This window comes from Thalassococcus arenae (assembly GCF_019104745.1).
Classification (GTDB): Bacteria; Pseudomonadota; Alphaproteobacteria; order Rhodobacterales; family Rhodobacteraceae; genus Thalassococcus_B; species Thalassococcus_B arenae.
The window spans coordinates 1061340-1117450 of sequence record NZ_JAHRWL010000002.1 but is presented as its reverse complement, the minus strand read 5'-3'; the positions used below and the strand labels follow the sequence as shown (position 1 = coordinate 1117450).

The window sequence follows — 56111 nt, the reverse complement described above, 5'->3', positions numbered from 1 at the left end:
TGGTAGGCTGCTATATCCTTGGAAGCTTGAGGTACCGAGATGCCAAAATGCGATGTGAGGTCGACACGGTTGAGACTACCAAGCCAGAAGGCTTGGTACTCGATAAACTGGAACCTTTGTTCCGTCGCCCATTTCAGTTCGGTGGCGGCCATCGCTCGACTCGCAGTTGGGTATAATAAATATTCGTATATAAAGTATCCGAACCAAGGTCAACCGACTTTGTTGAGGCCGGGATCGACGCCTTGAAGAACGTCAAATTGAGCAACGAACTTTGATTAATTCCATGTTTTTGATAACTTTTTCTGTTCCTCTTGCTAATCTTGGACTTTGGGGTTTGGCTCTTCCCGAGATAGCTCTCTTGTCAAGGTCGTTCCTTTTCCCAGCCGCCGCGCCAGCGTCTCAACGAAGCCTCCATACCGCTCTTTCCCTTTCGCCTTGGCCGCCAAGTATGTGTCATCGGGCAGGGGTGGTGTCGTGGTCAACCAGAAGCGGACGAACAGCGCGAGCGCCTCAGTCGTGATTTCCTGGTCGCGTTCCAAACGCTCCAACGACCTCGTCAGGCGATCGAGCCGCCGGACAATCGCGGCCTCGCTCTGTTCGGCGCTGTCGGGTGAGAGCAACGACGCCAATGCCGCCTCGATGATCTGGGTTTTGGGAACGCGCCGTCGCGCCGCCAGTGCGTCGATTTCGTCGAAGAGGGCTGGGTCGACATAGGCTGTGATCTTGGCTTTCTTCATTCCGCCACCTCACAGTTCGATGCCGTCGTCCGGATCGAGGGCCGCTTGACGCGCGACGTTGCGGAAGCGGGTCTGCATGGCGCGGGCGCGTTGGGCCTCGTCGTCGGGTTCGTCTTCGAGAGCCGCGAATTCCTCGCGCGGGAACGGCAGTTCGGGCGCCACATCCTCATGTTCTGGGATTTCAGGCTCTCGCCGGATGCCACCATCCCCTTCGTCAGCGGGCTTTTTCACGCCAGTTTCTTGGGGCGGTGCGACTGGCTGAAGACTGCTCCAATCATCGGTTTCCACGGGGCTGACGAAAGCAGATGCTTCGACGACAGGCGGCTTGTGGATTCTTGCCGTCAGTTGCGCATCGCGGAAGTACCGCACTTTTTGTGCCCGTATCGGGGCTGCGCCCGACACGAGGATGATTTCGTCATCGGGCGGCAGCTGCATGATCTCACCGGGGGTCAGCAAGGCGCGGGCGGTTTCTTGGCGCGAGACCATCAGATGTCCGAGCCAGGGTGACAGGCGGTGGCCAGCATAGTTTTTCATCGCGCGCAGTTCGGTCGTGGTGCCGAGGGCGTCGGACAGGCGCTTCGCCGTGCGCTCGTCATTTGTCGCGAAGGCGACGCGGACATGGCAATTGTCCAGGATGGCGTTGTTCTGGCCATAGGCCTTTTCGATCTGGTTCAACGACTGGGCGATCAGGAAGGCCTTGAGCCCGTATCCCGCCATGAAGGCCAGTTGGCTTTCAAAGAAGTCGAGACGGCCGAGGGCGGGGAACTCGTCGAGCATGAACAAAAGGCGGTGTTTACGGTTGGTGTTGTGCAATTCTTCTGTCAGGCGGCGGCCGATCTGGTTCAGGATCAGCCGGACCAGCGGTTTGGTGCGGGAAATGTCCGAGGGCGGCACCACGAGGTAGAGGGTGAGCGGCCGCGCTTCAGAGACGAGATCATCGATCCGCCAGTCGCAGCGCCGGGTCACGGCGGCGATCACGGGGTCGCGGTAGAGGCTGAGGAAGGACATGGCCGTGGACAGGACGCCGGAGCGTTCGTTCTCGGATTTGTTCAGCAGCTCGCGGGCGGCCTGAGCGACAACAGGATGCGGGCGATCTCCGAGATGGGCCGTCCGCATCATTGCAGTCAGTGTGGCAGCGATGGGACGCCGAGGATCTGACAGGAAGGCGGCGGCGCCTGCCAGTGTCTTGTCCTTCTCAGCATAGAGAACATGAAGGATCGCGCCGACCAGAAGGGAATGGCTGGTCTTCTCCCAATGGTTCCGTCGCTCGAGCTGGCCTTCGGGATCGACGAGGATGTCGGCGATGTTTTGCACGTCCCGCACCTCGCGCTCCCCGCGACGAACCTCGAGCAGCGGATTGTAGGCGGCGCTGACCGCGTTGGTCGGATCGAATAGCAGGACGCGCCCGAACCGCGCCCGCCATCCGGACGTGAGCTGCCAGTTCTCGCCCTTGATGTCATGGACGATGGCGGAGCCGGGCCAGGTCAGCAGGCTTGGGATCACCAGGCCGACGCCTTTACCCGATCTCGTGGGCGCGAAGCACAGCACATGTTCCGGACCATCATGCCGGAGGTAGCGCTTGTCGAGACGGCCCAGCACGACCCCGTCGTCTGCGAACAGCCCGGCGGCGGTGATATCCTTGGGGCTTGCCCATCTGGCCGAGCCATAGGTCGTCACGTCGCTCGCCTCGCGCGCCCGCAGGACCGACAGCAAGATGGCGACGGCAATGGCGGCGATCCCGCCTGCGCCGGCGATCGCGGCCCCTTCCATGAAGACGCGCGGCGCGTAGGCGTCGTACCAGTACCACCAGGTGAAGACCTGCCACGGGCGATAGATCGGCAAGCCGAACAGGGCGGTGAGAGGTGCGCCAAGCTGGGGTTGGAACCCCAGACGAAACGCGACCCATTGTGTCGCCGCCCAGACGAAGAGCAGCGCCACGATGCTGACGATGATGATCTGGCCCCAGAGGATCTTGGTGGCCGATGACGTGTCCTGACGGCTCATGGTGATGTCCTTTCTGCTTAGAGGCTTAGCCCGCGCTTGCGCCCGAGGCTCCAGTTGATCCCGCCGCCGGGCGTCATCGTGCCTGTGACGGTCTGGCCGAGATGGCGTTCGAGTTGCGGAGTCCAGGGGACGAGCGAGAAGCCGAGACCATCGTCGATCATGGCGAAGCGGCCCGAGGCGAGATCGAGGCGTTGCCGAAACGTCCCTGTGACGGGTTCGCCCTCGGTCGGCTTGTAACGGGGGAGGCCGGTTTGTGTGCTGAGGTCTTGCGCGATGGCGTCCAGTTCGCGGTTGCGCAGGGTGGCCAGCAGATCGCGGGCAAAGGTGACCCGCTGCCCTTGCCGTCGGGCGAGGCCTTCGGCGACAAGGTGATCCGAGCGGCGCTCCAATGCCTGGCGAACCTCCGCACCAAATCCGGCACCGCTCAGCGGTGCGCGGTCCCGGGAGAGTTGCAGGCGGTCGAGCCATGTGGCGCCATCCGCCTCGACCTGGGCGGCCAGCGACAGATCGGAACGACCGACAAGAGACAGTTGCGGTGTCCCGTCCGTCTTCCCTGTCCAGAGCCGGGTTTCGACAATGCCACCTTGCGGCGTGTCGCCGGTCGCATCGAGATCCCGGAAGCGCAGGTGATGAACGCGACCATCAACACTGTCAATGATCGCGTAGCCGGTCCCGGCATGGTCGTCATGAAAGCCGCGTTCCACCAGCCGCCCGAGGATCGGCGCGTTGGGCGTGCCTTCGATGGCGAAATCACCCGCCGCGCGGAAGCGCTCGGCACCCATGGCCCGGTGCATCCGTTTGATGATGTCGCCGCGCATCCCAAGCTCGCGCAGAGTGTCTTCGGCATTCGGTTTCAACTCCCAGACGGCAGGGGCGATTTGTTCGGCCAGCCCGAGCCTCTCTAGTGTCTGGCCACGCCCGATCATCAAGCGGCGCAGCTCCGGATCGCGGGGTTCCGGCGTGCCGCGCCGCAGGTCGGCGATGCCGGCATGATTGTCCGCCAGCGAGCGCAGGCCCCGGTCCAGATCGGTCCAGCGCTCCGCCGTGACCTGCGTTTCCAAGGCTTGGGAAATCTCGCGCGCACTGCGGGGGCCTAGTTCCAGTTGCACGAGGTCTTCTGCGCGCGCTCGAAGCCCCCGGCTGATGTAGTCACGCGAGATGACGAGATCCCGGCCATCGTTGGCTTTGCCGCGCACCAGAATGTGGACATGCGGATTGTCGGTGTTCCAGTGATCGACCGCGACCCAGTCGAGTGTTGTGCCGAGATCCCGTTCGGCTCGGGCCATCAGATCACGGGTAAAGGCGCGCAGATCCTCGAGATCGCCCGCGTCCTCCGGCGAGACGATAAACCGGAAGTGATGCCGGTCGTCTTCGCAGCGCGCCGCAAAGCCGCCTCGGTCGAGGTCATCGCGTTCAGACCCGAACAAGTCGGCGTCGCGCCCGTCCTGACCGACGCCATCGCGCTGCAGGTAGCCGAGATGCTTGGCCATGGGTGCGGAGCGAAAGCGCTTGCCCTGGTGGCGCACGACGCGGGCCTTCACGACGACGCGCCGGGAGGTGCGGGTCAGGCCTTTGGCCGTTCGTGCAAACCGTCCGCGCCCGAAAGCGGCGTTGCCGGAACGCGTACTGTCTGCGCCGATACGATAGCCGGTATGTCCGGATTTCCGCGCAGCGCGCATCACCTCGTTGACGAAGCGTGTCGATTGCTTCGAGGTCCTGCCGCCGTCGCGGATGCGTCCGGGGCGGATCCGCAGGTCATTGTCGCGCCGGGTCATGGCCGCACTCGCTTGCAGGACCAACGGCCGCTTGAAAAATACCAAAAAATCAGACCTCTAGGTGAAGTCCTGCGGCATGCATCTTGGATATACCGCGCAAATCCTCGCAGAGAAACAACAGCTTGAGGTCCGCTTGCGGCACCTCTTTTATCTCGCGCTCTTTCTGTTGAGACCCTGTGCGTCGGCTCTCTCCGGCACATTCCTGCGACCGGGCATTCCAGACCTCGCCATGGTGCGATTTCGCGGATCATAGCGTTTGCCCCCGGCTGTGAGGCACGAAGATGCCGTTTCGAGACGTGTCAGACGCAATCCGTTGGGTGTTATCGCTGGGGGGGTTACCTGCCTCAGCCGTTGCCGCGAACAGCGGAGCGTCGCGCCAGTCCTGCGTCCTGTGCGGGCGGCTGACTGCCCGCGCGACGTCAGTTCCATCGGCGATGAGTGGCGCGAGGATGGCGAGGTAATTGCGGGTTTCAAGCGGCAGGGCGCGTCCGGTATCAACGTGCTCTTGGTAGCGCGCAGGCCCGGCATTGTAGGCAGCGAGAAAGCCGGGCGACCCGAACCGGTCGTACATCTGTCGCAGATAGGCTGTACCGGCTAGGATGTTGTCGCGTGCACCGCCTCGCCATGAACCCGGCGCATTCCGAAGGTGTGGCCATAGGGGAATTCGGTGTCGACCTCGACCCATTTCCAGCCCTCGACCCGGATCGCTTCGGCCTCATCTGCCAGCTTCTCGCGCACCATGACGTCGAGCAGGGCGGCATCCTGCAGCCAGCCGCCGTCGTCCTGCTGGAACAGGTCGCGCAGGATCTCGCCCCCGGCCTCGACGTAGTCGTCGAGCCCGACGAACTGCGCCCGCTTATCCGAGGCCCGCACCGCGCCTTCGGTCAGCATGCGGCGGATTTCGTAGGGCTGTCGGGAATAGTGCCGCTGCAGCGCCTCCCAGACCTGTTCCTGCCGCGCATGATCGGGATTGACCGTGAAGGCCATGAGCTGGTCGAGCGTCATCTCCTCCTCGGCATAGGCGTCGAGGAGCGAGGGCGCGACCGCAGCGAGCTTCAGCCGCTGCTTGACCACGCTGGCCGAGACAAAGAAGGCCGCTGCGATTTCCTCCTCTATGCGGCCCTTCTCGCGCATCGCCTGGAAGGCGCGGAACTGGTCGAGCGGGTGCAGCGGCGCGCGCTGGACGTTCTCGGCCAGGCTGTCCTCTTCGGCGAGCCCATCGGTGCGCACGATGCAGGGCACCAGCGCGGTCTTGTTCATGCGCTTCTGCTTCACGAGCAGTTCCAGCGCCCGGAACCGCCGCCCGCCTGCGGGGATCGTGTACATGCCGGTCTCGGCGCCGCTCTCGTCCAGCACGGGGCGCACGGTGATGGAGCTGAGCAGCGTCCGCCGCGCGATGTCCTCGGCCAGTTCCTCGATCGACACGCCCGCCTTGACGTGGCGCACGTTCGACTGGCTGAGCATCAGCTTGTTGAAGGGAATGTCGCGCGAGGCGCTGAGGGTGATCTTCTGTTGCTTGGTCATCGGGATATCTCCGCGACAGGCCAGCCGGGAGCCTCTCTCCCGACCTCCAAACCCGTCACGGAAAACCCGGCACCCCTCTTTCTCTGGGGGCACCATTCGGGTCATATGGACTTGCAATGGAACCCATATGACCTTATATCATCAGTCAACCTATTAAGGAGCGCCAACACATGGAAAACCTTGTTCTGGAACGTCCGGCGCCGGATCGGCAGGGTGTCGCTCTCAAGGCCTTCGCGCGGATCGCGGAGGCCTGGTCGCTCACCCTGCGTGAAGCGGCGGCGCTGGCGGACATGTCTGAGTCGACCTGGAAGCGAGCGAAGAAGCCCGATTTTGCGGGGGATTTGACACGGGACCAGATGCTGCGCCTGAGCGCGCTGATCGGCCTCTACAAGTCGCTCGAGCTCTACTTCAACGAGCCGATCTCGCGGGAATGGGTGAAGCTGCCCAACCGGGGTCCTGAGTTCGACGGCGCGCGGCCCGTGGACGCGATGATCGAAGGGGGATTGCCCAAGATCCTGCGCGTGCGCAGCTATGTCGATGCGCTTAGGGGCGGGGTTTGAGGATCACCTCTGTCGATGACCGCGCCCTTGTCCGGCTGATTTCCGAGACCCATCACAAGCCCCCGGTGCTGCGAGGCCTGGTCGACAGCGACGAGGAAGCAGACATCTTGGCCGAGATCGAAGGCGAGACGAGCGCCCGCCTGATCGCCGAGCGCGAGGGAAGCCCCGCACTCGACCGTCGCGAACTGGCCTTCGCGCGGCGGTCTCATGACCTGACGCTCTATGGACAGAGCCATATCAACGCGGCCTTCACGTACACGAGACCCTCGGGCAACCGCTTCAATACTGGTGACCGCGGTGCCTGGTATTGCGCCTGGGAGATGCTGACGAGCGCGCAAGAGGTCGGGTTTCACCGGACCCGCGAACTGGGCTTCATCGGTCGCTACGAGGACGAGGCCCGTTACGTGGAACTGCTGGCGGATTTCATTGGGGACTTCCCCGATCTGCACGGGGAGGCGCATCAGGCACTCGATCCGGATCCGGAACGCGGTTATCTGGCCGGGCAGCACCTCGCGGCGGATCTGAGATCAGAGGGGCATCGCGGGCTGATCTACCCCTCCGTGCGCCACCCGGGCGGACGGTGCTTTGTCGCCTTCGATCCCGGGATCATCCAGAATGTCCGCCCTGGCGCGAGCTGGAAGCTGGTTTGGCAAGGTGCGCCCGAGTTCACGATCGAGGGGCTATAGCGCCCCTCGAAATCTTCATTCAGTGCGTGAGCTTATCTCTGCAGAGCATTGAATGTATGTTATATTAAGCGTGATCATGCTTTCTCCAGTAACGCCTTCGCCTTGCCCTCCATCACCAACCGCGCGTCCTGCTGCGGCTTTGACCGGGCCACCGCGGTGATCCCCTGCACGAAGTCGAAGATGCTCTCTGGCGGGCGGCCTTCCTCGGCCAGGACCGTCTCGACGATTCGCCCCGTCTCCGCCTTCGAAAAACCGCGCTTGCGCAGGAAGTCCTGCCGGTCCTCGTCTGAGCGTGCGACGATCTTCTCCCGCGCAGCACGAATGCCGTCGATGAAGGGCGCGGGCGAGGACTCTGCGAAGCGGCTGAGCGCTGGCGCGGCCTCGTGTGCGAAACGGGAGGCCGCGTATTTCGAATGCCGGATCGTGATCTCCTGGAAATCCTCGACGCCCCAGAGGTTGCGGTTCTGACAGACGGCGCGCAGGTAGAAGCTGGCGATGCCCAGCGTTTTGGCGCCGACCTCCGAGTTCCAGCAATAGAAACCCCGGAAGTAGAGGTCGGGTGAGCCATCGGGCAGCAGCCCCGCCTCGATGGGGTTCAGGTCATCGACGAGGAACAGGAACACGTCGCGGTCGGAGGCGTAGAGCGTTGTCGTCTCCTTCGTCACGTCGACGCGCGGATTGTAGATGCCCGTGGACCAGTCGAGCACGCCCGGCACCTTCCAGCGCGTGTCGCCCGTGCCGTTCCCTGCGATGCGCTGCACGGCGGAGACCAGTTCATGGTCGTAGATGCGGCCGTAGTCGGGGCCGGTCACCGCACGCAGTTCCGTCCGGCCATCCGCGACTTCCATAGTCTTGATCTGCTCGGCCCGGTGGTTGGTCAGCCCGTATTGCAGGTTAATGCCCGCCAGCGGTGCGGGCAGTTGGCGCAGATAGGCTGCAGGCGCGCCGACGAGGCTCGAGAGCTGGCCGAAACTCCAATGCGTCGGCGCGATGGGCTCATCCGTGCCCGGCAGGACAAGGCTCAGTTTCTCCGGGTCGTCGCGATGCGCCTCGACCCGGATCGCCGCACTCTCCACCGTGCGCGTCCGGCTCCGCTCCGCCCGGCCCTTGACCGAGGCAAAGAGATCGTCGAGCGACAGATACCGCTCGTCATCCGGCCGCGAGAACCACTCGGAAGACACGCGGTCCACGTTCTCGCCGCGCGACACATCCACCTTGTAGCCGCCGCTGGTTTCACGCCCGGCATCGATGATTTCGGTATTCATAGGTTTTCTCCCGCGACGGGCGGCCGGGAGCCTCTCTCTCGACCTCCAAACCCGTCACAGGGCCGACAGAAGCACTCTAACCAAAGACCTCGGGAAGATAGGGAAAATGCGCGGCTTTAGGACTCACAAAGGACCACTAAGCTCGACGCACCGTCAAATGACACAAGGCTGGCCGACACTGTCGTTGGAGAACGCGGGACGTTAACCACAGCTTCAAACAAACAAGTGATCGAAACCGTTCCCCGACCAGCATTTGTCGTCTGATCTAGCCAGTTGGACCAAGAGAAACCTTGTGCGCCTTGGAAATCTCGACCCAACTCTTCGTAAAGGGATTGGACGCGGTAACTAATTGCATAGTATTGCCGATCACCGAGTGTGGTAGTCCGGGCGCCGTCTGAATACACGCCGTGAATACTGAATTCCCGTTCAAGGAGTGCGAGGGTGTCGAGTTGCGAAACAAGAAGGGCTGTCGCCAATTCTTGGATGCTCCCTTCCCCGTCTTCAAGTAGATTTGCTATTCTCTGGTCAATTTGCAAGCGGCGCCGCTCGAACTCTGCCCGCAAACGTTCCATCTGAAGCCGCTGCTCTTCGTCTCGTCTTTCTCTGGCGATGTTTTCTGCTTCGCGTTCTATCATATTCAAGAAGGATCTGTTGTGCGCGTTATTGTATTCACTTCTAGGGGCAAACCAGTTCACTCCATCGTCTGGAAAGTTACGCCCTCTCACAACTGGATTTCTAATTGAGGCATCAGGAGAATCGAAAACAGATACTGCAATATTTCCCCAGTTCCGCTGCTGATTGGGACAATTATCGAACGCAAACTCAGCGCCCCAATTCAAGACGTTTCTTGCTACATCGTGCGAAGAAAAAAAGTCATTTCGCAGCCTTGTTGTCGGAAACATCGTTACGCCTCGATAGCTGCGGCCTTCGAGTTGACAACGAATTTGGAAATCGCTCGGGGCAACATTCAAAATAAACTGACCGTTCTCAATCCGCCATGCGTGACCAGGCCCTGTGAATGTTCGCCACGCGAGTTCCTCTCCCACGAACCAGTCAATCTGGCCGGGGCCATCAGCTAGTCCTTCGGTACAACTGCCTCGCCATGAGATGCTGGTGACATCCTGCCACGTAGTTAACACCCGGCATCCCGACGCGTCATCCCGCACCGAGTAGAGACCTTCGTCAGTTGGTTGTGGAACAGCAGTAGATGCCAACAGCACAAGGACAGAAACGCATGAAAGCAGTCTTTTCATAGGATAAGCCTTTTTTCAGTCTTGCCTGATACTAAGCAGCGTCTGGCATGTCAGCAACACTGTTGCGCTGACCAGTTAATTTCTGTTGGCTAACTCAACGCGGCCAGCAGATGCAGGGCTTCGGGCCTGATATGCGTGTAGCGGCGCAGCATCTTCCAATCCTTGTGGCCGGTTACGAGGGCGACCTGTTCGATGGCGAAGCCAGCCTCGAACAAGCGGCTTGTGCCTTCATGGCGCAGATCGTGGAAATGAAGGTCCTTCACGCTGACCTCCACGCAGGCCCGCCGGAAGGCGGTTCCGACCGATTTCGAGTTGTAGGGAAAGATGCGGCCCTTTGTGCGCCCGAGTTCCTTGGCCTGTTCGGTGACCAACGCCCAGGCATCGAACCCCGTGGCGGCGAAGAGCGGGATCCGCTGGTCGTTCCCAGTCTTGTTGCGCGGGTCCTTCCTGTCGCGGATCATGAGCATCCGGCGATCGACGTCGAGATCGGTCCATTCGACGCGGCAGATTTCGTCGAGCCGCATGGCGGTGGCCACCGCGAACTTCACGATGCGTGTCATCGGCAGGGTCAGGCGTTCGTTGTCATCGAAGCAACGGAAGAGGCGGTTCAACTCATCGGTGGTGGGGCGACGATCCCGCTCCGTGCCCTTGCCGATCAGGCCGAGACGCTTGAGCGCGACACGCGCCAGGTCGACGGGTTCTGGCGAGATGTCGAGGCCGTGCACGGCTGCCGCGTGGGTGATGATCATCTTGATCACGCCGATATCGATGCTGAGGGTCACCGGACCGGCGCCTTGATCAGCGCGCATCTTGCCGTAGTCGATCAGCTTTTGCCGGTCGAGGTGCCCGATCTTCTCCTTGCCCAGATCGCGCTTGAGCGTCTTGAGCGTGGCGGCCTTGCTGCGACGCGGCGGTTTGCCTACCTCGCACATATCGACTATGTGGAGATCGATGAGATCGCCGAAGGTCTGGAGGCGGGAAACGGACGACTTGTTCGGCGCCAACCCCTGATCCACCCGGGTCTCCGCTTGGCGGGCCCAGCGATGGGCATCGTCGCGACGGAGGAACGTCTCGCTCGCGTAGCGGCCCTTTCGTCTGATCTGAACCCGGTAGGCACCGGAGGGGAGTTTGGTGATGGAGGCCATTTTCGTGTGCGCTGTGTGTGCAATGAGTCGTCGTAGAGGGGCAAATTCGGGGATATTGGGGCGTATTCCAGCGTAGCAGCATTCGCCGCCAACAGTTTGAAGATACACAAAAAATGCAAATAAATCAACACGCTAGTTTATCCTGTGCCCCTATGATGGACTGGACCGACCGGCATTGCCGGTATTTCCACCGGCTGATCAGTCGTAACGCGCTGCTCTACACGGAAATGGTGACCGCCCCGGCCTTGGTCAGGGGGGGCGCGGTGCATCTTCTGGACTTCAGCGCCGAAGAGCATCCCGTGGCGTTGCAATTGGGCGGGTCCGACCCCGGCGAATTGGCGCAAGCGGCGCTCTTGGGGGCGCGGGCAGGCTACGACGAGATCAATCTCAATTGCGGATGCCCCAGCGACCGGGTGCAATCGGGTACCTTTGGCGCCGTGCTGATGCGCGACCCCGCTCTTGTCGCGCGATGTGTCGGCGCGATGCGGGACGTCGTCGACATCCCGGTAACCGTCAAATGCCGGATCGGGGTCGATGACCAGGATCCGCACAAGGTATTGCCGGATTTCCTCGGGCAGATCGCCGCGGCGGGGTGCGATCGGGTAATCGTTCATGCACGCAAGGCGTGGCTGCAGGGGCTCAGCCCCAAGGAGAACCGCGACATTCCACCCCTGGATTACGATCTGGTCATTGCGATGAAGGCGGCTTTCCCCGACCTGCATCTGTCGATCAATGGCGGTGTCACATCGTTGCGGCAGGCTCGTGCGTTGCTCGAACGCGGCCTCGATGGCGTGATGATCGGACGCGCGGCCTATCACCAGCCCTGGGACATCCTGGCGCGGGTCGACCCGGACATCTTCGGCCGTCCTGCGCCTTTCGCCGCACCCGAAGACGTTGCGCGCGCCATGTTGCCTTATATCGACGCGCATCTCGTGGCCGGCGGCCGCTTGCACCAGGTCACGCGCCATATGCTGGGACTGTTCGCAGGTCGTCCGGGCGCGCGGCAGTGGCGGCGGATCCTGTCCGAACGCGCCCATGCGGACGGCGTGGGGCCCGAGGTCGTCGAGGCGGCGCTTGAGGCGCTTCCACTCGCGGCCTGACCGCGACGCAGCCTTGCACCTGCCAGAGCGAGGACGTAGGGCGGCGCAAAAGGGGAACGCCTTCGATGCCGGAACTCGCCACGTTGCTGCCTTTGGTCGGCCTGTTGATCCTGTCGGGATCCTTTGCTGGTTTGCTGGCGGGCATGCTGGGCGTGGGCGGCGGCATCGTGCATGTGCCGGCCTTCTTCCTGGTGTTCACGATCCTCGGCTTCGACGGACCGCAGATCATGCAGGTCTGCCTTGCCACGTCCCTTGCGGCAATCGTGGTGACGTCGTTGCGTTCGGTCGCGGCGCATAACCGTCGCGGCGCGGTCGACTGGGCCATCCTGCGCGGCTGGGCGCCGGGAATCGCCATCGGGGCGATCCTGGGTGTGTTGGTCGCGGCGCAGTTGCGGTCCGAAACGCTGGTGCTGCTGTTCGGATTGATCGCCTTTGCCGTCGGTCTCTACCTGGCTTTCGGCCGCGCAAGCTGGCGGCTGGGCGCGGCGATGCCGTCGGGTCCTGCGCGCGGCGCGCTGTCGCCGCTGGTGGGCTTCCTGTCGGTGCTCATGGGCATCGGCGGCGGCAGTTTCGGCGTGCCGTTGATGACGCTCTACGGGGTGCCGATCCACCGTGCGGTCGCCACGGCGGCGGGGTTCGGTGCGCTGATCGCCATCCCTTCGGCGCTAGCCTTCCTGCTGATGCCGGTGCAGGCGGCACCGCCGTTCACCGTGGGCGCCGTGAACTTGCCGGCCTTTGCCGTGTCGGTCAGCATGACGCTGGTCACCGCACCGCTGGGTGCCCGCATCGCGCATGCGTTGCCGGCCGATCGGCTGCGGCGCGTGTTCGCGGTCTTCATCCTGATTGTCGCGGTCAATATGCTGCGCAAGGCCTTGTGGGGATGACCGGGCTGGAGCGGCGCGGCTGGCACCGGTTCCCGGCGACGCCCGGCAGCCTGCAGTGGGCCCGCGCCGCCCGCGAGGTGGCGATGGATATCACGCAAGACCCCGACCAGCGCGCGCAATGGCTGCGCTGCGGAGCCACCTGGTTCGTCGGCGTCGACGCCTTGCCTACCGCGCCCGATGGCAGCATCGGCGGAGTGCCCTTGCCTGTTGCCTTTCTCGAGGCGGTCCAGCCAATGCCGTCGCTGCATCCGGCGCAGCTTTCGGTGGTCTATCCCGGTTATCCGCGGCCCATGGCCGGCGAAAGCGATGCCGCCTTTCGCTATCGACGCATCCGTGACGCGGCGCATGTGGACGGTATCCTTGCCGAAGGTGCCCAGCGACGCCGTTTCATCCGCGAACCACATGCGTTCGTTCTGGGCATCGCACTGACCAAGGCCGATCCCGGTGCCAGCCCGCTTGTGGTCTGGGAGGGAAGCCATGTCGTGATCCGCGAGGCGCTCGAACGCGAATTGTCTTGTCATTCCAGAGAGATGTGGCAGGAAATCGATGTGACCGATGCGTATCAGGCCGCGCGGAGGCGCTGTTTCGAAAGCTGCCGCCGCGTGGAAATGCCCGCCCTGCCGGGCGAGGCGATTTTGCTGCACCGGTTGGCATTGCATGGCGTGGCGCCCTGGGCCGACGGCGCAACCGCAGCAGCCGAAGGGCGCATGGTGGCCTATTTTCGACCACTGCTTGCCGGTGGGATCGCGGCCTGGCTAGGCTGACGGCCCGCGCTTGAGCCGCGCCGCCCGTCCGCCGCGACGCTTGGCCAGCAATGCCCGGCGGTCGGGCAGCGCGTCCATGATGCTGCGCCGTTCCTCGGGAGCCATCTTGGACCAGCGGGTGATCTCGTCGATCGATCGCAGGCAGCCAGTGCAGATGCGCGCCTCGGGATGGACCACGCAGATCTGTACGCATGGGCTTTCGATCTCGTTCCGGCGCCAGATATCGTCTGCCATGGTGTCCTGCCTGCCTGCTTTACGCGCCTAGATTCCGAATCCGGTCCAACGCACCTTGAAGGATATAGGACGCCGCGACGTGGTCGATGACTTCGGCGCGACGTTTTCGGGTCGTATCCGCCTCGAGAAGCGCCTTTTCTGCGGCTACGGTGGACAGGCGTTCGTCCCAGAAGGTGATCGGCCCGTCCCAGAGCGCTGCGAAGTTGCGGGCGAACGCGCGGGTCGACTGGCAGCGCGGCCCCTCGCTGCCATCCATGTTCCGCGGCAGGCCCAGCACCACACCTCCGATATCGCGCCCGACCAGTATCGCGCGCAGAACTTCGGCATCGAGCGTGAATTTGCGCCGCCTGACGGTTTCCAGCGGGGTCGCGACGCTGCGCATCCGGTCCGACACCGCGACACCGATCGTCTTGGTGCCCAGGTCCAGGCCGGCCAGCGCCGATCCAGGCGGCAGGTCGGCGGCGAAAGCGGCGATGTCTTCGTGGATCACCGCACCGGCCTTATTGCGACAATCCGGCCTGCGCCGCTGCCTGTGCCAGCATTTGCAGTGCCTCGGGGCTCTCGGCAAAGACGGTTTGCGCCTCGGTCAGGATCGCCTGCGCCTGGTCGCGTTCGCCCAGAACCGCCAGCGCGTTGATCAGCCGCGCCCATTCCTCGGGCGGGCCGCCTTCGGTGGCCAGTCTTTCTGCCAGCCCGTCGACCATCCCGCGGATCATCGCCTGACGGTCTTCGGGGTCCATGTCGGCAGCGGCCTCCATATCCTCGCGGCTGGGGCCGGAGGCGCTTTCAATCGCCGGAACCTGGTAGTCGGGAACGCCGGCGCGATAGGCCAGGTCTTGGATCTGGGCCAGGATCGGCGGCACCCACGGCGCCTCGTCCGAGCTTTCGCTCAACAGCCGATCCCAGGTGCGGAAGGCGACGTCGGGCCGGCCCGTCTGGGCCATCATCAGCCCGGAATAATAGCGCGCCACGCCGTTGCGCGGATCGCGTTCCAGCACCTGTTCCAAAGCCGCCTGCGCCTCGGGCGAGACATACCCGCCCGCCGCCAGGATCATCATGTCGGCCAGATCGGCATAGTCGCGGGCCGTGGCTTCGTCGCCGCGCACCGCGATGATCTGCTGTTGGGTTTGGTAGGCGGCCCGGTAGTTGCCAAGCGTCGCTTCCGACCGCGCCAGCAGCGCAAGACCCTGCAGATCGGTGGGGCGTTCCGATACTGCGGCGCGCAGCCGTTCGACCAGTTCCAGGTACTCTTCGGGTGCTTCGTTCGGCGCCGAAACGGGCAAACCCGCCTCTGCTTCGGCCTGGCTCGGACGGTTGGTGCGGGCGTCTTCGGCATTGGCGATCCGCTGCGCCAGAGGCAGGTCGGGATAACCCACAGCGCCGATCTGCCAGTAAAGGCCAAAGCCGCCGCCGATCACCACCAGCGCGATGACGGCCGCCAGCACCAGCGCCGCGCCGCGCGGCTGGCTGGCGGCTGCGGTTTCCGCCTGAGCCTGGGAATCGGCCGCCAGTAGACGCCGGGACACTTCGGTGCGCAGCCGTTCGGCTTCGGCCGGCTGGATGATGCCGCGCGCGGCATCGCGGTCGATTTCCTTGAGCTGGTCGCGGTAGACCTGAAGATCGAAAGCGGCAGCCGGCCCGGTCTCGCGCCGCCCGCGCAATAGCGCCAGCACGAGCAATGCTGCCACGATCAGCGCCAGCGCGCCGGTTGCGATCCAGAAAACGGTCATGATCACTCCTGTTCCCGCGCCTTCATGTATAACTGCAATGGCCGGGAAAAAAGGACAAATGGACGCGAGGCGCGCCCATGTCGCAACCGGATGCCAATGTGACGGTTGCAGTCGCGGTGGCCCTCGTGCTCGGGTCCATGAAACACTCACCCGAAGCTTTGCGGATTCGAGGCCCATGAAACGCTATTCCGTCTTTGCCGTCGCCCGCGAGGCGCTGCGCGACCACACCGGCTGGGAACGCGCCTGGCGTCGTGCGCAGCCGAAGAAACGCTATGACGTGATCATCGTCGGTGCCGGCGGGCACGGGCTGGCCACGGCTTATTACCTGGGCAAGAATTTCGGCATCAAGAACGTGGCGGTGATCGAAAAGGGCTGGCTTGGCGGCGGCAATACCGGGCGCAACACGACGATCATCCGTTCGAACTACCTTCAGGATCCGTCGGCGGCGATCTACGAAAAGGCCCGCAGCCTGTACGAGACGCTGTCACAGGACCTGAACTACAACATCATGTTCAGCCCGCGCGGCGTGATGATGCTGGCACAGACCGAACACGAGATTCGCGGCTACAAGCGCACCGCCCACGCCAATGCTTTGCAAGGTGTCGAGACGCGCTTCATCTCGCCGCGCGAGGTCAAGGAAATCTGTCCGATCATCCGGCTCGACGGGCCACGCTACCCGGTGCTTGGCGCGCTCTGGCAACCGCGTGGCGGCACCGCCCGGCACGACGCGGTGGCCTGGGGCTATGCACGCGCCTGTTCCGACATGGGCATGGACATCATCCAGAAATGCGAGGTCACCGGCATCACGCAGGACGGCGGCAAGGTGACGGGCGTGCAGACGACCAAGGGCGACATCGCCTGCGACAAGCTGGGCATCGTCGTGGCAGGCCATTCCGGGCACCTCGCGGACATGGCCGGCTTCCGGTTGCCGGTCGAATCGGTGGCGTTGCAGGCGCTGGTCTCCGAGCCGATCAAGCCGATCATGGATTGCGTCGTGATGGCCAATACGGTGCACGGCTACATGAGCCAGTCCGACAAGGGCGAGATGGTGATCGGTGGCGGTGCCGACCACTACAACAATTACACGCAGCGCGGGTCTTTCCACCATGTCGAGGAAACCGTCCGCGCGCTGATCGAAACCTTCCCGATGCTGTCGCGGCTCAAGATGCTGCGCTGGTGGGGCGGGATCGTCGACATGACCGGCGACCGCTCGCCGATCCTGTCGAAAACCCCGCTGGAAAACTGCTTTGTCAATTGCGGCTGGGGCACCGGCGGCTTCAAGGCGATCCCGGGCTCGGGTTGGGGTTTTGCCGAGCTGATGGCCAAGGGCCATTCGCCGCTGACCGAGGAGTTTTCGATGTGGCGGTTCCGCGAGGGCAAGTTCATCGACGAATCCGTTGCGGCGGGGGTGGCGCATTGACGATCGCCCGCGATCATCTGCTCTATCTCGGCGCCGTTTCGATCGCGGTGATCGGCTATCTCTTGGATCGCCGGATCGGTGCCGATGCCTTTGCGCGGTCCGGCGCGGTGATCGTCGCCTTCGGTGCCGCGATGGCGGGGCGTGAGATCTACGCGATGGAACGCGCCATCACCCGGCACGAGGCGCGCGTCGAAAAGCTCGAGGCGGCCTATCTGGACGCCGCGCAATCCGGCGAGGGTGAGGCCAGGGAAGACGCGTTCAGCCGGCTTGCCAAAAATCTGGCCGATTACCGCGCGGCGCGTATCGAACGTGTCGGACGGATGATCCGGGCCGAAATCGTGATTCTGTGCTTCGGCACTATCGTCTGGGGGTTCGGCGATCTTGTTGTCTGAGCTGGGCATGACGCTGGTGATGCCGCGACGTGCGGCTGTTTGCGCTGATTCCAGCCGTCCCGTCATGCGTGTTCCGGCTGCCGCCCGCTCAATCGGGCCGGGGATTTCCGCTCATGTTGCGGCTGAGCCCGCACCGGTCTCAGGCTGGGGTTCCACACAGGAGGAACCCTCATGTCCGACTACGGGAATCCCAATCAACAGAGCCATGTGCACCGCGGCAGTGGCGTCAGCCTCGGCGGTGTGCTCACGGTGCTGGGTGTCATCATCCTGGCGCTGGTGCTCATCTTCGCCTTCGGAGGCGGCGGTGGCGACACCACGGCCCCGGCGGCCGATGGCGCAGCCGTCGAGACTGCTCCGGAAACGACACCGGCAGCCCCGGCAGCTCCGGCGGACTGACGCCGTCCACATGCGGAATACGCGGCGGGCGCCTGTCGGCGTCCGCCGTTTTCCTGCGCCACGATCCCTGGCCGGTCCGGTCTTGCCCGCATCCGGTTCCGCCCGGTGGGTGATCCGATGACCGCGGTGCGCAGCATATTCCACCGCTTCGGCCGTGCCGTTGCCTTTGTCGGTCTCGGCAGTTGGGCGGTCGGCACGATGGCCACCCTGGCATTGGGCGCCGACGCCGTGTTTCAGCGTTTCGGTGCGTTGGGTGTTGCCGCGTCGGTGCTGTTTTTCACCGACCGCTTGCTCAAGATCGAACTCAGCCGCCAGCGCTCGGTCGAACGCCTTTTGCACGAATACGGTGTCGAACTCGCCGCATTGCGGGCCGGTACGGCCGCGACCGACATTCCCGGCGAAGGCTACGCCGTCGACTTCCTGACGGAGGAACGCAATTTCGACGCGTTGCGCCAAAAGGCTGATCTGCTCAACATCGTCAACGTCGGGTTTCTGACCCTCACGACATTGCAATGGGGGTTCGGCGATTACTTCCTGCGCTGGCTGACGGCGGCAGAGGTGACCTGATGCACCCGATCCGAACACGAGGAGGCACGCGATGCTGACCCTGCATTGCCCCTATTGCGGCGTCGACGCCGAGGAAACCGAACTGACCGGCGGCGGCGAAGCGCATCTCAAGCGCTTCGGTCCCGAAAGCTCGGACGACGATTTCGAGGGCTACCTGTTCCTGCGCAAGAACCCCAGGGGCGTTCATTTCGAACGATGGCGGCATTCCTACGGCTGCGGAAAGTGGTTCCATGCCGCGCGCTGCACGATGACGCTCGAGGTGTTCGGCACCTATCCGGCGCAGACGACCGAGCCGCCAAAGGCGATCCTCGACGCCATCGCCAAGCGCCGGCCGGGATGGAACGCCGCGACATGATCCTTCATCTTGCCAAGAAAACTCCCGCCGGAGGCTCCGACGCCGCCGCACGACATGGGGTCCGGACATGAGCACACGTCTTGCCAGGGGCGGTCGCCTGATCGACCGCAGCAAACAGATCGAATTCACCTTCAACGGCAAGCGGTTGAACGGGTACGCCGGCGACACGCTGGCATCTGCGCTGCTGGCCAATGACCAGATGATGGTCGGGCGCAGTTTCAAGTATCACCGCCCGCGCGGCATCGTCGCCAGCGGCGCCGAAGAGCCCAATGCGCTGGTCAACCTCGGCACCGGAGACCGGCACGAACCCAACCAGCGCGCCACGACGACCGAACTGTTCGACGGTCTGAGCGCGACCAGCCAGAACCACTGGCCCAGCCTTGAATTCGATATCGGCGTCGCCAACAACTACCTGGCGCGGTTCTTGCCGGCGGGTTTCTACTACAAGATGTTCATCCATCCCCGTCCACTGTGGAAACACGTCTATGAGCCGTTCATCCGGCAATCGGCGGGCCTGGGCCGCGCGCCGGACAAGGAAAAGGTCGACCCCGACACCTACGAGCATTTCTACGCCTATGTCGACGTGCTGGTGATCGGCGGCGGCGTGGCCGGCCTTCAGGCGGCCAAGGCGGCGGGCGATGCCGGGGCGCGGGTTCTGCTGCTCGAGCAAACCGCGCATTGGGGTGGCCGCACGCCGGTGGATGGCGGACAGGTCGACGGGAAACCGGCGGCGGAGTGGGTCAGCGAAACCGTTCAGGCCCTTGAAACCATGGACAATGTCCGCATGCGGAACCGCTGCATGGGTGCGGGGCTTTACGATCACGGCTATGCGTTGGGTTACGAACGGCTGACCGACCACGCGCCCAAGGCGGGGGGGCCGCGTCACCGTCTGTGGCGGATCCGCGCCAGTCAGATCGTCACCGCCACCGGCGCGATCGAGCGCCCGATCTCGTTCGCCGGAAACGATATTCCCGGCGTGATGCTGGCCAGTGCGGTGCGCGATTACGTGGTCGACCATGGTGTGTCGATCGGTGACCGCACCGTGGTCGTGACCAACAACGACGACGCCTATCGCACCGCCATCGCGCTGAAACAGGCGGGTCTGGACGTGCCGGCGATCCTTGATGCGCGCACCCACGGCGGTGGCGCGCTCATGGACGAGGCGCGGGCGCTTGGCATCCGGGTCGAGACCGGGCGCGGCATCGCCAAGGTCAAGGGCACCAAGCGCGTGACAGGCGTGGTGATGTGCTCTCAGGCCGGCGAAGGCGCCCTGGTCGAAGAAATCGCCTGCGACGCGGTGGCGATGTCCGGCGGCTGGTCGCCGGTCGTGCACCTGTGGTCCCATACCGGCGGCAAGCTGCGATGGGATGAGGCGGGCGCGTTCTTCCGCCCCGATCCCGACCGGGCACCGATCGGCGCCGACGGTTCCGCCAATGTCCACGCGGCGGGGGCGGCCAATGGTTGGCTGGCGCTGGACGACACGCTCACCGATGCCGACAAGGCGGGCAAGGCAGCGGCCAGGGCGGCGGGGTTCACACCCAAACGCAGCGCCGCGCCCAAGGCGGCGGCACAGGACGAAGCGCCGTTGGAACCGGTCTGGATGATGCCGCAAGGCGCCCAGCATGCGTTGCGCGCCAAGGCCTGGCTGGACTACCAGAACGACGTCAAGGTGTCCGACGTGCAACTGGCCGCGCGCGAAGGGTTCGAGTCGGTCGAGCATACCAAGCGCTACACCACGCTGGGAATGGCGACGGATCAGGGTAAACTGAGCAACATCAATGGATTGGCGACGCTTGCTCGGGCATTGGGTGAACCGATCCCGCAGGTCGGCACCACCACCTTCCGTCCGCCCTATACGCCGATCAGCATGGGGGCCATCGCCGGTGAGGCGCGCGGCGCAGTGTTCCAGCCGCTGCGCCGTACGCCGCTGCATGACTGGCACGAGGCCAACGGTGCGCATTGGGAACCGGTCGGCCACTGGCGGCGGCCCTATTGCTTTCAGCAGCCGGGCGAAAGCGTGAAGGATGCGGTCGCCCGCGAGGTGCGCGCCACCCGCGACAGCCTGGGCCTGCTCGATGCTTCGACGCTGGGCAAGATCATCGTCAAGGGGCCGGATGCCGGCCGCTTCCTGGACATGCTTTATACCAACATGATGAGCAACCTGGCGCCGGGCAAATGCCGCTATGGGCTGATGTGTACGGAAAACGGGTTCCTGACCGATGACGGCGTCGTGGCGCGGATCGACGACGATACCTGGCTTTGCCACACCACCACCGGCGGCGCCGACCGTATCCATGCCCATATGGAGGAATGGTTGCAGACCGAATGGTGGGACTGGAAGGTCTATACGGCCAACGTCACCGAGCAATTCGCGCAGATCGCCGTGGTCGGCCCCAACGCCCGCAAGGTGCTGGAAAAGCTGGGCGGGATGGACGTGTCAAAAGATGCGCTGCCCTTCATGACCTGGGCGGACGGCACGCTGGCCGGGCTGCCGGTGCGCATCTTCCGGATCTCGTTCTCGGGCGAGCTGAGCTATGAAATCGCCGTGGCGGCCGGGCAGGGCCGGGCGTTGTGGGACAAGCTGCGCGAGGCCGGGGCCGAGTGGGGCGCCACGCCCTACGGCACCGAAGCACTGCACATCATGCGGGCCGAAAAGGGCTTTATCATGATCGGGGATGAGACCGACGGCACCGTGATCCCGCAAGACCTGGGCCTGCACTGGGCGATTTCCAAGAAAAAGGACGACTACCTGGGCAAGCGCGCGCAGCAGCGCAACCACATGACCGACCCGGATCGTTGGCAGCTTGTCGGGCTGGAAACGCTGGACGGTTCGGTCCTGCCGGATGGCGCCTATGCGGTGGCCGACGGCAAGAACGCCAACGGCCAGCGCAACACCGAGGGTCGGGTCACGTCGACCTACCATTCACCGACTTTGAACAAGGGCATCGCGATGGGGCTGGTCAAACGCGGACCCGACCGCATGGGCGAGGTGATCCGCTTTGCCAAGGACGACGGCACCACGATGATCGAGGCGCGCATCGTCAGCCCGGTGTTCTATGATCCGGAAGGGGAAAAGCAGAATGTCTGAACCGGTCACGGCCCTGGACGGGGCGATTTTCGACGGGCTGGTCACGGTCGCCGATGGCGGTCCGCGCGGCATGATCACCTTGCGCGGTGACCTGGCTTCGGCCCCGGTGAAAAAGGCGGTCAAGGCGGCGGTGGGACTGGACGTGCCGGGCCAGCGGCAGGCGCTTGGCGACGGCGACAAGGCCGTGCTCTGGATGTCGCCGGACGAGCTGATGATCCTCTGTCCGCGCGCCGACAGCGCCGACACCGTGGCGGCGTTGACCAAGGCGCTTGGCAAGGCGCATTCTCTGGTCGCCGATGTCTCGGACGCGCGCGCCGTGTTCCGCCTTCGGGGGGCTGCGGTGCGCGAGGTTCTGGCCAAGCTGGCGCCGGTCGACATGGCGCCCGACCGCTTTGCCGTCGGGACCGTGCGCCGCACGCGGTTGGCGCAAGTGGCCGGCGCGTTCTGGCTCAGCGACTCCGAAACCGCGACCGTGATCTGCTTTCGCTCGGTGTCGCGATATATGTTCGACCTGCTGAGCACGGCCGCACAGCCCGACAGCACGGTCGGCTTTTTCTAGGCCGGGTGCCGCGCGACACGTCATTCCGACCGGCCAAGCCTTGACCTTGCGTCGGTCGCGCGACAGGTATGAGGCAATCGCCATCACCAACAAGGGGTAGAACCATGGCTTTCTCGCTTCCCGACCTTCCCTATGCGCATGACGCTCTCGCCTCCAAGGGCATGAGCCAGGAGACGCTGGAATATCACCACGACATCCACCACAAGGCCTATGTCGACAACGGCAACAAGCTGATCGCCGGCACCGAGTGGGAGGGCAAGTCTCTCGAAGAGATCGTCAAGGGCACCTACCAGGCCGGCGCGGTGGCGCAGAACGGCATCTTCAACAACGCGTCGCAGCACTGGAACCACATGCAGTTCTGGGAAATGATGGGCCCGGGCGACAACAAGATGCCGGGTGAACTCGAGGCGGCGATCAAGGACAGCTTCGGCACCGTCGAGAAGTTCAAGGAAGAGTTTTCGGCCGCCGGTGCGGGTCAGTTCGGCTCGGGCTGGTGCTGGCTGGTCAAGGATGCCGATGGCGGGCTGAAGGTGACCAAGACGGAAAACGGCGTGAACCCGCTGTGCTTCGGCCAGACCGCGCTGCTGGGCTGCGACGTGTGGGAACATTCCTACTACATCGATTTCCGCAACAAGCGCCCGGCCTACCTGGCCAATTTCCTCGACAACCTGGTCAACTGGGAAAACGTCGCTTCGCGGCTCTGAACTGCCCCTGCTTGCGGCAGGACAAGGGAAAGGCGCCCCAAAGGGCGCCTTTCGTGTTTTTCGCAGGCCCGATCAGGTCAGGCAGAAGCCTTCGCCATCCCAGTCGTCCCAGCCGACATGGCTGCCGCTGACAATGGTCCGGTCCTCGCCGTGGATCCAGATATTGTAGCCACAGGGATCCATGTCCGTGGTATCCAGCGTCCAGGTGCCGGCATTGACACCGGAACCCGAAAGCACGCCGTCGTTGTAGGTCATGGTGACGCGCACCTTGTTTGGGTCGGCGCCGTCGGGATTGGCCGCGGTGACGGTGGTCTCGGTGATCGGGAAAACCGCCGCGCCCCCTGCGGGCGCTGCCGCGGTGATCTTCATCACCCCGCCTTTGCCTTCGTCGGTTGGGGTCACGTAGATCGACAGAGACCGGCTGTGAACCTCGGTCATCTTGAACGTGCCCGAGATCGTGTCGCCCTTGTCGAACTTGCCGCAATTGCCGGTGCCGCTGGTGATCTCGACATCGACGACAGGCCGCGTGTTGTCGACCATGAAGGTCTTGGGCGTGGTCCAGGCGATGATCGGCCCGGCCGGTTGGCGGAACAGCAGATAGACCTGGTGTTCGCCGTCGGCCAAACCGCTCAGCATGCCCAGAAGGCCGCCCGCGACGCTGACCGTGGTGCTGGGCAGGTAGTCGAACCAGCCGCCCGAAGCGATCTGCTTGACCTTGACGGGCGTCGTGCTGGGATAAGTCGTGACCCAGACGTCGAAGCTGGTCGTGTAGGGCTGCGCCGACGGATCGCCCGGCCGTTTGAGCCAGATCTGGTATTCCAGCGGCGACGGTGCAAAGAACGCGTTGCCCTTCAACGGGATGTTGCCGCCGAACGGGCTGTCCTTGGCGCCGGCATATTCGCCGCTGACCGCATCGCCCGTGGCATAGCCTGCCGCGTTGATGTTGGGCAGCGCCATGTTGCCGATCGATTCCAGGAACGGCGTGAACTGGCCGGGAACGATGCCTTCGGGCAGGGGCTTGATCTCGATCACGCAGTCTTCGTGATCGCCCCAGTGCGAAACGTGGTCCGGATCATAGGGTGTGGGCGGCACACCCCAGGACAGAATCCCGCGGATCTTGGCGAATCCGGTCTTGCACCATTCCTCGCGGTAGGGGTCGAGGTTGACCGGCAGCGACGCCTGGTACCACAGCCCGCCGTTGGGGATCTGCGGGATGTTGTGCACGGTCACCGAGGTCGTGCCCTGGTAGACCCAGCCCGACCCGAAATCGAGGTAGAAGGCGATGTATTCCTTGCTGCCCTTGCTGCACAGCCCGCCGGAATAGCCCGACCGCCGCTTGATCTGCACAACGCCGTGCAGGCGGCTTTCGGCGCGGTCCAGACCAACGCAGTGCAGTTCCTCGTAGCGGGTGTTGAACTTGGGCTTGAGGATGAAGTCGTCGAATTTCGACAGGTCGATATTCAACGCCTGCACCGCCTTGGTCAGCCCTGTCACCGTCTCGAAGGACTTGCTTGCCGCGGCTTCCAGGACCATCGGGTAGACGGCGCGCAGAACGCCCATTTCGCCCTCGTCCTTGTCGACCTTGACCAGTTCGGCCAACGGTGCGGGCGGGTTGGGGATCGGCGGCTGCTGTTCGACGATCTCCTTGAGCTTGTCCAGCAGCGACGGATCGATCTTGACCACATCGATCTGGTCCTTGAGGTCAAGGATGGTGCCGATCACAAGGCTCCACGGGTCGATCTGGATGTCGCGTTCCAGAACGTTGCCCCAGACCGGCAGCCAGTTCGGCATGTTCGGCGGTGGGACGTCGTTCCACGACAGGATCGCGCGCACCCTGGGCAGCACCGGTTCGCGGTGGCAGAAAGTGCGTTTCTTGGGGTCGATGTGGATCGGTACCGCGTAGCACAGGTCGCCACGGGTCTTGAGATCGTGGATGTTGAACCCGGCCATGCCGTGGTCGATCCAGGTGCCGTCGCCGTAATCCAGGTAGAACCGCACGTATTCCCATGACCCGTCCGTGCAGGGGCCGCCGGAATAACCGCTGGTCTGCTTGACCTTGACCACGGCGGCCAGAACCTCGCTTTCGGGTTCATAGCCGATGCAGGTCAGTTGCTCGTACTTGGTGACCTCGACCATGTTCAGTACGGCTTTGGGAATGTCGGGAAGGTCGAGCTTGGACAGGTTGCCGAAGTAATTCGGGTTCTGAGCGCGCAGGATCGGAAGACTCCTGCGCAGTTGGAGTTCCTTTTCGTCGGACATGGTCGTCCTCCAGTTCTGAAATCGATTTGATAAAAAACAGCGGCACTGGTGCACACGCATGACGAGAATACATCAGTTTACCTCGCCAAAATAGAGATCGCTCAATGCGCGCGCACAATTAGCGAAAAACAGCCAATGGTTGCTTCAATCGGGTTCCGGCCCGATATGCCGGATTGATCGACCGCAAGGACCGGACGCCCGCCTCGGGTAAGGCTGGGCCGTGTCGATGGCGATATCGACACTGGGAAATAGGAGGCTTTGCATGTCCGTTTTGAAGGCCGGAACCTGGGTGCTGGTGGCAGATGGGGAAAAGGCGCTGTTCCTGCGCAACGACCTGGACGAGATCAACCCGGATCTGAACGTGGTGCGCATCAAGAAACAGGACAACCCGCCGGATCGCGACCAGGGCGCCAGCCCGCCGGGGCGCCGGGGCGATGGCGGTGCCGGGCAACGCTCGGCGATGGAGGAAACCGACTGGCACGAGCTGGCCAAGGAACGCTTTGCCGAAGACCTTGCCGACCTGCTGTACCAGCTGGCGCATCGCGGCGCGTTCGACCGGCTTGTGCTGGTCGCGCCGCCGCGCGTGCTGGGCGCGCTGCGTCCCGCGCTGCACAAGGAAGTGGCCGCGCGCGTCGTGGCCGAGTTGCACAAGACGCTGACCAACCACCCGTTGGACAGGATCGAGGCGCTGTTGCAGGCCGAACTGGACGGCGCCTGACCGCTTGCCCGTCATCTGTACCCCAGTTAGGAGGGGGCAGGGGGCGGGCATGTCGGACACACGGATCGGGTTCATCGCCATCGTTGCGGCCTGCGTGATCTGGGGCCTGTCGCCGCTGTTCTACAAGCTGCTGACCCATGTGCCGCCGCTCGAAGTGCTGGCGCATCGCACGGTCTGGTCGCTGTTTCTGTTCGCCGGCCTGCTGCTGGTGCAGGGCCGCCTGCGCGCCGTGCGGGCCGCGCTCGACAGCCCGGTCAAGGCGGCGACGGTGGGATTGGCCGCGGCGATGATCACGGTCAACTGGTTCCTGTTCATCTGGTCGGTGCAGGTGGGCTTGGTCAAGGAAACGTCCCTGGGCTATTACATCTACCCGCTGGTATCGGTGGCCCTGGGTGTCGTGCTGTTTGGCGAACGCCTGTCGCGGCTGCAGTGGCTGGCGGTGGCACTGGCCGCGGCCTCGGTCGCGGTGCTGGTCGCCGGACTGGGAACCGCGCCCTGGCTGCCGCTGGTGCTGGCCACGACGTTTTCCATCTACGGCGTGCTGAAGAAACGGCTCAGCATCGGCCCGGTCGTATCGGTGACCGCCGAAATCCTGCTGCTGACGCCCGTGGCTCTGGCCTGGCTGGCGATGTTGCATGTCGGCGGTGCAGGTGCGTTCGGGCGCGACCTGGTCACCAGTCTCTTGCTGATCGCCTCCGGTCTTTTGACCGCGCTGCCCCTGGTTCTGTTTTCCCGCGCCGCGCAACTGGTGCCGCTCAGCACGGTGGGGCTGGTGCAGTACCTCAATCCGACGCTGCAGTTCCTGTGCGCGGTCGTGATCTTCACCGAGCCCTTCACGCCGGTTCACGCCTTGGCCTTCGGGCTGATCTGGACCGGGCTCGCGCTTTATTCGATCTCGACCATCCGTCAGGACAGGGCGCGGCGCAGGATGTCCATGACCTCGGTGGCCGAGGCCCCGACCTGTACGAAGTCCAGCAGCGAGGCATCGGCGAAACCGTGATCGACGACGTGATCGAGCAGCCCGCGTAGAGGTCCCCAATAGCCCTTGGCATCCAGCAGCACGATCGGCTTGTCGTGCAGGCCCAATTGGCGCCAGGTCAGCACCTCGAAGAACTCGTCCAGCGACCCGGCGCCGCCCGGCATGACCACGATGGCATCGGCGTTCATCACCATCACCTTCTTGCGCTCGTGCATTGTTTCGGTGACGACGAAACGGGTCAGGTCCGTCTTGCCGATCTCGTGCCGAACCAGATGTTCGGGGATCACGCCGAACGTATCGGCACCTGCGGTTTGCGCCGCCCGTGCCACCGTTCCCATCAAACCGATATCGCCCGCCCCGTAGACCAGGCGCCAGCCTTCCTGTGCCAGCGAAATGCCCAGATGCTCGGCCTCGGTCGCGTAGACCGGATCGCGTCCCATGCGCGAGCCGCAATAGACACAGATGGATTTCTGGCGCATCGGATCTGCCTTCGGGTTCACTGCGGTTTTGACCGGTGATAGCCTGCTTGCTATACGGGCTCAATCGTGGCGGCACCGAAATCACCGGTGCAAAGACCATGTCGGTTCGAAGGGTGTCATGAACGCGAACAAACTGATTGCCACGCTGGGCGGCGCCGTGGTCGTCGTGACCGGCGTGCTGGCGCTGCGCGACGGGTTCTTCGTGTCGCCGCCGTCGGACATGGAGACCGGGGATCAGGCAGTGATGCCGGCGCCGTCGGCAACACCGCCGGGTGCGCAGGCGCCGCGCCCTGAACCGGAGCCTGAAACCGTGGTCCAACCCGCCGCCGCGCCACAGGCTGCGCCGGCCATCGCGTCCGAAACACGGGATGACCCTGCGCCCGATGCTGATACCGAAAGACTGCCCGCATTGATGATCGATCTGGTCCGCGCCGACCCGCTGGGTCTGACGCTGGTGTCCGGCAAGGCCGAGGGCGCCGAGCGCGTCGCGATCCTGGCCGATGGCGCGGTCGTGGCCGAAGAACCGGTGTTGGCGGATGGGCGTTTCGCCATGTTCGTTGATCTGGTGCTGGATCGCGATCCGGTAATCCTGACGCTGCGCGCCGTTCGCGACGGCGAAACCGTCGACTCCGATGGCGAGGTCATCGTCACGCCTCCGGCGCCCGCGCTTGCCCGCGCCGCGCCGGTCGCGACGGGCACGGCACAACCCGGACAGGACGCCGACGCATCGAGTTCCGAATCCGCTCCGGCAGTGACAGCCGAAACCGGGGTGTCGGACGCCGCGCGGCCGGGCGTGTCGGTGGTCGGGACGGCCCCCGCCTCGGCGGCCGCGCCGCAACCGGGAACCGCGGCCACTGTCGACAGCACGACCGCTGCCCCCGGGCTGGCGCGCGACGCCACGCCCCTGGCGGTCGACAGCACGCCGCCGACCCAGCCAACCGCGCCCGCCGTCCTGCTGTCGAATGCCGCCGGGATCGAGGTGTTGCAGGCCGCGCCGCTGCCGCCGTCCGGCGTGGCGCTGGACGCGATCACCTACGATGCCGAGGGTGACGTGTTCCTTGCCGGGCGGGGCGCACAGTCCGGTTTCCTGCGGATCTACCTGGACAACGCGCCGGTCACCACGTCGCGCATCCGCGAGGACGGACGCTGGCGCGTGGCGCTTCCCGAGATCGACACCGGAACCTACACCTTGCGTGTCGATCAGCTCGACGCTGCGGGCGCGGTCATCGCGCGCGTCGAAAGCCCGTTCCTGCGCGAAGAACCTGCCATCCTGGCCGCGGCACGCGACGCCGATGCGCCGGTTTCGGCGGTTACGGTCCAGCCCGGCAATACGCTGTGGGCCATCGCCCGGTCGCGCTATGGCGAAGGCACCGCCTATGTCCGCGTGTTCGAGGCCAATGCCGACCAGATCCGCGACCCCGACCTGATCTATCCCGGCCAGGTCTTCAGCCTGCCGGACTAGGGTCTGGCCTTTGCCGCATCGCCCGCCTAGGTAGAGGCGAAACCGCAAGGGACCGTTCATGCCTGCCGACATCACCGACGCCGAGATCGCCCGCGAAGAACGCCGCTCGGGCTGGAGAACCATTCGTCGTGTCGGGCCCTATCTGTGGCCCGACGGGCAGGATTGGGTCAAATATCGCGTGTCGTTCGCCCTGGCGCTGCTGGTGGTCTCCAAGCTGGTCTCGGTCTACACGCCGATCCTCTACAAGCAGGCGGTCGACAGCCTGTCGGGCGAAGTGTCGGACCTGATGCTGGGCGCGGTGGGCCTGACCATCGCCTACGGCATGGCGCGGCTGATGAGCGTGGGTTTCCAGCAATTGCGCGATGCGGTCTTTGCCAAGGTCGCGCAGCGTGCGCTGCGCACCCTGGCGCTCGAGACCTTCACCCATATCCACCGCCTGTCGATGCGCTATCACATCACCCGCAAGACCGGCGGGCTGAGCCGGATCATCGAACGCGGCGTGAAGGGCGTGGAATTCCTGCTGCGTTTCCTGATCTTCAGCGTCGGGCCGCTGATCCTGGAACTGACCCTTGTCGCGCTGGTGCTCTTTTTCCTTTTTGATGTCTGGTACCTGCTGGTCGTGGCCGGCGTGATCGCGATCTATGTCTGGTTCACCTTCAAGGTGACCGAATGGCGGGTGCAGCTGCGCCGCGACATGAACGCCCAGGACACCGACGCTAACCAGAAGGCGATCGACAGCCTGCTGAATTTCGAGACCGTCAAGTATTTCGGCGCCGAAGGGCGCGAGGCGGCGCGTTATGACCGCGCGATGGAAGGCTACGAAGTCGCCGCGATCAAGACGTCGACCTCGCTGGCGTTTCTGAATTTCGGCCAGTCGCTGATCATCACGTTCGGGCTGGTCGCGGTGATGGTCATGGCGGCGGTGGGCGTGCAGAACGGCGCGCTGACCGTGGGCGATTTCGTCATGGTCAACGCCTACATGATCCAGATCACCATGCCGCTGAATTTCCTCGGCACCGTCTACCGCGAGATCCGCCAATCGCTGGTCGATATGGGAGAGATGTTCGACCTGCTCGAACAGCCGGCCGAGGTCGCCGACAAGCCCGGCGCGCGTGACTTGCAGGTGAATGGCGGCGTGGTGGAATTCCGCGACGTGTCGTTCGGCTACGATCCCGCGCGGCCGATCCTCAAGGGCGTCGACGTTACCGTGGGCGCGGGCGAGAACGTGGCGCTGGTCGGGCCTTCGGGTTCGGGAAAATCCACCATCGGGCGGCTGTTGTTCCGGTTCTACGACGTGGGCGGCGGGGCAGTTCGGATCGACGGCCAGGACGTGCGCGATGTGACCCAGGAAAGCCTGCATGCCGCCATCGGCGTGGTGCCGCAGGACACGGTGCTGTTCAACGACACGATACGGTATAACATCGGCTATGGGCGCGATGATGCCAGCGAGGCCGATATCGTCGCCGCAGCCAGGGCCGCGCAGATCCACGATTTCATCGCCGCGCTGCCCGAAGGCTATGACACCCAGGTGGGCGAACGCGGGCTGAAACTGTCGGGCGGCGAGAAACAGCGCGTGGGCATCGCCCGGACCTTGCTGAAGAACCCGCCGATCCTTTTGCTGGACGAAGCGACATCGGCTCTGGACACCGAAACCGAGGCCTCGATCCAGGACGCGTTGCGCCGGGCGGGCGAAGGCCGCACGGTCATCACCATCGCGCACCGGCTGTCCACCATCGCCGATGCGGATCGGATCGTTGTGCTGGAGAACGGTGAAGTGGTCGAAGAGGGAACCCATGACGCGCTGTTGGCGCGGGCCGGACGCTACGCCGCACTGTGGCAGCGCCAGCAGGCCGAGGAAGCGGCGGCCTGAGCCGGGGCCGATCCGATTGTGCGCTTCCGCGCGCTTTCCTTCGGGCTGTGGCAACGCGACGCTTTCATCCTCGACGTGCGGTCGATCGTGATTGCGCCATGCGTCGCGGCTGCGCTGCCGCATGCATGTCAGCGCCCGGTCTTCGGACCAGGGTCCGGCCTTGCGATCGGCTGGCGTCTGGGCCGGCGCCGGCGGTCTGCCTGGGAAATTGGTGACATAACCTGACCAAAGCTGTTGCGGATCGGAAACTTGTTTTCTAGACAGTGGACCACCGCATACCGAAGGGAGCCGTCATGGCAGAGCGCATCGAGAAACACGGGTTGCAGGTCGACCGGGTGCTGGCCGACTTCATCGAGGCAGAGGCGCTGCCCGGCAGCGGGATCGAAGCCGGTGATTTCTGGGCGGCGTTGTCGCATCTGGCCCACGAGTTCGGCCCGCGCAACGCAGCCCTGCTGGCGGTGCGCGACGACCTGCAGACCCGGATCGACGAGTGGCACAAGGCACGCCGCAACCAGCCGCACGATCACGAAGCCTACAAGGCGTTTCTGGCGGATATCGGTTACCTGTTGCCCGAGGGCGATGATTTTCGCATCGAAACCAGGAATACCGATCCCGAGATAGCGTCCGTTCCCGGCCCGCAGCTGGTGGTGCCGATCACCAATGCGCGCTACGCGCTGAACGCGGCGAACGCCCGCTGGGGCAGCCTGTATGACGGGCTCTACGGCACCGATGCCATGGGTTCGGCCCCGCCGGCGGGCGGCTATGATCGGGGGCGCGGCGCGCGGGTCGTCGCGCGGGCGCGGGTCTTCCTGGACGAGGCGTTCCCGATCCAGGGCACGTCCCATGCCGATGCACGGCGCTACTATGTCGACAAGGGCGCTCTTCTGGTCGACGACATGCCGTTGGCCGATCCGGGCAAGTTCGTCGGCTATCGCGGCCACCCCAAGGCACCGGACGCGGTTTTGCTGTGCAATCACGGCCTGCATGTCGAGTTGGTATTCGACCGCACCCACCCGATCGGCGCCCGCGATCAGGCAGGGCTGGCGGATGTGCGGATGGAATCGGCGGTCAGCGCGATCATGGATTGCGAGGACAGCGTCGCCTGCGTCGATGCCGAGGACAAGGTGCTAGCCTACCGCAACTGGCTGGGCCTGATGAAGGGCGATCTGACCGACACCTTTGCCAAGGGCGGCAAGACGGTCACGCGGGCGTTGAACCCCGACCGGACCTACACGGCGCCGGACGGATCCGAAATCGTCGTCAAGGGCCGGGCGCTGATGCTGGTGCGCAACGTGGGCCATCTGATGACCAATCCTGCGATCCTGCTGCGCGACGGTTCGGAGATCTTTGAAGGGCTGATGGACGCGATGGTGACCACGCTGATCGCCAAACACGACCTGGCCAAGACGGACGGGCCGCGCAATTCCGTTTGCGGGTCGGTCTACGTGGTCAAACCCAAGATGCACGGGCCCGACGAGGTCGCCTTTGCCGACGAGACCTTCAGCTTTGTCGAAGACGCGCTTGGGCTGCCGCAATACACCGTCAAGCTGGGGATCATGGACGAGGAGCGGCGCACCAGCGTCAACCTCAAGCAATGCATCCGGGCGGCGCAACACCGCGTGGCCTTCATCAACACCGGTTTTCTGGACCGGACAGGGGACGAGATCCACACAAGCATGGAAGCGGGCCCTTTCAGCCGCAAGGATTTCATCAAGCGCAAGGCCTGGATCGGCGGCTACGAGAACCGCAACGTCGATATCGGGCTGGAATGCGGGTTGTCGGGCCGCGCGCAGATCGGCAAGGGCATGTGGGCCATGCCCGACATGATGGCGGCGATGCTCGAGACCAAGATCGAACATCCCAAATCCGGCGCCAACTGCGCCTGGGTGCCGTCGCCCACCGCCGCGACCCTGCACGCGCTGCATTACCACAAGGTCGATGTCTTCGCGGTTCAGGCAAAGCTGCTGAAGGGCGGGCGGCGCGCGCATGTGGACACGATCCTGGACATCCCGCTGGCCAGCTTCCGCAAGTGGAGCAGGGAGCAGATCATCCGCGAAGTCGAAAACAACGCGCAGGGCATCCTTGGCTACGTGGTGCGCTGGATCGACCACGGGGTCGGCTGTTCCAAGGTTCCGGACATCAACGATGTGGGGCTGATGGAAGACCGTGCGACCTGCCGGATTTCGTCGCAACACATCGCCAACTGGCTGCATCACGGGGTGGTGTCGCGCGATGACGTCATGGCGGTGATGCGGCGCATGGCCGAAGTCGTGGACCGCCAGAACGCAGGCGATCCAGCTTACCGGCCGATGGCGCCGGGCTATGACGGTATCGCGTTCCAGGCGGCCTGCGATCTGGTCTTCGAGGGCCGGGTGCAGCCTTCGGGCTATACCGAACCGGTGCTGCATCGCCGGCGGCTTGAGCTGAAGGCGGCGGGCTGAGGGATTGCGCCGCGCGATGCGCGTCGCCCGGGAAAGGGGGCGCTGCCCCCTCTGGCCCTGCGGGCCATTCACCCCCGGAGTTTTCCGGGCAAGATGAAGCAATGGGAGGGCAAGAGATGCCAGAGCTTTCGCTGAGACGGGCGCGGACGATCATCCGCAAGACGCTGGAGCACGGCACCGGCGCGGGGATGAAACCGCTGTCGGTGATCGTGCTGGACGCGGGCGGCAACATCCAGGCCTTCGAGCGATCGGACGGCGCCAGCCCCGGACGGTTCCAGATCGCCCATGGCAAGGCCTATGGTGCGGTGATGCTGGGCATGGCAGGCACCGCGCAGATGGCGCGGGCCGAGGCACAGGCCTATTTCATCGCCGCCGCCAATGCCGCCCTGGACGGCAGGCTGATACCGGTGCCGGGTGGCGTCCTGGTGCGCGACGCCAAGGGCCGCGTGCTGGGCGCGGTCGGCGTGACGGGCGACAGCTCGGACAACGATGCCGTTGCCGCGAAAGCGGGCATCGAGGCGGTGGGGCTCGTGGCCGAGGTTTGAGACATCTTTCGGAAACCGTTTCCGTGCTTTATTTACGGTGCAAAAGGAGCGGTTCGACATGACACGGCCCGTCGTCGGCATCATCGGCAACGCCTATCTGATCAACGATCAATACCCGGCCCATGCCGGCGGAATGATGAATTCCGAAGCGGTGTCCGAAGTGGCGGGCTGCCTGCCGCTGCTGGTTCCGGCCGATCCGCGCTTTGTCTCGGTGGCCGAGCTGACCACGGTTTGCGATGGCTTTGTCTTCACCGGTGGCCGTCCCAACGTTCACGCCGAGGAATATGGCGAGGAGCATACCGAGGCGCATGGCGCCTGCGACCGGGCCCGCGATGCGGTGACGCTGCCGCTGATCCGCGCGCTGGTCGAACGCGGACAACCGTTCCTGGGGATCTGCCGCGGCTTCCAGGAGGTCAACGTCGCCTTGGGCGGCACGCTTCATCCGGAGATCCGGGACCTGCCGGGGCGGATGAACCACCGCATGCCACCCGATGGCACGCTGGAGGAGAAGTTCGCCCTGCGCCACAAGGTGACACTGACCGAAGGCGGCGTTTTCCACAAGCTGTTCGGCGCAACCGAGGTGATGACCAACACGCTGCATGGGCAGGGGATCAAGACACCCGGTCGCGGTGTCGTCATCGAGGGCCATGCACCCGACGGCACGCCCGAGGCGATCCGCGTCGACGGCGCCAAGGGTTTCACCCTCTCGGTGCAATGGCACCCCGAATGGGATGCCGCCAACGATCCGGTCTCGCGGCCGCTGTTTCAGGCCTTCGGCGCGGCGGTTCACGACTGGGCCGGCCGCGGCCGTGGCGGGATGCGCCAGACAGCGTGACACCGCGCGCCATCTCGGCGCCCAGGTCAGGAGCCAAACGATGCAGTTAGCCGATATCGTCGACACCGAGGCCTGGCCGCTGGGCGAGGCAGATTTCGCCCGCCGATGCCGCGCCTTGCTGAACCGAGACGGCACGCTGGTATTGCCGGGCTTCATCCAGCCAGTCGCGCTTGAGACCCTGCGGCGCGAAGCCCGGGCGGCGCAAGAACAGGCCTATTTCTGCACCCAGACCCATTCCGTCTATCTGACACCACCTGATCCGCACCATCCGCCCGACCACCCGGTCAATCGTCAGGTCACATCGTCCAAAGGCTGTGTCTGCGACGATGTCGTGGCGGCGGACTCGCCGCTGCGGGTGCTCTACGATGCGCCGGAATTTCGCGCCTTCGTCATGGCCGTGACGGGTGAAGCCGGCCTTTACCCCTATGCCGACCCATTGTCGTCGATCAACATCCACTACGCCGAGCGTGGGCAAGAGCTGGGCTGGCATTTCGACAATTCGTCCTTTGCCATTACCTTGCTGATCCAGAAACCCGATGCGGGAGGCCGGTTCGAATATGTCAGGGACCTGCGCGATGCCGATGCGGGAGAGATGAATTTCGATGGTGTGCAGGCGCTTTTGGAGGGGCGGATGCCCGTCGACATCCTCGAGATGGAGCCCGGCACGCTGGTTCTGTTCCGCGGCCGCAATTCGGCGCACCGGGTGACGCCGAATGCCAGCGACAGGACCCGGATGCTGGCGGTTCTGGCGTACAATGCGCAGCCGGGTGTCGCGCTGTCGGAAAACGCGCGGATGACCTTTTACGGCCGTCTTGGCTGAGGCTCAGGCGGCAAGGCCGCTACCGGCGAAAGGCGCGATCAACGACCGCGCTTCGTGCGCCTTGAGGCATCGGCGCGCGGTATCGCCATAGCGAGCGGGATCGGACCGCAGCCCGGGCAGCGTCGCGAACAGATCCTCGCGCGCCGCATCGCTGAGCGCGGCCAGGCCTTGCGTCCCGACATGGAAGCTTTCGGTGGGCACACCTTCGGCACAGATCACCTGGTGTCGGTCCAGCAGCAGGTGGATATAGGTCACGAGCCCGCCGGGCTTGCGCCGCACCAGCACGCCGTCCTCCAGATGGCGGGCGGCGGCGAAAACCTCGTCTTCGCCGAACAGCAACTGGGTCCGGTAGCCTTCGAACAGCATCCGGTGCTGGGGGGATACCAGCAAGGGCGCCTGCGCGCCCGGCAGGCTGGCCTGCGCGAATTCCACCGGCGCGAAGTCGTCCCTGGCCAGCACCGTGCGCTGCGCGGTCCAGCGCAGCGGCTGAATGCCGTCATCGCGGGTGACGATCGGATCGCCGGGGCGCAACGTTTCGACGGCGCGGTATCCGGCGGCGGTCAGGATGCGCGTGCCGGGGGTAAAGCAGACGATGGCGTCGATGTTGCTGAACGACACCACCGTGCCGTCCAGCATGGTGATCGTGCCGGTCTGTTCGCCGCCGACATTCGACGTGATGTTCAGCGTCGTCCGGTCGGCCAGCCCGTTCAGGTCCAGCCTGTCGCCTTGACCCTGCGCGCCGGTACCGCCGTCGATGGTGATCGTTCCGGCGCCCGGTTCCAGCAGGTCGACCAGGGTGAAAACATCGTTGCCGTCGCCACCGAACAGGGAATCGCCCTGACCGGCCGAGATCGTGTCGTTGCCCGCGCCACCCAACACGCTGTCGGCGCCGGTGCCCCCATCGATGCTGTCGTTGTTGTTGCCGCCGTCGATCGTGTCGTTGCCGGCGCCGCCGATGATCGTGTCGTTTCCGCCGTCGCCGCGCAGGCTGTCATTGCCGGAACCGCCATCGATGCTGTCGGCGCCGTTACCGCCGATGATCGTGTCGTCGCCGGCCTCGCCGAACACCGTGTCGTTTCCGTTGCCCGCATCGATGCTGTCGTTGCCGCCCAGCGGGATCGCCTCGTAGGAAATGTCGGTGACATAGACCGCCTGGGTGCCGGATTGACCGTTGGCATAGATGATTTCGATCTGCGCGACCGGCCCGGCGATTTCGACCAGGACAGACCCGCCCAGGTCGGCCTGCGATTCCGCGACCGTTTCGGCGGTGATCGTGTTTCCCGACACGGTGTCGCCGCCACCCGGGGTCAGGGTGACGGTAACGGGGTTTCCGAGTGCATCGAAAGCGTTGACCGTGACGATGTCGGTGTGGTTGCCACTGCCCCAGTCGATGTCGTTGATCCGGAACGAGACGTTCTGCACCTCGTCCTCGACCGCGGCGCCGGCACTGGCGGCGAAATCGATCGTGGTGGTCGAGGATGCGCCGTCGCCGTCGCCGAACAGGCGCAGCGCCGAGACGGTCGAGGTATTTTCGCCCGATCCGACATATTCGGTCAGCGTCGAAACCAGGAAGGTCGGGTTGTTGTTGCCGTCATCGGTGAACCCGACCGAGATATCGATGGCGCCGGTGTCCTGCGTGAACCCGGCCGACAGATCGGTGTTGTTGCCGCCCTGCGCGGTCCAGGTCAGCGTGCCGCCGACCGTGGCGGCGGTCGTCGTTCCGTAATCGCCATAGATCAGGTCCGAACCGCCTTCGCCGAGGATGGTGTCGGCCCCGGCGCCGCCGGCGATGGTGTCGTTGCCGCCTCCGGCCGCGATGCTGTCGTTCTGGTTGTCGTTGGTGAACCCGTCCACCGACAGCCCGCCGGCATCGGTATAGCTGGCATCGATCAGGTCCGCCCCGGCCGTACCGTTGATGACGTCGTCGCCATAATCGGCATAGGAAAACGCGATGTCGCCCGCCGTGGCGTCGGGGTTCGAGTTGTAGGCGTTGACGGTATAGCTGCGGCCGGCGACCAACGGTTGTTCGGAAAGCGTGTAAAAGCCCGCAGCCGGTCCTTGTTCCACCTGGAACTGAACCACCTCGAAGGTCTGGCCGGTGACGTTGTCGGTAATCGTCCAGACCAGTTCGGCATCGGCGGTCGAAGCCAGCGAGGTATTGCCGCCGATCGTGACGGTGGCGATGGCCTGTTCGGCGCCGTTTGAATCGTCGTCCAGAGTCTGGCCGCCGATACCGGCTTCGTTGTCGGTGATCTGTGCAGTGCCATTGAAAGCAGAGCTGCCGGTCCAGGTGAACGTGCTTCCCGTCCCGGTCGGGATCAGTCCCGACGGGTTCAGGTTGTACAGCCCCACCGTATACGTGGCCATCACGCAACTCCTAGCCTATCCGGGTCGGCCCGGTTTGGCGGTGCACAGCCCGCCTGGTCGGGCGGGATGGCGCTACAGTCAAAGAAGGCCGCTAGGGCCGTTCGGAATCTGGATAAGGGGGGCGTCTGGCGGTATTGCGCGCGATTCTAGGCAAATTAATGATGAATTGTGGCCAATCCGGAAACGATAACGCCCGGCCGAAGGGGCCGGGCGCTTGGTTCGCTTCGAGGCAGGGCTCAGAGGGCTCAGAGGGCGAAGCTGAACTGCTTTCGCAGCGGCAGTTCCCGTGCCCGTTGCCCGGTCAGGTCGAAGATGGCATTGGCCAGGGCGGGCGCAGCGGGCGGCGTCGCGACTTCGCCGGCGCCGCCCAAGTGGTCCTGGGTTTCGAGGATGCGCACCGCGACCGGGGGCATCTGGCCGATCCGCAGCGGTTCGTAATCGGGGAAATTCAATTGCTCGACCATGCCGTCGGCAAAGGTGATTTCCTCGTTCATCGCCGCCGAAAGGCCATAGGCCATGCCGCCGGTCAGCTGCGCCTCGATGATGCCGGGGTCCAGCGCGATGCCCATATCCGCGGCGATCCAGGCGCCGGTCAGACGGATGCCGCCGTCGCTGTCCTTCACCTCGATCACCATGGCGACCGGCGTGCCGAAACTGTAGGTCATCGCCACGCCGCGCCCGGTGCCATCCGGCGTCTTGCCGGTCCAGCCCGACATCTCCTTGACCGCGTCCAGCACCGCCGCCGCGGGCGCCCATTCGGCGCGTGCCAGCGCCAGGCGGAATTCCAACGGGTCGGCGCCTGCGGCATGCGCCATCTCGTCCATGAAGCTTTCGTGGAAGAAGCCGTTGAAGCTGTTGCCGACCGACCGCCAGAAGCCCAGAGGCGGCTCGATCTCGGCCAGGTGGCCGCGCACGCGGTAGTTCGCCACGCCGTAGGGCTGGTTGAACAACCCCTCGACATGCACCTTGTCCGGGCCGCCGGGGCTGAAGCCGGTCCAGCGTTTCAGCGCCTGTTGCGTCACCGAAGGCGCCGCAACCTGAAGGTCCAGCATAACCGCGGCGCCATCCTTGACCGCGCCGCGCATCCGCGCCATCGCGGCCGGGCGATAGAAATCGTGGGTCATGTCCTCCTCGCGCGACCAGGTCACGTTGACCGGCACACCGGGCACCGCCTTGGCGACACGGGTTGCGAGGATGCTGAAATCCATCTCACCGCGGCGGCCGAAGCCACCGCCCATCAGCGTGGTTTCCAGGTCGACCTTGTCGGCGTCGATTCCGGCCTCGGCGGCACAGGCGTCGCGTGTGAAGGTCGGCGCCTGGTTGCCGCACCAAAGCCGCAGCCGGTCGCCGTCGATCCAGGCGGTGGCGTTCATCGGCTCCATCGTGGCATGGGCCAGGAACGGCACCCGGTATTCCGCGGTGATCTCGGTCGCACCCTGGGGCAAGGTGTCGACATCGCCGTCGTCGCGCATGGTCGAATTCGGCTTGGCGTCAAACGCGGCTGCGATCGCGGCATACATCCCGTTCATGTCGGCGGGGTAGGCGGCGGGCGCCCACTCCACATCGATGGCGTCGGCGGCCCGCTGCGCCAGCCAGGTGTTGGATGCGATCACCGCCAGGCCGTCGCCCAGGTCGACCACCTTCTCGACACCGGGCATCCGTTCCGCGGCGGCCGCATCGTAGGACAGCATGGCGCCCCGGCGTGGCGACATCCGGATCGCTGCGAATTTCATTCCCGGCAGGCGGGTGTCGATGGCGAATTGCGCGGTGCCGGTTGATTTGCCGATCATGTCGACGCGCGGCAGCGACCGCCCAAGCAGCCGCCAGTCCGATTGCGGGCGCAAGGCGATCTCGGGCGGGTCGATCCGCGCGGCAGCCTCGGCCAGGTCGGGATAGGGCAGCACGGTGCCGTCCGGTGCGATGACGGCGCCGCCTTCGGTTCTCAGCTGTGCCACGGTCACGCCCAGCCGTTCGGCGGCGGCGCCTTTCAGCATCTCGCGCGCTGCGGCACCGGCCACGCGCATCCGGTCAAAGCCGTCCTTCATCGCGGTCGAGCCGCCGGTCACCTGCAGGTTCAGCACCTTGCCGATATCGCCCATGGCCTCGGCCAGCGCCTCTTGAAAGGCCGACGCGTCATATCCCTTGTTGGGCAGGCCTTCCTTCATCATCGCCTGGTTGTAATAGGCCTTGGCGGGCGGGCCGTGAATGACGCGGATGTCCTGCCAATCCAGATCGAGTTCCTCGGCCAGCAGCGCGGCCCAGGTTGTGTGCGTGCCCTGACCCATCTCGGCCCGCGGCGCGATCAGTGTCACGCCGTCCGCGTCGATCAGCACGAAGGGGCTGAGCGTGACCTCGCCTTCAGCGGGCTGCAACGGGTTGGGGGGCGTCCTGCGCACCTGCCAAACGCCAAAGGCGACGCCACCGGCGATGGCGAGCGAGCCGAAAAGAAAGGTGCGGCGGGCGATTTTTCCAATACTGGCCATGGTTTACGCCCCCTCGGCGACGGATTTGATCGCCGCGCGGATGCGCGGGTAGGTGCCGCAACGGCACAGGTTGCCGGACATTGCGGCGTCGATGTCATCATCGCTGGGATTGGGGATCTGTTCCAGAAGTGCTGCGGCCTGCATGATCTGCCCGGACTGGCAATAGCCGCATTGCGCGACCTGGAAATCGACCCACGCCTGTTGCAGCTTGTGCATCCGATCCGGCGTGCCCAGGCCCTCGATCGTGGTCACGTCACCCCAGACATCGCCAAGCGCCACCTGGCAGGATCGCACCGCTTCGCCGTCGATATGCACGGTGCAGGCGCCGCAGGCCGCGACGCCGCAGCCGAATTTCGTGCCGGTCAGGTCGAGCTGGTCGCGCAGCACCCAAAGCAGTGGCACCTCGTCGGGCAGATCCACTGCCTGCACCGCGCCGTTCACGGTAATCGTTCTGGCCATGATATACCCTCTATCCAGACTTTCTGACAAAATGGAGCGTATTTGTCAGCCCGTCAATTGACAATTTGGCGACATAGTGTCAGAACGTCAGAAGTCACGGTGAGAAAACGAAAATCCGCATGAAAGACGCGGCGCAGTCCGATCCCAAGCGCATGGCCATCCTCAAGGCGGCTTTCGAGGCCTTCGCGGCTTATGGCTACCGGCGCACCGCGATGGCCGATATCGCCCGGGCCGCCGGCGTATCGCGCCCGGCGCTCTACATGCATTTCACCGGCAAGGACGACATCTTTCGAGCCCTGGCGCAATTCTACTACGACGATGCAGCGGCCGCGGTGGCCGATGCATTGAACCGGACGGGTCGCCCGGACCATGTGCTCGAGGCGGCGTTTCTTGCGCAATCCGGCCAGATCGGCGAGGCGCTGCTGAACTCGCCGCATGGCGATGAACTGCTGGATACCGGTCATGCGGTCGGTGCCGATATCGCCGAGATGGGCGAGGCGCGGTTGGCGGAACTCTATGCCGCCTGGCTGGAGCGCGAGGCCATGGCCGAACGTCTGCGCCTGCCGGGTCCGGCCCCGTTGATCGCGCATGCGCTGGTCATGGCGCTGAAGGGGCTCAAGGCGCCGCCCCATGACGGGTATATCGAACGCGTCAAGATGCTGGCGCGCATCCTGGGCCGTGGGCTGGCGCGTTAAGGATCATACCTCGCCGCCGGCGATCTGGATCGCCTGTCCGTTGACGCTGCCCGAGTGCGGACCGCACAGCCAAAGTGCAGCCTCTGCCACCTCGCCGGGCTCGATCAGCCGACCATGCGGATTGAGATCGGTCATCAACGCGCGGGCCTTGGCCGCGTCCAGACCGGTTCGCGCCATGATCGACTCGGTGTTGCGGGTGATGATGTCGGTGTCCACATAGGCCGGACACAACGCGTTGAAGGTAAAGGGTTTTCCTGCGAAATCCGCTGCCAGTGTGCGGATCAGACCGATCATCCCGTGCTTGGTCGCCGTGTAGCAGGGCGCGCCCTTCAACCCGCGCACTCCGGCGATGGAACTGACCGCGACCACCCGGCCCCAATCGGTGCCGGTCATGGATTTCAGGCTTTCGCGGATCGTCAGGAAAGCGCCGTCGAGATTGGTCGCCATCATGTGCCGCCAGAAATCCAGATCGGTTTTCACCAAGGCACGCCCTTCGGCGATGCCGGCGTTGGGCACGCAGATCTGGATCGGACCGCGCGCCGCAACCGCCGCCGCGATGCCATCGACGACCGATCGTTCTTCGGTCACATCCATCACCAGCGCGTGCAAACCATCCCGCGCGGCGTCGTCCAGGACCGAGGCCCGGCGCCCGGTGATCGTGACCTGTGCGCCTTCGGCCGCCAAGGCCCGCGCGATGGCAAGACCGATCCCCGTGCCGCCACCGGTGACCAGCGCGTGTTTACCCGTCAGCATGTCCCGTCCTCCCTTGTTCCAGACCCTAACGGCACGGCCGACAGTGGCAAGTAGGTTGCTTGCATTATCATTCAATCATGCGAATATGTGCGCGAATTCTGGGAGGACGCGATGAGAACCCTGACCCTGCTGGCGATCTGCGCCGGGACCCTTGCCGCCGCACACGAGGATATCGCCGACAAATATCCGCAATCGGAATTGTACAACAAGCCGGTCGAAGTCATCCCGCATGTCTGGTCGGCCATCGGCGCCACGGCTCCACCGACCTATGAAAACAGCGGGCACAACAACAACCTGTCCTTCATCGTCACCGGCGACGGCGTGGTCGTGATCAATGGCGGGGCATCGGTACGCTTGGCCAGGGCGCTGCATGACGAGATCAAGGCGGTGACCGACCAACCGGTGCGGCTGGTCATCAACGAGAACGGTCAGGGCCACGCGATGCTGGGCAACGCCTATTGGGCCGATCTGGGCGTCGATATCCTGGCCCATGCCGATGCCATCCACGAAGTCGAGGAAAACGGCGATTTCATCCTGCAGGGCATGATCGGATACAACCGCGACAAGGCCGAGGGGACGCGGGTTGTCGCCGCCAATTTATCGTTTGATGACAGCTATCTGATCGAAATGGGTGATGTGACGCTCGAAGTGCTGCACCTGGGTCCCGCACACGGGCCGGGCGACACGCAGGTGTGGATACCGCAATGGGGCATCGTGATCGCCGGCGACATCGCCTTTCACGAACGCATGCCGCCGATCTTTGCCGATACCTGCACGTCGTGCTGGATCGAAACCTTCGACGGACCCTTCACCGATCTGGGTGCGACCTATGTGATTCCGGGGCATGGACACCCGACCAACATGGCGCAGGTCACGCGGTATACGTCGGACTATCTCAAGGACCTGCGCGAAAAGGTGGGCGCGCATATCGACGAAGGCGGCGACCTGGCCGGAGCCTATTACGTCGATCAGTCGGCCTGGGCGCATCTGGATACGTTCGAGGAGCTTGCGACAAAGAACGCCGGCCGGGTTTTCGAGGAAATGGAGTGGGAATAGCGCCTCTGCCCCTTTGCTGCGCCTTGCGCGGCATGCGCACCCGGATAGTCTGGGTCGGGTGAAGCGGGGGAACATGTGATGAAATGGCTCGACATGCCGCCGGTCTGGCTGCTGGCCTTCCTGGTGCTGGCCTGGTTTCAAAAGACCTATCTGCCGATGGGGCTGGGCCTGGGTCCGGTTTGGGCCGATCTGCTGGGCGGTCTTCTGGTGGGCGGCGGAGCGATCCTGATGGGCCTTGCGTTTGCCGAATTCCGCCGGCACCGCACGACGATCATCCCGCACGAAACGCCCGAACGCCTTATCACCAGCGGGATCTTCAAGCGCTCTCGCAATCCGATCTACCTGGGCGATGTGCTGATCCTGTCGGGCCTGATTCTCTATTGGGATGCGGTGTTGGCGCTACCGCTGATCCCGGTTTTCGTCTGGGTCCTGGAAAAGCGGTTCATCGAGCCGGAAGAGCGCCGAATGCGACGCAAGTTTCTTGCCGACTTCACGTCATATACGCAACAAACGCGGCGATGGCTTTAACTTGCATGCGACCTATGGTCTAAGCCCGCCCGCGCGCTTGTCGTGGATGGGTCAGCAAGGTAGACGCATCCGCAGCGTGGACGCGACGTAAACCTCTGCTCAGACGGAAGGGGACAGGAACCGTGAAGATCGGGACACCGAAGGAAACATCAGAGGGTGAAAACCGGGTCGCGATGACCCCGGATTCGGCCCTGCAACTGCAAAAGCTGGGATATGACTGCCTGATCGAAACCGGCGCCGGTTCAGCTGCCGGGTTCTCGGACGCGGTCTACGAGGCGGCGGGCGTGAAGGTCGTCAAGACCGCCGCGGCGCTCTGGAAAGAGGCCGACATCATCGCCAAGGTGCGCCCGCCCTCGGATACCGAGGTCAAGCGGCTGACCGAAGGCAAGTTGCTGATTTCCTTCTTCTATCCGGCGCAGAACGAAAAGCTGATGGCGGATGCGGCCAAAAAGGGCGCCAGTGTCATCGCGATGGACATGGTGCCACGCATCAGCCGCGCGCAGAAGATGGATGCGCTGTCGTCGATGGCCAACATCGCGGGCTACCGCGCGGTGATCGAGGCAGGCAACAATTTCGGCCGGTTCTTCACCGGTCAGGTGACAGCCGCGGGCAAGGTGCCGCCGGCCAAGGTGCTGGTGGTTGGCGCCGGCGTGGCGGGTCTGGCGGCGATCGGCACGGCGACATCGCTGGGCGCGATCACCTACGCCTTCGACGTGCGCCCCGAAGTGGCCGAACAGGTCGAATCGATGGGTGCCGAGTTCGTCTTTCTCGATTTCGAGGAAGAACAACAGGACGGCGCGGCGACCGGCGGCTATGCCTCGGTCTCGAGCCCGGAATTCGCCGCGGCGCAATTGGCCAAGTTCCGCGAACTGGCGCCCGAGATGGACATCGTCATCACCACGGCGTTGATCCCCAACCGCGAGGCGCCCGAGCTCTGGACCAAGGACATGGTCGAGGCGATGAAGCCCGGTTCGGTCATCATCGACCTTGCCGCGGAACGCGGCGGCAACTGCAAGCTGACCGTGAAGGACGAAAAAATCGTTACGGACAATGGGGTTACGATCGTCGGTTACACCGATTTCCCCAGCCGGATGGCGGCGCAAAGCTCGACGCTCTACGCCACCAACATCCGCCACATGATGACCGACCTGACGCCCGACAAGGACGGTCAGGTCAACCACAACATGGACGACGACGTGATCCGCGGCGCCACCATCGCGCATGCCAACGAAGTCACCTTCCCGCCGCCGCCGCCCAAGGTGCAGGCCATCGCGGCCAAGTCCAAGGAAAAGCCCAAGGAACTGACGCCGGAAGAACGCCGGGCGCAGGAAGTCGCGGCGTTCAAGCAGCAGACGCGCAATCAGGTGGCGCTGTTGGGTGTCGGCGGTGCGCTGTTGCTGGCGGTGGGCCTGGTCGCTCCGGCCAGCTTCATGCAGCACTTCATCGTCTTCGTGCTGGCTGTGTTCGTCGGCTTCCAGGTGATCTGGAACGTCAGCCACGCGCTGCACACGCCGCTGATGGCGATCACCAACGCCATTTCGTCGATCATCATCCTGGGCGCGCTGATGCAGATCGGATCGGGGTCGTACCTCGTGATCCTGCTGGCGGCGCTTTCGGTGTTCATGGCCGGGATCAACATCTTCGGCGGGTTCCTCGTGACGCGGCGCATGCTCGCCATGTTCCAGAAGTCCTGAAGGAGTAGAGAACAATGGAATTCGGTTTCACGACAGCCGCTTACGTCGTTGCGGCGGTTCTCTTCATCCTTGCCCTCGGCGGCTTGTCGAACCAGGAAAGCGCCAAGCGCGCGGTCTGGTACGGCATCGTCGGCATGGGCCTGGCCGTTTTCGCCACGCTGATCGGCCCGGGCTCGGGCCTGTGGGCGGCATCGATCATCCTGATCATCCTGGGCGGTGGCATCGGCGTGCAACTGGCGCAGCGCGTGCAGATGACCCAGATGCCCGAACTGGTCGCCGCGATGCATTCGCTGGTGGGTCTGGCGGCGGTCTTCGTCGGCTTCAACGCCCATATCGAACTGGGTCGCGTGCTGGCGATGGACGACACCGCGCGCAAGGCGCTCGAAGGTTTTGCCGCGCTGCTGGCCAAGAAGGACAGCGTCGAGGTCAACATCCTGCGGGTCGAGCTGTTCCTGGGTGTCTTCATCGGCGCGGTGACCTTCACCGGCTCGGTCATTGCCTATGGCAAGCTGGCGGGCAAGGTGAACTCGGCCGCGATCAAGCTGCCGGGAGGGCACCTGTTGAATGCCGGCGCCGCGGCACTCTCGGTGATTTGCCTGTTCTGGTACACCAATTCGGGCGGGTTCTTTCCGCTTTTCCTGATGACGCTGGCCGCGCTCTTCATCGGTTATCACCTGATCATGGGCATCGGCGGCGCCGACATGCCGGTCGTGGTGTCGATGCTGAACTCCTATTCCGGCTGGGCCGCGGCAGCGATCGGGTTCAGCCTGGGCAACGATCTGCTGATCGTGGTCGGCGCGCTGGTCGGCTCGTCCGGTGCGATCCTGTCCTACATCATGTGCAAGGCGATGAACCGGTCGTTCATCAGCGTCATCCTGGGCGGCTTCGGCGGCCCGGCGGGCGAACAGATGGCGGTCGAAGGCGAACAGGTGGCGATCGATGCCGATGGCGTGGCCACCGCGCTGGAAGACGCCGACAGCGTCATCATCGTGCCGGGTTACGGCATGGCGGTGGCGCAGGCCCAGCAGAACGTCGCGGAATTGACCCGCCGGCTGCGCGCCAAGGGCAAGGAAGTGCGCTTTGGCATCCACCCGGTGGCGGGCCGTCTGCCCGGCCACATGAACGTGCTTCTGGCCGAGGCCAAGGTGCCCTACGACATCGTGCTGGAAATGGACGAGATCAACGACGATTTCCCGGAAACGGATGTCGTCATCATCATCGGCTCGAACGACATCGTGAACCCGGCCGCGCAGGAAGACCCCAACAGCCCCATCGCCGGCATGCCGGTGCTCGAGGTCTGGAAGGCCAAGCAGGTCTTCGTGTCGAAACGCGGCCAGGGTACCGGCTATTCCGGCATCGAGAACCCGCTGTTCTACAAGGACAACACGCGGATGTTCTTTGGTGACGCCAAGAAATCGCTGGACGACCTGCTGACCCGCATCAGCTGATCGCCGAAGCAGATATCGACCGGAACAAAGGCATCGTCCGTGCGCTCGGGCGGTGCCTTTTCTTTGGTCCATGCCGGGTTCGATGCCGGCAGGGCCGATCCGCGGCTGCGGTGGTCAGATTGATGTCCGCATGTCGGGTTCGCCGCTGTCCGGTCCGGGCGGGCAGGGGCGCGCGACGCAATCGTCAAGCAACTCCCGCAGCGATCCGGCACCGAGATTGTGCACCGCCAGCGCCTCGGCTTCGGTCCGCGAGACGACGGCACGGACACCGGCATCGATCTCGGCGAGCGACTGGTACATCCGCGCCATGCCAAAGGCGACATCGCCCGGCGCATAGACGCTGACGGTTTTCCGGACACCATAGATCTTGTCTTTTGTACGCACGATGCTGCGCATCGCGTGAAAATCGAGCTGAAGATCCTCGAGCCTGCCAAGATCGGCGATCTCGGCCATGTCGGGATCGTACAAGGGGTCGGCGACATGATCGGCGAGGCTGCGAACGATCGCGCCCAGGTCGACCGCACCGACCAGGCGGCGGATCACCAGCGACTTGTCGGGCTTGTAATGGCTGAAAATAGGCAATTCGCGACCCTCTTGGACACGGCGCCGCTTGGCTGGACGCCTGCAGACTAAGTATCGATGCCGCCGCGATCTGTGGCAATACTTGGTTCGGTTTCGTAGCGTCACCGGGTTTGCAACTGCTAATCACATGTTTGCATATTTTCTGCCCCCTGCGAGCGCAACCGGCCTTGCGATGCGCGTGGCCTTGCGGCACAACCATGCGCAACAACGGAATGGCAAGGGGGATACCTGATGTCCGAGACAGTGAACCGCAACGTTCTGGCCGAGATGTTCGGCGCCTCCGAAGGCACCGCGCTGCGCCTCAAGCAGGCCGCGTTGGTCGTGCTGGGCATCGCCGCGCTGGCGGTGGCCGCCAAGATCAAGGTGCCGATGTGGCCGGTGCCGATCACCATGGGCACCTTCGCTGTGCTGACCATCGGCGCCGCCTATGGCCCGCGCCTGGGCCTGGCGACGATCCTGGGATACATGATCGTGGGTGCCTTGGGCTTTGACGTCTTCGCGGGGTCTTCGGCCGAAAAATACGGGCTGACCTACATGATGGGCGGAACCGGAGGCTACCTGGTCGGCTACGTGCTGGCCACGCTGGCGCTTGGGCTGGCCGCGCGCCGTGGCTGGGACCGGTCGGTGATCTGGATGGCTGCGGCGATGCTGCTGGGCAACGTGCTGATCTACGCGCCGGGCCTGTTGTGGCTGGGCCAGCTTTACGGCTGGGACAAGCCGATCCTGCAATGGGGCCTGACACCCTTCCTGATCGGTGACGCGATCAAGCTGGCCTTGGCGGCACTGCTGCTGCCGGCGGCCTGGAAACTGGTGGGCCGCGCCCGCGGCTGACGGGATGGTGGGGGAAACTCCACCCTGCGACGAGGCAAGGGCCGGGGCGATGTCCCGGCCTTTTTCCTGTTTGGCGGTCGGGCCGAATGCGTATTTGGAAAAGAGAAGAAGATCAGACCAGTTCGGTTTCGATCCGCGCGCCCTTTTCCAGCGTCCGGTGCACCGGGCATTTGTCGGCGATTTCCAGCAGCCGGTCACGTTGCCCGGCGTCGAGATCGCCGGTAATCGTGATCTTGCGGACGAACCGGTCGATCCGGGTTTCCTTGGGTGTCTCGGCGTCCTGGGCATGCACCTTGTCGTGGGTGACATCGACCGAGATGGTCTCGACCGGCCAGCCCTTGCGGCGGGCATACATGCGCAGCGTCATCGAGGTGCAGGCCCCCAGGCCGGCGGCCACGAAGCCGTAGGGCGACATGCCGCGATTGCTGCCGCCATAGGCTTCGGGTTCGTCCGCCACGGCGTGGTGGTGCGGCCCGTTCTGGATGTCCTGCAGGAAGCCGGCGGGATCGGCCTCGGAAACGCGCACCACGCCCTCGGGCGCCCCCACGGGCGGGGCAGGCGAGCGCAGGTCCAGATAGCGTCCGGCCCAGGCGGCGATCACCTCGGCGGCGTATTCGGCATCCCGGGCGCGCGAGACAAGGTGGTCGGCGTCGTCCAGCGTGACGAAGCTTTTCGGATGTTTGGCGGCGGTGAAGATATGCGTGGCGTTCGAGATGTCGACCACCGCGTCACGCGGCGCGTGCAGCACCAGCAGCGCTTTCTTGAGCGATCCGATGGCGGGCGCGAGGTTTTCGGCCTCGACATCCTCGACGAAAGCGCGGCTCAGGGTGATCGGGCGGCCTCCCAGATCGACATCGGCGCGGCCCTGTTCCCGGATGTCGTCGAGCGCGTCGCCGAAATTGTGGGTGACATGGCCGGGGTCGAAGGGCGCGCCCAGCGTGACGACGGCGCGCGCCGTCGGAATGCGGGCCGCGACCCGCAGCACCGCAGCACCGCCCAGCGAATGGCCGATCAGCAGGTCGGGGGCCATGCCGCGGCCGGCGAGGTAGTCCGCGGCGGCGGCCAGATCGTCGGCGTTCGAGGTGAAGGTCGTGTTGGCGAATTCGCCCTGGCTGTGACCCAGCCCGGTGAAATCGAAGCGCAAGACCGCGATGCCCATCGCCGCCAGCCGCCCGGCGATGCGGCGCGCCGCGGCGATGTCCTTGCCGCAAGTGAAGCAATGCGCGAAAAGCGCAGTGGCCAGGTGCGGACCTTCGGGCCGGTCGAGCCGGGCGGCAAGCTTGTCGCCCGTATGTCCGGGGAAGGTGAGGCGTTCGGTCGGCATGGGATCCCTTTCGGTGCGTGGGGACAGAGAATGTGGGCGCAGGCGCGTGCCTGCAAGCAAGGTGACGGCTGCGTCACGGCAAGGTGAGACGCCATGCGCGGTTTGGTGATTATTGTTGCAGCGCTGCTGGGTGGGTTGCTGGCGGGCAGTTTCGCCGGCGCGCTGCATCCGGCCGGCGACAGCCTGGCGGTGTTCCGGTTGCCCATCGCGGTGCTGTTTGCGCTGGTGGTGACCTGGTCGGATTGGCCGCGGCGGCTGCGCTGGCCGCTGGCGGCTCTTGCCCTGGTGCCGGTGGCGCAGATCCTGGCGCTCAAGGCCGAGGCGGGGCCGGAGGGCATTGTCACCGTGTATCAGCGCAACCTGCTGTTCAAAAACACCGAGATCGAGGCCATCGCCGCCGATATCGCGGAGCATCTGCCCGATGTGATCACCCTGCAAGAGGTCTCGGACCACAACGCCGCCTTGTTGGATCGGCTGGCGGTCAGCCATCCGCACCGGGTGTTTTGCCGGTTCACCGGCTGGTCGGGGATGGCCGTCCTGTCGCGCTACCCGGCCGAGACCGAGATTTGTTCCGATGGACGCGGCCTGGCCGGGCTGAAGGTCACGCTGCCGGAAGGGCCGGTCTGGGTTCTGTCATTGCATCTGCACTGGCCCTGGCCGCATGGACAGTCGGGGCAGCGCGACGCGCTGCTGCCGGTCCTGGCCGGGCTTGACGCGCCGGTGATCCTTGGCGGCGATTTCAACATGGTGCCCTGGTCGCACAATTTGCGGGCCATTGCCCGAACCACGCAAACCAGACGCGCGGGTCCTCTGGCGCCGACGCTGGTCATACGCGGGGTGCCGCTGCCGATCGACCACGTTCTGGCGCCGGGCGGCGGACGCGTGCAGGTCTTGCCGCGCCTGGGGTCGGATCATTTAGGGCTGCTGGCCCGCGTGAGCGTAATGCCGTAAGGCCATGAAAGTAGGCGAATACCGCCTTTCGCATTGGCGGAGATGAGCGGCCCTGCAAGTTCAAGACCCCATCAAGGCCGGATCGAACGGATATCTGGTCAGGTTCTCGTGGCCGTCCTCGGTGATCAGCACCTGGTCTTCCAGCTTGATCGAGAAATCGCCGCCTTCGGGGCTGGCCAGAACCTCGACACAAAGCGTCATGCCGGGCTCAAGCTCATAGTCGAAAGCACCGTCGACCATTCTGTCGGGATAGGCGACGAGCGGCCATTCATCGCACAGGCCCACGCCGTGCATGAGGCAGCCGTACTTGCCTTTCTGGAATTCGGGCCGCAGCACATGGGTGTTGCGGCTTAGGTCCTGGATGTTCACGCCGGGCTTCAGCATCGCCATGTTGGTCATGATGTGGTCGTGCGCGTGGCGCATCGCGTCCACCATGTCGGGCCGCGGTTTGGCATCGCCGATCCACCAGGTGCGACTGATGTCGATGCAGATGCCGTAGCTGCCGACGAGATCGGTGTCGAAGGCGACGATTTCGTTGTTCTGCACGATCCGTCCGCCGCATTCCTGGAACCACGGGTTTGTGCGTGGGCCCGAAGTCAGCAGTCGGGTTTCGATCCATTCGCCGCCGCGGCGAATGTTTTCGGCATGCAATACGGCCCAGATGTCGTCCTCGGAGGTCTGGCCGAGCGGCACCTGGGCGCGCGCGAAATCCTCCATCGCGCGCACGGCGGTTTCGCAGGCATGGCTGGCGCAGCGCATCGCCTTGATTTCGTCCGGGCCTTTGACAGCGCGCGCTTTCTCGGTGACCTCTTCGCCTTCCATGATCTGCAATCCCTGCGCCTCGAGCGCGCGCAATCCGTGCAGCATGATCTTGTCGACCGCCAGGCGCCGGTTGCCCGGCGCGTGTTCGGCCAGCAGAAGCCGGACTTCGTTGGAAAAGACATCGGCGGCCACGTTCACCTTGTCGCCGCGATCGAAATAGAACAGGTCGGCGCCTGATCGTGCCTCGCGCACCAGCGGGTTGAAGCTGCTGAGAAACGGCGAATTCTTGTAGTCCCAGATCACCATGTAGCCATCGGCACACAGCAGCACCGCCCGGAACGGGTTGTGGGTGTTCCACAATTGCATGTTCGTGCTGTCGGTGGCGTAGCGGATGTTGAGCGGGTCGAACATCAGCAGGCCGGCATAGTCACGGTCCACGATATGGCGGGTCAGACGTTGCCAGCGGAAAAGCCGCATCGCCTGCAGATCGGGCAGGTCCAGTCCGGCCGCGGCCCATTCGCCATAGGCCAACTGGGTCGGGCCGATCTCGATCCGGTCCATGTCGTTCGGGGTGTTGTCGCCCAACGTCGCTCCGCGGGTCGGGTCGATCTTGCGGGTGTCGCGGTAATGCGTGTTCATCGCCGTTGCCTTGGTGCTGATGGAACAAGGCTGATGCAGCCGGCACGGGCCATCGCGCCGATTTGCGACATGGCAGCGTTCGATTCGCCCGCAGACCGGGCGATGGGCCGGTGTTCCGGCCCTGACCGCGGGCATTTTCCCTGGCGGGCAACCGCGCTATTTCCCGACCATGATTCTGCAATCCGCCTTGCCCTACGACCCGCATGAGGCGCCGCCATTGCCCGGTATCCGCCCGCTGGGCAGCGATCCGTGGCTGATCGTCGATGACGCCTACGCGGCGCAGATGGCGGAACGCGAACGCCTGCTGCGCGACCGGCGCGACGACGTGCTGCGGCTGGATGCCGACGCGTTCGGCGCAGCGCGCGACTTGCTGGATACGGTGCTGACCAGCCTGCCCGGCGGGTTCCGGCGCGACGGCGACGTGGTTCGGCGCCCGGATGGCATCGCGGTCAGGCTCGACCGTGCGGATCCGATGGCGACGCTGGGCCGTCTTGTCCAGGAAGACCTCTGCCTGCTCGAGAAACGCGGCGACGAACATGTCCTGACCGGTGCGGTGCTGTGCTTTCCGGCAAGCTGGATGTTGTCCGAAAAATTCCTGCGTCCGCTGGTGGCGATTCATCGGCCTGTCGCCGAGTATGACGCAGCATTGTCGGTCCGGGTGCAGCGACTGTTAGATGGGGTGCAGCCGGGTCGCGGGCTTTGGCGGTGCAACGCCCACCGTTATGCCGACGCGGCGCTGTTTCAGCCTCGGTCCGAAGCCGCACCGAGACCCGCGCCCGACAAGGACGGGGCGCCATTCCTGCGGTCCGAACGGCAATGCATCCTGCGGCTAGCCGAAAGCCGCGCGGTGGTCTTTTCGATCCACACTTATGTGGTCAGAGCGCCTGAAAGGATCAGTGCAGGATCTGGTTCAGCACCCGGTTGAGGCTGTCGGTGTTTTCCAGCGCGGCGAACAGCATCGTGACGGACATCACCTGGCTGGCAAGCCGGAAATCCATTCCGCGCACCAACCCGACCACCGCCAGCGCGGCGGCGACGGGCAGGGCGACGATGGCCAGAACCGCCGTCATCATCCAACTGGCCGCACCGATGCGCAGCGCCGGGCCGTCGATGGCCGCCAGTTCGGCCTGCAGCCGGTCGAGACGCCGCTTGATCTGGGTCGGATCGTCCAGGTCTTCGGATACCTCGGGGAACGGACCGTCCTCGAACTCGGGCAGGTCTTCTGCGATCAGGTCGGTCAAGTCGGTGAAATCGACGTCGACGAAGCGGCGCAGCTTGATGAAATCGTCGCGCCCGATCAGCGTTTCGGGAGCATACCATTCGATGATGTCTGCGGGTGAGTCAGCCAGCGTTTCCAGAACGATGTCCGACAAGAGGCGCGAGGCCACGTCTTCGGGCACCTCGCCACCGTCGCGGTCCAGCGGTTCGAGCAGGATGCGCGGGCCGTAATCGCTGTCGGGTTGAACCGAGATGCGGATCGCCCATTGGCCGCACAGCACGATGGCGCCGTCGTCCGTCGCAAAGCGTTCGGCCCTGTTGCCGGGACTGGCCTTGGTCAGAACACGCGTGGACGCAGACGCGCTGGACTCCGCTTCCAACCCCTGAAGGTCGGGCAGGATCAACGCGGCATAGGCCTGTTCCTTGGCAAACATGATGGGCTCATTCAAGAAAACTCTCAGAGTCCAAAGCTGCTGCTCGAAAACGCGTTAACTAAGTCCGAATTGTGTCCATTCCTTGACGCAGGGTCAGCGATCGATGCGGGCGGCCGCAGCGGCGATGGCTTGTTGATAGACCGTCGCGGCGTTCCATTCGTTCAGCACCGGGAAATTGGGCTCGCCCGGCTGGTATCCGGCGCCCGCGCGCCAACCCTTCTGGCGCAGGAAATTCGCCGTCGAGGCCAGGGCATCCGCCTCGTTGTAAAAGTCGACCCGGCCGTCGCCCGTCGCATCCACCCCGTACCGCATCGCGTTTCCGGGCAGAAACTGGGTATGCCCGAGCTCGCCATGAAAGGCGCCGCGTTGACTGGGATCGAGCATTCCGCGGTCCACCATCATCAGCGCCGCGATGGCATGTGGTGTGAAAAACTCGGGACGGCGGCAATCATACGCGACCGTCAGGATCGAGTTGACCACCGGTTCAGACCCCATGTTGCGGCCAAAGCCGGTTTCCATGCCATGGATCGACAACAGGATGCCCGCGCTGACGCCATAGCGCTGTTCCAACGCATCGAAAAACGCCTTGTTGCGGTCGCGCCGCTTCTTGGCCTGGCCGGCAAAGCCATCCAGGGATCCAAGCCGGATGCGAATGAAATCGTCCAGTGCGTATTTCACGCCCTTCTGATTGCGATCCGCATTGATCGTCTTCTGAGAATACTGCGCACCGGCCAGGGCCTGAAGCCCCCGTTGCCCAACGCCGGCGCGTTGCGCCTCGGCGGCAAATTCGGATTTCCAGGCGTCAAATCCGGATGCGGTATTGCCGCACGATGCAGCGGCTGCCGGGCCGGCGGCAAGGATGAACAGGGCAAGGACGGAAAGACGACGGCGCATCGGGAACTCCGGAAAAGAAAAGGTTCGGGCGGGACGATAGCGGCTAAGGCGCAAAGCGTCCAAGGGGGAATTCCCGACCCCGCCCGCCAGACGTGAAAAAGGGCGCCCCAATGGGACGCCCCGCGTTCTTCACTGTCCGTTCAGACGATCAGCAGCTGTAGTACATGCCGAACTCGACCGGGTGCGGCGTGTGTTCGTACAGCTCGATCTCTTCCATCTTCAGGTCGACATAGCCGTCGATCTGGTCCTTGGTGAACACGTCACCGGCCAGCAGGAAGGCGTGGTCGGCCTTCAGGGCGTCGATGGCTTCGCGCAACGAGCCGCAGACCGTCGGGATACCTTCCAGCTCTTCCGGCGGCAGATCGTAGAGGTTCTTGTCCATCGCTTCGCCCGGATCGATCTTGTTCTTGATCCCGTCGAGACCGGCCATCAGCAGCGCGGCGAAGCACAGGTAGGGGTTCGCCGACGGATCGGGGAAGCGGGCTTCGACGCGCTTGGCCTTGGGGCTTTCGGTCCACGGAATACGGATGCAGCCCGACCGGTTGCGTGCCGAATAGGCGCGCAGCACCGGGGCTTCGAAGCCGGGGATCAGGCGCTTGTAGGAGTTGGTCGACGGGTTGGTGAACGCGTTCAACGTCTTGGCGTGCTTGAGGATGCCGCCGATGTACCAAAGGGCTTCCTGGCTGAGATCGGCATATTTGTCGCCGGCGAACAGCGGCTTGCCGTCCTTCCAGATCGACATGTTGCAGTGCATCCCGGTGCCGTTGTCGCCGTAGATCGGCTTGGGCATGAAGGTGGCCGACTTGCCGTAGGCTTGCGCCACGTTGTGGATCACGTACTTGTATTTCTGCAGCTCGTCCGCCTGCTTGGTCAGGGGGCCGAAGATCAGGCCAAGCTCGTGCTGGCACGAGGCCACCTCGTGGTGGTGCTTGTCGACCTTCATGCCGAGCCGCTTCATCGTCGACAGCATTTCGCTGCGGATGTCCTGGCCGTCGTCGATCGGGTTGACCGGGAAATAGCCGCCCTTGACGCCCGGGCGGTGGCCGGTGTTGCCCATCTCGTATTCGGTATCGGTGTTCCAGGCCGCGTCAAGCGCGTCGACCTCGTAGGACACCTTGTTCATGGTGTTCGAATACCGCACGTCGTCGAACAGGAAGAATTCCGCCTCGGGGCCCCAATAGGACACGTCGCCGATGCCGGACGCCTTCAGATAGGCCTCTGCCTTGAGAGCGGTGCCGCGCGGGTCGCGCGCATAGGGTTCGCCGGTGTCGGGCTCGACCACGGTGCAATGAATGCACAGCGTCTTTTCGGCATAGAACGGATCGAGATACGCGCTTTCGGTGTCGGGCATCAGTTTCATGTCGGACGCTTCGATCGATTTCCAGCCGGCAATCGACGAACCATCGAACATGAAGCCTTCTTCCAGGAAATCCTCGTCGACCT

General features: G+C 64.5%; 52 protein-coding genes and 1 pseudogene (2 of these 53 cut by a window edge). 29 read left to right on the top strand and 24 right to left on the bottom strand.

The genetic code is table 11. From position 1 onward, the window contains the following. The 6 genes and pseudogenes from KUH32_RS16815 to KUH32_RS16790 all read right to left on the bottom strand — a co-directional run. Nucleotides 1-152, bottom strand: the start of a protein-coding gene (locus KUH32_RS16815) for a BrxR family helix-turn-helix transcriptional regulator (RefSeq protein ID WP_217779751.1). Its footprint begins 703 nt before the window's first position; 152 of the gene's 855 nt are visible here — the first part of the coding sequence; it begins with the start codon at nt 150-152; its stop codon lies beyond the left edge, outside the window. Between the two features lie 162 nt (nt 153-314). Further along, complete coding sequence (locus KUH32_RS16810; RefSeq protein ID WP_203198778.1) at nt 315-737, bottom strand: ribbon-helix-helix protein, CopG family; 423 nt, start codon at nt 735-737, stop codon at nt 315-317. Nucleotides 738-746: 9 nt separating this feature from the next. Beyond that, on the bottom strand, nt 747-2741 hold the full coding sequence (locus KUH32_RS16805; protein ID WP_217779750.1) for a conjugal transfer protein TraG: 1995 nt from the start codon (nt 2739-2741) through the stop codon (nt 747-749). A gap of 17 nt (nt 2742-2758) precedes the next feature. Continuing rightward, nucleotides 2759-4516: a relaxase/mobilization nuclease domain-containing protein gene (locus KUH32_RS16800; RefSeq protein ID WP_217779749.1), complete on the bottom strand. Its 1758-nt coding sequence runs from the start codon at nt 4514-4516 to the stop codon at nt 2759-2761. A gap of 247 nt (nt 4517-4763) precedes the next feature. Further along, nucleotides 4764-5087, bottom strand: a complete 324-nt coding sequence (locus tag KUH32_RS18665) for a lysozyme family protein (protein ID WP_254899193.1) — start codon at nt 5085-5087, stop codon at nt 4764-4766. A 41-nt stretch (nt 5088-5128) separates the two neighbouring features. After that, nucleotides 5129-6040: pseudogene (locus KUH32_RS16790) on the bottom strand (ParB/RepB/Spo0J family partition protein); the annotation flags it as partial. A 170-nt stretch (nt 6041-6210) separates the two neighbouring features. On the opposite strand from KUH32_RS16790, the gene KUH32_RS16785 reads away from it, so the two are divergent. Both KUH32_RS16785 and KUH32_RS16780 read left to right on the top strand, forming a co-directional pair. Beyond that, entirely contained in the window at nt 6211-6600 is a 390-nt protein-coding gene (locus tag KUH32_RS16785; RefSeq protein ID WP_217779747.1) for an antitoxin Xre-like helix-turn-helix domain-containing protein, read from the top strand. Then, the gene (locus KUH32_RS16780; RefSeq protein ID WP_217779746.1) at nt 6597-7286 is read left to right on the top strand and encodes an RES family NAD+ phosphorylase; all 690 of its coding nucleotides are present in this window, start codon (nt 6597-6599) and stop codon (nt 7284-7286) included. Before KUH32_RS16785 ends, KUH32_RS16780 begins: the two co-directional genes overlap by 4 nt. A 74-nt stretch (nt 7287-7360) precedes the next feature. Here the strand turns inward: KUH32_RS16780 and KUH32_RS16775 are convergent, their stop codons facing one another. The 3 genes from KUH32_RS16775 to KUH32_RS16765 all read right to left on the bottom strand — a co-directional run bounded on the left by KUH32_RS16775 (nt 7361) and on the right by KUH32_RS16765 (nt 10949). Then, a complete protein-coding gene (locus KUH32_RS16775; protein WP_217779745.1) occupies nt 7361-8551 on the bottom strand; it encodes a DUF932 domain-containing protein in 1191 nt (396 codons plus the stop codon). Between the two features lie 116 nt (nt 8552-8667). Further along, nucleotides 8668-9804 (bottom strand): hypothetical protein, encoded by a 1137-nt coding sequence (locus tag KUH32_RS16770; RefSeq protein ID WP_217779744.1) that lies wholly within the window; start codon nt 9802-9804, stop codon nt 8668-8670. Nucleotides 9805-9893: 89 nt separating this feature from the next. Beyond that, the gene (locus tag KUH32_RS16765) at nt 9894-10949 is read right to left on the bottom strand and encodes a site-specific integrase (RefSeq protein ID WP_217779743.1); all 1056 of its coding nucleotides are present in this window, start codon (nt 10947-10949) and stop codon (nt 9894-9896) included. Between the two features lie 113 nt (nt 10950-11062). Between KUH32_RS16765 and dusA the strand changes: the two genes are divergently transcribed. The 3 genes from dusA (at nt 11063) to KUH32_RS16750 (ending at nt 13697) form a co-directional block, all read left to right on the top strand. Next, entirely contained in the window at nt 11063-12049 is a 987-nt protein-coding gene (gene dusA / locus KUH32_RS16760) for a tRNA dihydrouridine(20/20a) synthase DusA (RefSeq protein ID WP_217779742.1), read from the top strand. A 65-nt stretch (nt 12050-12114) separates the two neighbouring features. Continuing rightward, complete coding sequence (locus KUH32_RS16755) at nt 12115-12933, top strand: sulfite exporter TauE/SafE family protein (RefSeq protein WP_217779741.1); 819 nt, start codon at nt 12115-12117, stop codon at nt 12931-12933. After that, nucleotides 12930-13697: a hypothetical protein gene (locus tag KUH32_RS16750; RefSeq protein WP_217779740.1), complete on the top strand. Its 768-nt coding sequence runs from the start codon at nt 12930-12932 to the stop codon at nt 13695-13697. The genes KUH32_RS16755 and KUH32_RS16750 overlap by 4 nt, the downstream gene beginning before the upstream one ends. On the opposite strand, the gene KUH32_RS16745 is transcribed toward KUH32_RS16750, so the two are convergent. The 3 genes from KUH32_RS16745 to ccmI are packed head-to-tail and all read right to left on the bottom strand — an operon-like array spanning nt 13689 to nt 15661. Then, nucleotides 13689-13931, bottom strand: coding sequence for a DUF1289 domain-containing protein (locus tag KUH32_RS16745; protein ID WP_217779739.1), 243 nt, complete (start codon nt 13929-13931; stop codon nt 13689-13691). The genes KUH32_RS16750 and KUH32_RS16745 overlap by 9 nt on opposite strands. A 19-nt stretch (nt 13932-13950) precedes the next feature. After that, nucleotides 13951-14421 (bottom strand): Holliday junction resolvase RuvX, encoded by a 471-nt coding sequence (ruvX, locus tag KUH32_RS16740; protein WP_217779738.1) that lies wholly within the window; start codon nt 14419-14421, stop codon nt 13951-13953. 10 nt (nt 14422-14431) lie between these two features. Beyond that, the gene (gene ccmI, locus KUH32_RS16735) at nt 14432-15661 is read right to left on the bottom strand and encodes a c-type cytochrome biogenesis protein CcmI (protein ID WP_217779737.1); all 1230 of its coding nucleotides are present in this window, start codon (nt 15659-15661) and stop codon (nt 14432-14434) included. A gap of 175 nt (nt 15662-15836) precedes the next feature. Here ccmI and KUH32_RS16730 point away from each other — a divergent pair, with 175 nt between their 5' ends. The 8 genes from KUH32_RS16730 (at nt 15837) to KUH32_RS16695 (ending at nt 23142) form a co-directional block, all read left to right on the top strand. Further along, a complete protein-coding gene (locus tag KUH32_RS16730; protein WP_217779736.1) occupies nt 15837-17081 on the top strand; it encodes a sarcosine oxidase subunit beta family protein in 1245 nt (414 codons plus the stop codon). Then, the gene (locus KUH32_RS16725; protein WP_217779735.1) at nt 17078-17473 is read left to right on the top strand and encodes a hypothetical protein; all 396 of its coding nucleotides are present in this window, start codon (nt 17078-17080) and stop codon (nt 17471-17473) included. The genes KUH32_RS16730 and KUH32_RS16725 overlap by 4 nt, the downstream gene beginning before the upstream one ends. A 171-nt stretch (nt 17474-17644) precedes the next feature. Further along, nucleotides 17645-17869, top strand: coding sequence for a hypothetical protein (locus KUH32_RS16720; protein ID WP_217779734.1), 225 nt, complete (start codon nt 17645-17647; stop codon nt 17867-17869). Nucleotides 17870-17986: 117 nt separating this feature from the next. Next, the gene (locus tag KUH32_RS16715) at nt 17987-18436 is read left to right on the top strand and encodes a hypothetical protein (protein ID WP_217779733.1); all 450 of its coding nucleotides are present in this window, start codon (nt 17987-17989) and stop codon (nt 18434-18436) included. A gap of 31 nt (nt 18437-18467) precedes the next feature. After that, entirely contained in the window at nt 18468-18791 is a 324-nt protein-coding gene (locus tag KUH32_RS16710) for a sarcosine oxidase subunit delta (RefSeq protein ID WP_217779732.1), read from the top strand. Between the two features lie 67 nt (nt 18792-18858). Further along, nucleotides 18859-21879, top strand: coding sequence for a sarcosine oxidase subunit alpha family protein (locus KUH32_RS16705; RefSeq protein WP_217779731.1), 3021 nt, complete (start codon nt 18859-18861; stop codon nt 21877-21879). Further along, the gene (locus tag KUH32_RS16700) at nt 21872-22438 is read left to right on the top strand and encodes a sarcosine oxidase subunit gamma (RefSeq protein ID WP_217779730.1); all 567 of its coding nucleotides are present in this window, start codon (nt 21872-21874) and stop codon (nt 22436-22438) included. The genes KUH32_RS16705 and KUH32_RS16700 overlap by 8 nt, the downstream gene beginning before the upstream one ends. Nucleotides 22439-22542: 104 nt before the next feature. Continuing rightward, complete coding sequence (locus KUH32_RS16695) at nt 22543-23142, top strand: superoxide dismutase (RefSeq protein ID WP_217779729.1); 600 nt, start codon at nt 22543-22545, stop codon at nt 23140-23142. Nucleotides 23143-23214: 72 nt separating this feature from the next. Here KUH32_RS16695 and KUH32_RS16690 read toward each other — a convergent pair whose 3' ends face one another. Then, complete coding sequence (locus KUH32_RS16690; RefSeq protein WP_217779728.1) at nt 23215-25401, bottom strand: hypothetical protein; 2187 nt, start codon at nt 25399-25401, stop codon at nt 23215-23217. Between the two features lie 262 nt (nt 25402-25663). Between KUH32_RS16690 and KUH32_RS16685 the strand changes: the two genes are divergently transcribed. Next, the gene (locus KUH32_RS16685) at nt 25664-26119 is read left to right on the top strand and encodes a host attachment family protein (protein WP_217779727.1); all 456 of its coding nucleotides are present in this window, start codon (nt 25664-25666) and stop codon (nt 26117-26119) included. Between the two features lie 49 nt (nt 26120-26168). Next, on the top strand, nt 26169-27119 hold the full coding sequence (rarD, locus tag KUH32_RS16680) for an EamA family transporter RarD (protein WP_217779726.1): 951 nt from the start codon (nt 26169-26171) through the stop codon (nt 27117-27119). On the opposite strand, the gene KUH32_RS16675 is transcribed toward rarD, so the two are convergent. Continuing rightward, the gene (locus KUH32_RS16675; RefSeq protein WP_217779725.1) at nt 27026-27577 is read right to left on the bottom strand and encodes an LOG family protein; all 552 of its coding nucleotides are present in this window, start codon (nt 27575-27577) and stop codon (nt 27026-27028) included. The genes rarD and KUH32_RS16675 overlap by 94 nt on opposite strands. A gap of 118 nt (nt 27578-27695) precedes the next feature. Between KUH32_RS16675 and KUH32_RS16670 the strand changes: the two genes are divergently transcribed. The 6 genes from KUH32_RS16670 (at nt 27696) to KUH32_RS16645 (ending at nt 35550) form a co-directional block, all read left to right on the top strand. Further along, the gene (locus KUH32_RS16670; protein ID WP_254899191.1) at nt 27696-29039 is read left to right on the top strand and encodes a LysM peptidoglycan-binding domain-containing protein; all 1344 of its coding nucleotides are present in this window, start codon (nt 27696-27698) and stop codon (nt 29037-29039) included. A gap of 58 nt (nt 29040-29097) precedes the next feature. Beyond that, nucleotides 29098-30909, top strand: coding sequence for an ABCB family ABC transporter ATP-binding protein/permease (locus tag KUH32_RS16665; RefSeq protein WP_217779724.1), 1812 nt, complete (start codon nt 29098-29100; stop codon nt 30907-30909). 293 nt (nt 30910-31202) lie between these two features. After that, nucleotides 31203-33350: a malate synthase G gene (locus KUH32_RS16660; protein WP_217779723.1), complete on the top strand. Its 2148-nt coding sequence runs from the start codon at nt 31203-31205 to the stop codon at nt 33348-33350. 116 nt (nt 33351-33466) lie between these two features. Continuing rightward, complete coding sequence (locus KUH32_RS16655) at nt 33467-33895, top strand: GlcG/HbpS family heme-binding protein (RefSeq protein WP_217779722.1); 429 nt, start codon at nt 33467-33469, stop codon at nt 33893-33895. 58 nt (nt 33896-33953) lie between these two features. Beyond that, on the top strand, nt 33954-34730 hold the full coding sequence (locus KUH32_RS16650; RefSeq protein WP_217779721.1) for a gamma-glutamyl-gamma-aminobutyrate hydrolase family protein: 777 nt from the start codon (nt 33954-33956) through the stop codon (nt 34728-34730). A 40-nt stretch (nt 34731-34770) separates the two neighbouring features. Further along, complete coding sequence (locus KUH32_RS16645; RefSeq protein WP_217779720.1) at nt 34771-35550, top strand: 2OG-Fe(II) oxygenase; 780 nt, start codon at nt 34771-34773, stop codon at nt 35548-35550. Nucleotides 35551-35553: 3 nt separating this feature from the next. Here the strand turns inward: KUH32_RS16645 and KUH32_RS16640 are convergent, their stop codons facing one another. From KUH32_RS16640 to KUH32_RS16630, 3 genes are all read right to left on the bottom strand, one after another. After that, a complete protein-coding gene (locus KUH32_RS16640) occupies nt 35554-37917 on the bottom strand; it encodes a Hint domain-containing protein (RefSeq protein ID WP_217779719.1) in 2364 nt (787 codons plus the stop codon). A 245-nt stretch (nt 37918-38162) separates the two neighbouring features. Next, nucleotides 38163-40400: a xanthine dehydrogenase family protein molybdopterin-binding subunit gene (locus tag KUH32_RS16635; protein ID WP_217779718.1), complete on the bottom strand. Its 2238-nt coding sequence runs from the start codon at nt 40398-40400 to the stop codon at nt 38163-38165. A gap of 3 nt (nt 40401-40403) precedes the next feature. Then, nucleotides 40404-40859, bottom strand: a complete 456-nt coding sequence (locus KUH32_RS16630; protein WP_217779717.1) for a (2Fe-2S)-binding protein — start codon at nt 40857-40859, stop codon at nt 40404-40406. A 119-nt stretch (nt 40860-40978) separates the two neighbouring features. Between KUH32_RS16630 and KUH32_RS16625 the strand changes: the two genes are divergently transcribed. After that, entirely contained in the window at nt 40979-41554 is a 576-nt protein-coding gene (locus tag KUH32_RS16625; protein ID WP_217779716.1) for a TetR/AcrR family transcriptional regulator, read from the top strand. A 3-nt stretch (nt 41555-41557) separates the two neighbouring features. Here KUH32_RS16625 and KUH32_RS16620 read toward each other — a convergent pair whose 3' ends face one another. Continuing rightward, complete coding sequence (locus tag KUH32_RS16620; protein WP_217779715.1) at nt 41558-42307, bottom strand: SDR family NAD(P)-dependent oxidoreductase; 750 nt, start codon at nt 42305-42307, stop codon at nt 41558-41560. 111 nt (nt 42308-42418) lie between these two features. Here KUH32_RS16620 and KUH32_RS16615 point away from each other — a divergent pair, with 111 nt between their 5' ends. The 4 genes from KUH32_RS16615 (at nt 42419) to KUH32_RS16600 (ending at nt 47033) form a co-directional block, all read left to right on the top strand. Beyond that, complete coding sequence (locus tag KUH32_RS16615) at nt 42419-43363, top strand: MBL fold metallo-hydrolase (protein ID WP_217779714.1); 945 nt, start codon at nt 42419-42421, stop codon at nt 43361-43363. A 78-nt stretch (nt 43364-43441) separates the two neighbouring features. Beyond that, the gene (locus KUH32_RS16610; RefSeq protein WP_254899190.1) at nt 43442-43891 is read left to right on the top strand and encodes a methyltransferase family protein; all 450 of its coding nucleotides are present in this window, start codon (nt 43442-43444) and stop codon (nt 43889-43891) included. 122 nt (nt 43892-44013) lie between these two features. Further along, nucleotides 44014-45585: a Re/Si-specific NAD(P)(+) transhydrogenase subunit alpha gene (locus tag KUH32_RS16605; protein WP_217779713.1), complete on the top strand. Its 1572-nt coding sequence runs from the start codon at nt 44014-44016 to the stop codon at nt 45583-45585. 14 nt (nt 45586-45599) lie between these two features. Beyond that, nucleotides 45600-47033, top strand: a complete 1434-nt coding sequence (locus tag KUH32_RS16600; protein WP_217779712.1) for an NAD(P)(+) transhydrogenase (Re/Si-specific) subunit beta — start codon at nt 45600-45602, stop codon at nt 47031-47033. A 114-nt stretch (nt 47034-47147) separates the two neighbouring features. On the opposite strand, the gene KUH32_RS16595 is transcribed toward KUH32_RS16600, so the two are convergent. Further along, a complete protein-coding gene (locus KUH32_RS16595; RefSeq protein WP_217779711.1) occupies nt 47148-47615 on the bottom strand; it encodes a hypothetical protein in 468 nt (155 codons plus the stop codon). 231 nt (nt 47616-47846) lie between these two features. On the opposite strand from KUH32_RS16595, the gene KUH32_RS16590 reads away from it, so the two are divergent. Further along, nucleotides 47847-48446 (top strand): biotin transporter BioY, encoded by a 600-nt coding sequence (locus KUH32_RS16590; RefSeq protein WP_217779710.1) that lies wholly within the window; start codon nt 47847-47849, stop codon nt 48444-48446. A 112-nt stretch (nt 48447-48558) separates the two neighbouring features. Here KUH32_RS16590 and KUH32_RS16585 read toward each other — a convergent pair whose 3' ends face one another. Beyond that, nucleotides 48559-49770: a bifunctional alpha/beta hydrolase/OsmC family protein gene (locus KUH32_RS16585; RefSeq protein WP_217779709.1), complete on the bottom strand. Its 1212-nt coding sequence runs from the start codon at nt 49768-49770 to the stop codon at nt 48559-48561. Nucleotides 49771-49863: 93 nt separating this feature from the next. Here KUH32_RS16585 and KUH32_RS16580 point away from each other — a divergent pair, with 93 nt between their 5' ends. Then, nucleotides 49864-50721: an endonuclease/exonuclease/phosphatase family protein gene (locus KUH32_RS16580; protein WP_217779708.1), complete on the top strand. Its 858-nt coding sequence runs from the start codon at nt 49864-49866 to the stop codon at nt 50719-50721. Nucleotides 50722-50781: 60 nt separating this feature from the next. Here KUH32_RS16580 and dddP read toward each other — a convergent pair whose 3' ends face one another. Then, the gene (gene dddP / locus KUH32_RS16575) at nt 50782-52122 is read right to left on the bottom strand and encodes a dimethylsulfonioproprionate lyase DddP (protein ID WP_217779707.1); all 1341 of its coding nucleotides are present in this window, start codon (nt 52120-52122) and stop codon (nt 50782-50784) included. Nucleotides 52123-52291: 169 nt separating this feature from the next. Between dddP and KUH32_RS16570 the strand changes: the two genes are divergently transcribed. Continuing rightward, nucleotides 52292-53047 carry a heme-dependent oxidative N-demethylase family protein gene (locus tag KUH32_RS16570; protein WP_217779706.1) on the top strand — a complete coding sequence of 252 codons (756 nt, stop codon included), beginning with the start codon at nt 52292-52294 and terminating at the stop codon, nt 53045-53047. On the opposite strand, the gene KUH32_RS16565 is transcribed toward KUH32_RS16570, so the two are convergent. The 3 genes from KUH32_RS16565 to glnA all read right to left on the bottom strand — a co-directional run. After that, nucleotides 53016-53774 (bottom strand): hypothetical protein, encoded by a 759-nt coding sequence (locus KUH32_RS16565; protein ID WP_217779705.1) that lies wholly within the window; start codon nt 53772-53774, stop codon nt 53016-53018. The two genes, KUH32_RS16570 and KUH32_RS16565, sit on opposite strands and share 32 nt — an antisense overlap. Before the next feature lie 93 nt (nt 53775-53867). Beyond that, nucleotides 53868-54668 carry a lytic murein transglycosylase gene (locus KUH32_RS16560; protein ID WP_217779704.1) on the bottom strand — a complete coding sequence of 267 codons (801 nt, stop codon included), beginning with the start codon at nt 54666-54668 and terminating at the stop codon, nt 53868-53870. A gap of 148 nt (nt 54669-54816) precedes the next feature. Continuing rightward, nucleotides 54817-56111, bottom strand: the 3' portion of a protein-coding gene (glnA, locus tag KUH32_RS16555) for a type I glutamate--ammonia ligase (protein ID WP_217779703.1). 112 nt of this gene lie beyond the right edge of the window; only the last 1295 of its 1407 coding nucleotides appear in the window; its start codon lies beyond the right edge, outside the window — the gene reads right to left on this strand; the stop codon is at nt 54817-54819.

Bases quoted from the DNA above. Each gene is read 5' to 3' on its own strand.
- KUH32_RS16810 (WP_203198778.1), bottom strand. From the start codon at position 737: ATGAAGAAAGCCAAGATCACAGCCTATGTCGACCCAGCCCTCTTCGAC.
- KUH32_RS16805 (WP_217779750.1), bottom strand. From the start codon at position 2,741: ATGAGCCGTCAGGACACGTCATCGGCCACCAAGATCCTCTGGGGCCAG.
- KUH32_RS16800 (WP_217779749.1), bottom strand. From the start codon at position 4,516: ATGACCCGGCGCGACAATGACCTGCGGATCCGCCCCGGACGCATCCGC.
- KUH32_RS18665 (WP_254899193.1), bottom strand. From the start codon at position 5,087: ATGTACGACCGGTTCGGGTCGCCCGGCTTTCTCGCTGCCTACAATGCC.
- KUH32_RS16785 (WP_217779747.1), top strand. From the start codon at position 6,211: ATGGAAAACCTTGTTCTGGAACGTCCGGCGCCGGATCGGCAGGGTGTC.
- KUH32_RS16775 (WP_217779745.1), bottom strand. From the start codon at position 8,551: ATGAATACCGAAATCATCGATGCCGGGCGTGAAACCAGCGGCGGCTAC.
- KUH32_RS16770 (WP_217779744.1), bottom strand. From the start codon at position 9,804: ATGAAAAGACTGCTTTCATGCGTTTCTGTCCTTGTGCTGTTGGCATCT.
- KUH32_RS16765 (WP_217779743.1), bottom strand. From the start codon at position 10,949: ATGGCCTCCATCACCAAACTCCCCTCCGGTGCCTACCGGGTTCAGATC.
- dusA (WP_217779742.1), top strand. From the start codon at position 11,063: ATGCAAATAAATCAACACGCTAGTTTATCCTGTGCCCCTATGATGGAC.
- KUH32_RS16755 (WP_217779741.1), top strand. From the start codon at position 12,115: ATGCCGGAACTCGCCACGTTGCTGCCTTTGGTCGGCCTGTTGATCCTG.
- KUH32_RS16750 (WP_217779740.1), top strand. From the start codon at position 12,930: ATGACCGGGCTGGAGCGGCGCGGCTGGCACCGGTTCCCGGCGACGCCC.
- KUH32_RS16745 (WP_217779739.1), bottom strand. From the start codon at position 13,931: ATGGCAGACGATATCTGGCGCCGGAACGAGATCGAAAGCCCATGCGTA.
- ccmI (WP_217779737.1), bottom strand. From the start codon at position 15,661: ATGACCGTTTTCTGGATCGCAACCGGCGCGCTGGCGCTGATCGTGGCA.
- KUH32_RS16730 (WP_217779736.1), top strand. From the start codon at position 15,837: ATGAAACGCTATTCCGTCTTTGCCGTCGCCCGCGAGGCGCTGCGCGAC.
- KUH32_RS16720 (WP_217779734.1), top strand. From the start codon at position 17,645: ATGTCCGACTACGGGAATCCCAATCAACAGAGCCATGTGCACCGCGGC.
- KUH32_RS16715 (WP_217779733.1), top strand. From the start codon at position 17,987: ATGACCGCGGTGCGCAGCATATTCCACCGCTTCGGCCGTGCCGTTGCC.
- KUH32_RS16710 (WP_217779732.1), top strand. From the start codon at position 18,468: ATGCTGACCCTGCATTGCCCCTATTGCGGCGTCGACGCCGAGGAAACC.
- KUH32_RS16705 (WP_217779731.1), top strand. From the start codon at position 18,859: ATGAGCACACGTCTTGCCAGGGGCGGTCGCCTGATCGACCGCAGCAAA.
- KUH32_RS16700 (WP_217779730.1), top strand. From the start codon at position 21,872: ATGTCTGAACCGGTCACGGCCCTGGACGGGGCGATTTTCGACGGGCTG.
- KUH32_RS16695 (WP_217779729.1), top strand. From the start codon at position 22,543: ATGGCTTTCTCGCTTCCCGACCTTCCCTATGCGCATGACGCTCTCGCC.
- KUH32_RS16690 (WP_217779728.1), bottom strand. From the start codon at position 25,401: ATGTCCGACGAAAAGGAACTCCAACTGCGCAGGAGTCTTCCGATCCTG.
- KUH32_RS16685 (WP_217779727.1), top strand. From the start codon at position 25,664: ATGTCCGTTTTGAAGGCCGGAACCTGGGTGCTGGTGGCAGATGGGGAA.
- rarD (WP_217779726.1), top strand. From the start codon at position 26,169: ATGTCGGACACACGGATCGGGTTCATCGCCATCGTTGCGGCCTGCGTG.
- KUH32_RS16675 (WP_217779725.1), bottom strand. From the start codon at position 27,577: ATGCGCCAGAAATCCATCTGTGTCTATTGCGGCTCGCGCATGGGACGC.
- KUH32_RS16670 (WP_254899191.1), top strand. From the start codon at position 27,696: ATGAACGCGAACAAACTGATTGCCACGCTGGGCGGCGCCGTGGTCGTC.
- KUH32_RS16665 (WP_217779724.1), top strand. From the start codon at position 29,098: ATGCCTGCCGACATCACCGACGCCGAGATCGCCCGCGAAGAACGCCGC.
- KUH32_RS16660 (WP_217779723.1), top strand. From the start codon at position 31,203: ATGGCAGAGCGCATCGAGAAACACGGGTTGCAGGTCGACCGGGTGCTG.
- KUH32_RS16655 (WP_217779722.1), top strand. From the start codon at position 33,467: ATGCCAGAGCTTTCGCTGAGACGGGCGCGGACGATCATCCGCAAGACG.
- KUH32_RS16650 (WP_217779721.1), top strand. From the start codon at position 33,954: ATGACACGGCCCGTCGTCGGCATCATCGGCAACGCCTATCTGATCAAC.
- KUH32_RS16645 (WP_217779720.1), top strand. From the start codon at position 34,771: ATGCAGTTAGCCGATATCGTCGACACCGAGGCCTGGCCGCTGGGCGAG.
- KUH32_RS16640 (WP_217779719.1), bottom strand. From the start codon at position 37,917: ATGGCCACGTATACGGTGGGGCTGTACAACCTGAACCCGTCGGGACTG.
- KUH32_RS16635 (WP_217779718.1), bottom strand. From the start codon at position 40,400: ATGGCCAGTATTGGAAAAATCGCCCGCCGCACCTTTCTTTTCGGCTCG.
- KUH32_RS16630 (WP_217779717.1), bottom strand. From the start codon at position 40,859: ATGGCCAGAACGATTACCGTGAACGGCGCGGTGCAGGCAGTGGATCTG.
- KUH32_RS16625 (WP_217779716.1), top strand. From the start codon at position 40,979: ATGAAAGACGCGGCGCAGTCCGATCCCAAGCGCATGGCCATCCTCAAG.
- KUH32_RS16620 (WP_217779715.1), bottom strand. From the start codon at position 42,307: ATGCTGACGGGTAAACACGCGCTGGTCACCGGTGGCGGCACGGGGATC.
- KUH32_RS16615 (WP_217779714.1), top strand. From the start codon at position 42,419: ATGAGAACCCTGACCCTGCTGGCGATCTGCGCCGGGACCCTTGCCGCC.
- KUH32_RS16610 (WP_254899190.1), top strand. From the start codon at position 43,442: ATGAAATGGCTCGACATGCCGCCGGTCTGGCTGCTGGCCTTCCTGGTG.
- KUH32_RS16600 (WP_217779712.1), top strand. From the start codon at position 45,600: ATGGAATTCGGTTTCACGACAGCCGCTTACGTCGTTGCGGCGGTTCTC.
- KUH32_RS16590 (WP_217779710.1), top strand. From the start codon at position 47,847: ATGTCCGAGACAGTGAACCGCAACGTTCTGGCCGAGATGTTCGGCGCC.
- KUH32_RS16585 (WP_217779709.1), bottom strand. From the start codon at position 49,770: ATGCCGACCGAACGCCTCACCTTCCCCGGACATACGGGCGACAAGCTT.
- KUH32_RS16580 (WP_217779708.1), top strand. From the start codon at position 49,864: ATGCGCGGTTTGGTGATTATTGTTGCAGCGCTGCTGGGTGGGTTGCTG.
- dddP (WP_217779707.1), bottom strand. From the start codon at position 52,122: ATGAACACGCATTACCGCGACACCCGCAAGATCGACCCGACCCGCGGA.
- KUH32_RS16570 (WP_217779706.1), top strand. From the start codon at position 52,292: ATGATTCTGCAATCCGCCTTGCCCTACGACCCGCATGAGGCGCCGCCA.
- KUH32_RS16565 (WP_217779705.1), bottom strand. From the start codon at position 53,774: ATGTTTGCCAAGGAACAGGCCTATGCCGCGTTGATCCTGCCCGACCTT.
- KUH32_RS16560 (WP_217779704.1), bottom strand. From the start codon at position 54,668: ATGCGCCGTCGTCTTTCCGTCCTTGCCCTGTTCATCCTTGCCGCCGGC.